At 70.5% G+C, this 57260-nt stretch carries 48 protein-coding genes, 2 pseudogenes and 1 CRISPR repeat array (2 of these 51 cut by a window edge); of the genes and pseudogenes, 24 read left to right on the top strand and 26 right to left on the bottom strand.

All coding sequences use genetic code 11. The features are described from left to right. The 5 genes in view from QM699_RS11715 to QM699_RS11735 are tightly spaced (at most 9 nt apart) and all read left to right on the top strand, a layout consistent with a single transcriptional unit that may run on beyond the window. A protein-coding gene (locus QM699_RS11715) for an ABC transporter substrate-binding protein (RefSeq protein WP_415011286.1) crosses the window boundary here: on the top strand, positions 1-63 show its final stretch. It extends 1575 nt beyond the left edge of the window; only the last 63 of its 1638 coding nucleotides appear in the window; its start codon lies off the left edge, out of view; its stop codon occupies positions 61-63. Between the two features lie 9 nt (positions 64-72). Beyond that, positions 73-1140 carry an ABC transporter permease gene (locus QM699_RS11720; protein ID WP_415011287.1) on the top strand — a complete coding sequence of 356 codons (1068 nt, stop codon included), beginning with the start codon at positions 73-75 and terminating at the stop codon, positions 1138-1140. Next, positions 1137-2063 carry an ABC transporter permease gene (locus tag QM699_RS11725; RefSeq protein WP_415011288.1) on the top strand — a complete coding sequence of 309 codons (927 nt, stop codon included), beginning with the start codon at positions 1137-1139 and terminating at the stop codon, positions 2061-2063. Before QM699_RS11720 ends, QM699_RS11725 begins: the two co-directional genes overlap by 4 nt. Next, the gene (locus tag QM699_RS11730) at positions 2060-2896 is read left to right on the top strand and encodes an ABC transporter ATP-binding protein (protein ID WP_415011289.1); all 837 of its coding nucleotides are present in this window, start codon (positions 2060-2062) and stop codon (positions 2894-2896) included. The genes QM699_RS11725 and QM699_RS11730 overlap by 4 nt, the downstream gene beginning before the upstream one ends. Continuing rightward, positions 2893-3645, top strand: coding sequence for an ABC transporter ATP-binding protein (locus QM699_RS11735; RefSeq protein ID WP_415011290.1), 753 nt, complete (start codon positions 2893-2895; stop codon positions 3643-3645). Before QM699_RS11730 ends, QM699_RS11735 begins: the two co-directional genes overlap by 4 nt. Here QM699_RS11735 and QM699_RS11740 read toward each other — a convergent pair. Beyond that, entirely contained in the window at positions 3607-4011 is a 405-nt protein-coding gene (locus QM699_RS11740) for a helix-turn-helix domain-containing protein (RefSeq protein WP_415011291.1), read from the bottom strand. The two genes, QM699_RS11735 and QM699_RS11740, sit on opposite strands and share 39 nt — an antisense overlap. A gap of 136 nt (positions 4012-4147) precedes the next feature. After that, positions 4148-4570: pseudogene (locus tag QM699_RS11745) on the bottom strand (AraC family transcriptional regulator); the annotation flags it as partial. On the opposite strand from QM699_RS11745, the gene QM699_RS11750 reads away from it, so the two are divergent. Then, positions 4551-4796: a hypothetical protein gene (locus QM699_RS11750; RefSeq protein WP_415011292.1), complete on the top strand. Its 246-nt coding sequence runs from the start codon at positions 4551-4553 to the stop codon at positions 4794-4796. The pseudogene QM699_RS11745 and the gene QM699_RS11750 overlap by 20 nt on opposite strands. A 256-nt stretch (positions 4797-5052) precedes the next feature. Next, positions 5053-6243 carry a hypothetical protein gene (locus QM699_RS11755; RefSeq protein WP_415011293.1) on the top strand — a complete coding sequence of 397 codons (1191 nt, stop codon included), beginning with the start codon at positions 5053-5055 and terminating at the stop codon, positions 6241-6243. 8 nt (positions 6244-6251) lie between these two features. Here QM699_RS11755 and QM699_RS11760 read toward each other — a convergent pair whose 3' ends face one another. From QM699_RS11760 to QM699_RS11795, 8 genes are read right to left on the bottom strand one after another with little or no spacing between them, the layout of a single operon-like run. Continuing rightward, positions 6252-7265 (bottom strand): succinylglutamate desuccinylase/aspartoacylase family protein, encoded by a 1014-nt coding sequence (locus QM699_RS11760; protein WP_415011294.1) that lies wholly within the window; start codon positions 7263-7265, stop codon positions 6252-6254. Positions 7266-7287: 22 nt separating this feature from the next. Next, entirely contained in the window at positions 7288-7635 is a 348-nt protein-coding gene (locus QM699_RS11765) for a RidA family protein (RefSeq protein ID WP_415011295.1), read from the bottom strand. A gap of 24 nt (positions 7636-7659) precedes the next feature. Further along, positions 7660-8970, bottom strand: a complete 1311-nt coding sequence (locus QM699_RS11770) for an alanine racemase (protein ID WP_415011296.1) — start codon at positions 8968-8970, stop codon at positions 7660-7662. Next, positions 8963-9904, bottom strand: coding sequence for an amidohydrolase family protein (locus tag QM699_RS11775; protein WP_415011297.1), 942 nt, complete (start codon positions 9902-9904; stop codon positions 8963-8965). Before QM699_RS11775 ends, QM699_RS11770 begins: the two co-directional genes overlap by 8 nt. After that, a complete protein-coding gene (locus QM699_RS11780; RefSeq protein WP_415011298.1) occupies positions 9901-10842 on the bottom strand; it encodes an ABC transporter permease in 942 nt (313 codons plus the stop codon). Before QM699_RS11780 ends, QM699_RS11775 begins: the two co-directional genes overlap by 4 nt. Next, positions 10839-11801, bottom strand: a complete 963-nt coding sequence (locus QM699_RS11785; RefSeq protein ID WP_415011299.1) for an ABC transporter permease — start codon at positions 11799-11801, stop codon at positions 10839-10841. Before QM699_RS11785 ends, QM699_RS11780 begins: the two co-directional genes overlap by 4 nt. Beyond that, positions 11798-13300, bottom strand: a complete 1503-nt coding sequence (locus tag QM699_RS11790) for a sugar ABC transporter ATP-binding protein (protein WP_415011300.1) — start codon at positions 13298-13300, stop codon at positions 11798-11800. The genes QM699_RS11785 and QM699_RS11790 overlap by 4 nt, the downstream gene beginning before the upstream one ends. 20 nt (positions 13301-13320) lie before the next feature. After that, complete coding sequence (locus tag QM699_RS11795; RefSeq protein ID WP_415011301.1) at positions 13321-14385, bottom strand: ABC transporter substrate-binding protein; 1065 nt, start codon at positions 14383-14385, stop codon at positions 13321-13323. Between the two features lie 178 nt (positions 14386-14563). On the opposite strand from QM699_RS11795, the gene QM699_RS11800 reads away from it, so the two are divergent. Then, positions 14564-15667, top strand: coding sequence for a LacI family DNA-binding transcriptional regulator (locus QM699_RS11800; RefSeq protein ID WP_415011302.1), 1104 nt, complete (start codon positions 14564-14566; stop codon positions 15665-15667). Positions 15668-15890: 223 nt separating this feature from the next. On the opposite strand, the gene QM699_RS11805 is transcribed toward QM699_RS11800, so the two are convergent. The 11 genes from QM699_RS11805 to QM699_RS11855 all read right to left on the bottom strand — a co-directional run bounded on the left by QM699_RS11805 (position 15891) and on the right by QM699_RS11855 (position 28253). Beyond that, positions 15891-16871, bottom strand: coding sequence for an NAD(P)/FAD-dependent oxidoreductase (locus tag QM699_RS11805; RefSeq protein ID WP_415011303.1), 981 nt, complete (start codon positions 16869-16871; stop codon positions 15891-15893). Continuing rightward, positions 16799-17131 (bottom strand): NAD(P)/FAD-dependent oxidoreductase, encoded by a 333-nt coding sequence (locus QM699_RS11810; RefSeq protein WP_415011304.1) that lies wholly within the window; start codon positions 17129-17131, stop codon positions 16799-16801. The genes QM699_RS11805 and QM699_RS11810 overlap by 73 nt, the downstream gene beginning before the upstream one ends. After that, a complete protein-coding gene (locus QM699_RS11815) occupies positions 17128-18753 on the bottom strand; it encodes a GMC family oxidoreductase (protein ID WP_415011305.1) in 1626 nt (541 codons plus the stop codon). The genes QM699_RS11810 and QM699_RS11815 overlap by 4 nt, the downstream gene beginning before the upstream one ends. Next, complete coding sequence (locus tag QM699_RS11820) at positions 18750-19283, bottom strand: hypothetical protein (RefSeq protein ID WP_415011306.1); 534 nt, start codon at positions 19281-19283, stop codon at positions 18750-18752. Before QM699_RS11820 ends, QM699_RS11815 begins: the two co-directional genes overlap by 4 nt. Before the next feature lie 19 nt (positions 19284-19302). After that, positions 19303-20751 (bottom strand): aldehyde dehydrogenase family protein, encoded by a 1449-nt coding sequence (locus QM699_RS11825; protein WP_415011307.1) that lies wholly within the window; start codon positions 20749-20751, stop codon positions 19303-19305. Continuing rightward, positions 20748-21896, bottom strand: a complete 1149-nt coding sequence (locus tag QM699_RS11830) for an amidohydrolase/deacetylase family metallohydrolase (protein ID WP_415011308.1) — start codon at positions 21894-21896, stop codon at positions 20748-20750. Before QM699_RS11830 ends, QM699_RS11825 begins: the two co-directional genes overlap by 4 nt. A gap of 17 nt (positions 21897-21913) precedes the next feature. Beyond that, positions 21914-22933, bottom strand: coding sequence for an ABC transporter ATP-binding protein (locus tag QM699_RS11835; protein WP_415011309.1), 1020 nt, complete (start codon positions 22931-22933; stop codon positions 21914-21916). Between the two features lie 3 nt (positions 22934-22936). Next, complete coding sequence (locus tag QM699_RS11840) at positions 22937-24847, bottom strand: ABC transporter permease subunit (RefSeq protein WP_415011310.1); 1911 nt, start codon at positions 24845-24847, stop codon at positions 22937-22939. A gap of 61 nt (positions 24848-24908) precedes the next feature. Continuing rightward, positions 24909-26183 carry an ABC transporter substrate-binding protein gene (locus QM699_RS11845; protein WP_415011311.1) on the bottom strand — a complete coding sequence of 425 codons (1275 nt, stop codon included), beginning with the start codon at positions 26181-26183 and terminating at the stop codon, positions 24909-24911. 189 nt (positions 26184-26372) lie between these two features. After that, on the bottom strand, positions 26373-27269 hold the full coding sequence (locus QM699_RS11850) for a MurR/RpiR family transcriptional regulator (RefSeq protein ID WP_415011312.1): 897 nt from the start codon (positions 27267-27269) through the stop codon (positions 26373-26375). 141 nt (positions 27270-27410) lie between these two features. Then, on the bottom strand, positions 27411-28253 hold the full coding sequence (locus QM699_RS11855; protein ID WP_415011313.1) for a MurR/RpiR family transcriptional regulator: 843 nt from the start codon (positions 28251-28253) through the stop codon (positions 27411-27413). A gap of 98 nt (positions 28254-28351) precedes the next feature. Here QM699_RS11855 and QM699_RS11860 point away from each other — a divergent pair, with 98 nt between their 5' ends. The 15 genes from QM699_RS11860 (at position 28352) to QM699_RS11930 (ending at position 52114) form a co-directional block, all read left to right on the top strand. Next, positions 28352-29089, top strand: a complete 738-nt coding sequence (locus tag QM699_RS11860) for a 5-formyltetrahydrofolate cyclo-ligase (protein WP_415011314.1) — start codon at positions 28352-28354, stop codon at positions 29087-29089. A gap of 31 nt (positions 29090-29120) precedes the next feature. Beyond that, complete coding sequence (locus QM699_RS11865; RefSeq protein WP_415011315.1) at positions 29121-30086, top strand: ABC transporter substrate-binding protein; 966 nt, start codon at positions 29121-29123, stop codon at positions 30084-30086. Continuing rightward, positions 30083-30868, top strand: coding sequence for an ABC transporter ATP-binding protein (locus tag QM699_RS11870; RefSeq protein WP_415011316.1), 786 nt, complete (start codon positions 30083-30085; stop codon positions 30866-30868). The genes QM699_RS11865 and QM699_RS11870 overlap by 4 nt, the downstream gene beginning before the upstream one ends. Continuing rightward, the gene (locus QM699_RS11875; protein WP_415011317.1) at positions 30858-32426 is read left to right on the top strand and encodes an ABC transporter permease; all 1569 of its coding nucleotides are present in this window, start codon (positions 30858-30860) and stop codon (positions 32424-32426) included. The genes QM699_RS11870 and QM699_RS11875 overlap by 11 nt, the downstream gene beginning before the upstream one ends. 783 nt (positions 32427-33209) lie before the next feature. Further along, positions 33210-34877: a CRISPR-associated endonuclease Cas3'' gene (locus QM699_RS11880; protein WP_415011318.1), complete on the top strand. Its 1668-nt coding sequence runs from the start codon at positions 33210-33212 to the stop codon at positions 34875-34877. A 25-nt stretch (positions 34878-34902) separates the two neighbouring features. Beyond that, complete coding sequence (locus QM699_RS11885; RefSeq protein ID WP_415011319.1) at positions 34903-35451, top strand: hypothetical protein; 549 nt, start codon at positions 34903-34905, stop codon at positions 35449-35451. 1024 nt (positions 35452-36475) lie between these two features. Then, the gene (gene cas5c, locus QM699_RS11890; RefSeq protein WP_415011320.1) at positions 36476-37171 is read left to right on the top strand and encodes a type I-C CRISPR-associated protein Cas5c; all 696 of its coding nucleotides are present in this window, start codon (positions 36476-36478) and stop codon (positions 37169-37171) included. Then, positions 37168-39042 (top strand): type I-C CRISPR-associated protein Cas8c/Csd1, encoded by a 1875-nt coding sequence (cas8c, locus tag QM699_RS11895; protein WP_415011321.1) that lies wholly within the window; start codon positions 37168-37170, stop codon positions 39040-39042. Before cas5c ends, cas8c begins: the two co-directional genes overlap by 4 nt. 4 nt (positions 39043-39046) lie before the next feature. Then, positions 39047-39925: a type I-C CRISPR-associated protein Cas7/Csd2 gene (gene cas7c / locus QM699_RS11900; RefSeq protein WP_415011322.1), complete on the top strand. Its 879-nt coding sequence runs from the start codon at positions 39047-39049 to the stop codon at positions 39923-39925. 11 nt (positions 39926-39936) lie between these two features. Continuing rightward, positions 39937-40563 (top strand): CRISPR-associated protein Cas4, encoded by a 627-nt coding sequence (gene cas4, locus QM699_RS11905; protein ID WP_415011323.1) that lies wholly within the window; start codon positions 39937-39939, stop codon positions 40561-40563. Further along, on the top strand, positions 40560-41594 hold the full coding sequence (gene cas1c / locus QM699_RS11910; RefSeq protein WP_415011324.1) for a type I-C CRISPR-associated endonuclease Cas1c: 1035 nt from the start codon (positions 40560-40562) through the stop codon (positions 41592-41594). Before cas4 ends, cas1c begins: the two co-directional genes overlap by 4 nt. Then, the gene (gene cas2, locus QM699_RS11915) at positions 41591-41881 is read left to right on the top strand and encodes a CRISPR-associated endonuclease Cas2 (RefSeq protein ID WP_415012753.1); all 291 of its coding nucleotides are present in this window, start codon (positions 41591-41593) and stop codon (positions 41879-41881) included. The genes cas1c and cas2 overlap by 4 nt, the downstream gene beginning before the upstream one ends. A 183-nt stretch (positions 41882-42064) precedes the next feature. Further along, positions 42065-50107: a CRISPR direct-repeat array (repeat unit 32 nt; unit sequence GGTCGCCCCCGCGCGGGGGCGTGGATCGAAAC). 873 nt (positions 50108-50980) lie between these two features. Continuing rightward, positions 50981-51307 carry a hypothetical protein gene (locus QM699_RS11920; protein ID WP_415011325.1) on the top strand — a complete coding sequence of 109 codons (327 nt, stop codon included), beginning with the start codon at positions 50981-50983 and terminating at the stop codon, positions 51305-51307. Between the two features lie 5 nt (positions 51308-51312). Then, the gene (locus QM699_RS11925; RefSeq protein WP_415011326.1) at positions 51313-51729 is read left to right on the top strand and encodes a hypothetical protein; all 417 of its coding nucleotides are present in this window, start codon (positions 51313-51315) and stop codon (positions 51727-51729) included. 7 nt (positions 51730-51736) lie between these two features. Next, complete coding sequence (locus QM699_RS11930) at positions 51737-52114, top strand: STAS/SEC14 domain-containing protein (protein WP_415011327.1); 378 nt, start codon at positions 51737-51739, stop codon at positions 52112-52114. 2 nt (positions 52115-52116) lie between these two features. Here the strand turns inward: QM699_RS11930 and smpB are convergent, their stop codons facing one another. Continuing rightward, positions 52117-52590: an SsrA-binding protein SmpB gene (gene smpB / locus QM699_RS11935; protein WP_415011328.1), complete on the bottom strand. Its 474-nt coding sequence runs from the start codon at positions 52588-52590 to the stop codon at positions 52117-52119. Positions 52591-52788: 198 nt separating this feature from the next. On the opposite strand from smpB, the pseudogene QM699_RS11940 reads away from it, so the two are divergent. Further along, positions 52789-53728 (top strand): annotated as a pseudogene (locus QM699_RS11940) (NAD(P)H-dependent flavin oxidoreductase). A 19-nt stretch (positions 53729-53747) separates the two neighbouring features. Here QM699_RS11940 and QM699_RS11945 read toward each other — a convergent pair. The 4 genes in view from QM699_RS11945 to QM699_RS11960 are tightly spaced (at most 1 nt apart) and all read right to left on the bottom strand, a layout consistent with a single transcriptional unit that may run on beyond the window. Beyond that, positions 53748-54932, bottom strand: coding sequence for a Gfo/Idh/MocA family protein (locus QM699_RS11945; protein WP_415011329.1), 1185 nt, complete (start codon positions 54930-54932; stop codon positions 53748-53750). Continuing rightward, a complete protein-coding gene (locus QM699_RS11950; protein ID WP_415011330.1) occupies positions 54922-56031 on the bottom strand; it encodes an ABC transporter ATP-binding protein in 1110 nt (369 codons plus the stop codon). The genes QM699_RS11945 and QM699_RS11950 overlap by 11 nt, the downstream gene beginning before the upstream one ends. Before the next feature lies 1 nt (position 56032). Continuing rightward, complete coding sequence (locus QM699_RS11955) at positions 56033-56851, bottom strand: sugar phosphate isomerase/epimerase family protein (RefSeq protein ID WP_415011331.1); 819 nt, start codon at positions 56849-56851, stop codon at positions 56033-56035. Further along, positions 56848-57260: the final stretch of a carbohydrate ABC transporter permease gene (locus QM699_RS11960; RefSeq protein ID WP_415011332.1), read on the bottom strand. Its footprint extends 424 nt past the window's final position; only the last 413 of its 837 coding nucleotides appear in the window; its start codon lies off the right edge, out of view; the stop codon is at positions 56848-56850. Before QM699_RS11960 ends, QM699_RS11955 begins: the two co-directional genes overlap by 4 nt.

The raw sequence follows: 57260 nt of genomic DNA on the forward strand, positions 1-57260 counted from the left end.
GAGGGCTTCAAGCTCGGCCCGACCTTCGACACGAACTTCCTCGCCCCCGTCTCCAAGTCCTGAGGCGGGACGATGGCGGTCAGCGCAACCATGGACGGACCCGGCCGCCTCGGCCGCCGGATCCGGGGCGGCTTGTACGGCATCCTCGGCTTTCTCCTGGTCGTCGTCACCACCTGCCTCGGGCTTCTGGCCGTCACCTTCTTCATCGGCCGGATCGTCCCCATCGACCCGGTCCTCGCCGTCCTCGGCGACCGGGCGCCGGCCTCGGCCGTCGCTCGGGTCCGGGCCGAGATGGGCCTCGACCTGCCGCTCTGGCAGCAGTTCGCGATCTATGTCCGGCAGGTCCTGTCGGGCGACCTCGGGACCTCCGTCCTCACCACCAACCCCGTCCTCGACGACATCCGGCACGTCTTTCCGGCGACGCTCGAGCTCGCGACCTTCGGCACGATCATCGGAACCAGCCTCGGCATCCCGCTCGGGGTGCTCGCGGCGGTGAAGCGCAACTCGGCGACCGATCAGGTGGTGCGGCTCATCGGCCTCGCCGGCTATTCGATCCCGATCTTCTGGCTGGCGCTGCTCGGGCTCCTGCTCTTCTACGCCCGGCTCGGCTGGATCGCCTATCCCGGCCGCATCGACGTGGTCTATGAATATACCTTCACGCCGATCACCGGGCTCTTGCTCGTCGACGCGATCATTCAGCGGCAGTGGGACGTGGCGCTCGACGTCTTCCGCCACATCGTCCTGCCCGGTACGCTGCTCGGCTACTTCTCGCTCGCCTACATCAGCCGGATGACCCGGTCCTTCATGCTGAACGAACTCGGGCAGGAGTATATCGTCGCAGCGCGCGCCAAGGGTCTCAGCGAGCGGCGGATCATCTGGGGCCATGCGCTCCGGAACGCCGCGGTGCCGCTCGTCACCGTCGTGGTGCTGTCCTATGCCGCGCTGCTCGAAGGCTCGGTGCTGACCGAGACCGTCTTCGCCTGGCCGGGCCTCGGCTCCTACATCACCAACTCGCTGCAGAACGCCGACATGAACGCGGTGCTCGGCGGCACGCTGGTGATCGGCGCCGTCTTCATCGCGCTGAACCTCGTCTCCGACCTGCTCTATCGCACCCTTGACCCGAGGACCCGCACCCGATGACCGCGATCGACGCTCCCGCCGGGCGCCGTGCCTGGCTCCTGACCGACCGGCCCGCCTCGCGCCGGCAGGCGCGGCTCGGCAACGCCTACGCCACGTGGCTGCGCTTTCAGGACAACCGGCTCGCCGTTCTCGGCCTCGCGATCATCCTGGCCCTGATCGTGGTCGCGCTCTTCGCCCCCGTCCTCGCGCCGCATTCGCCGGTCGAGGGCGACCTCGCCAACGCCCGGCTGCTGCCGCCGGGCACCCCCGGCCACCTCCTCGGCACCGACGATCTCGGCCGCGACATCCTCTCCCGCCTGATCTTCGGCTCGCGGATCACCCTCGCCGTGGTGCTCCTCGTCGCGGTCATCGCGGCACCCGTCGGGCTCCTCGTCGGGACGGTCGCGGGCTATGCCGGCGGCTGGGTCGACGCGGTGCTGATGCGGGTCACCGACATCTTCCTCGCCCTGCCGAAGCTCGTGCTGGCACTCGCCTTCGTCGCGGCGCTCGGCCCCGGCATCGAGAATGCGATCATCGCCATCGCCGTCACCTCCTGGCCGCCCTATGCCCGCATCGCCCGTGCCGAGACGCTCGGCGTGCGCAACTCGGACTATATCGCCGCGGTGCGGCTGATGGGGGCCTCGCCGGGGCGGATCGTGCTGCGCCACGTTGTGCCGATGTGCCTGTCGTCGCTGATCGTGCGGGTGACGCTCGACATGGCCGGCATCATCCTGACCGCGGCCGGCCTCGGCTTCCTCGGGCTCGGCGCGCAGCCGCCGCTGCCGGAATGGGGGGCGATGATCGCCTCGGGGCGACGCTTCATCCTCGACCAGTGGTGGGTCGCGACCATGCCCGGCATCGCGATCTTCGTCGTCAGCCTCGGCTTCAACCTGCTCGGCGACGGCCTGCGCGACGCGCTCGACCCGCGGGAGGCCGGGCGATGACCGCGCCCCTCCTCGCGGTGCAAAACCTCCGTGTCACCTATCCTGGCCGCGAGCGTCCGGTGCAGGCGGTGCGGGGCGTGAGCTTCACCCTCGGGCGCGAGCGGCTCGGGATCGTCGGCGAGAGCGGTTCGGGCAAGTCGCAGACCGGCCGCGCGATCATGGGCCTGACCCCGCCCCAGGCCGAGGTGACCGCCGACGCGCTCGACTTCGCCGGGATCGACCTCCTGACCGCACCACCCCGCACCCGGCGCGCGCTGCGCGGCGGGCGGATCGCGATGGTTCTGCAGGATCCGAAATACTCGCTCAACCCGGTGATGAGCATCGGCCGGCAGATCGTCGAGACCCTGACGACCCACCGCCCGATGCCGCGCAAGGCCGCGCGGCAGGCGGCGCTCGACATGCTGGCGGCCGTGCAGATCCGCGATCCCGAGCGGGTGTTCGCCCTCTATCCTCACGAGGTCTCGGGCGGCATGGGCCAGCGGGCGATGATCGCGATGATGCTTGTCGCCGGGCCGGAACTGCTGATCGCCGACGAGCCGACCTCGGCGCTCGACGTGACCATGCAGCTCGACGTGCTCGGCATTCTCGATCGCCTGGTGCGCGAGCGCGGGATGGGGCTGATCTTCGTCAGCCACGACCTGCGCCTCGTCTCGTCCTTCTGCGACCGGGTGCTCGTCATGTATGCGGGCCGGGTGGTGGAGGAACTCGCCTCCGGCGACCTCGCCCACGCGCGGCATCCCTACACCCGCGGGCTGCTGAACTGCATGCCGAAGATCGGCGAGGACCGGCACCCGCTGCCGGTGCTCGACCGCAAGCCGGAGTGGGCGCAATGACCGATCTCGTGAACGTCGCGAACCTCGAGGTCCGCTTCGATCTCCACCGCGCCCTCGACGACGTCTCGATCACCGTGGGCCGCGGCCGGTCCTTCGGCCTCGTCGGCGAGAGCGGCTCGGGCAAGTCGACGCTGCTCCGGGCGATAATGGGCCTCGCCCCCGTCTCGGCGGGGACGATCGTGATCGACGGCGAGCCCGTCACAGGCGCGCGGCGCCGGCCCGACTTCTTCCGCAAGGTGCAGATGGTCTTCCAGGACCCGTATGGCTCGCTGCACCCGCGCCAGACGGTCGACCGCCAGCTCCTGGAGCCGCTGGCGATCCATGGGGTCGAGGACAGCGAGCGGCGCATCCGCCATGCGCTCGAAGAGGTGGGGCTCGGGGCCGCCTTCCGCTTCCGCTATCCGCACCAGATGTCGGGCGGCCAGCGCCAGCGCATCGCCATCGCCCGCGCGCTGATCCTCGAGCCCGCGGCGCTGCTCCTCGACGAGCCGACCTCGGCGCTCGACGCGAGCGTGCAGGCGGAGGTTCTGAACCTGCTCGAACAGGTCCGGCGCGACCGCGGCCTCACCTACCTGATGGTCAGCCACGACCTCGGCGTCGTCACCCACATGTGCGACCGGCTCGCGGTGATGCGGGGCGGCAAGGTGGTCGAGGAACTGACCGCCGACCAGCTGGCGCGGCGCGAGGTGACGCAGGATTATACCCGGACGCTACTCGCCGCGAGCGAGGGCTTCGTCCGCGCCGCCTGAGACCCCGGCCCCGCCGGAGCGCCGGAGGCTCGACGGCGGGGCACCGTAGCGCGCCTTGAACGAGGTCGCGAAATGGGCGCAGTCGGCGAAGCCGGTCTGGTAGGCGATCTCGGTCATCGACAGGCTGCTGTGCAAGACCAGCCAGTGGGCGCAGCGCAGCCGCGTCTCGATGATGAACCGCTTCGGCGTCACGCCGAGGTTGTCGCGGAACAGCCGCGTCAGTTGCCGCCCTCCGAGGCCGACGTGGCGCGCCACCGTGTCGAGGGTGACGTCCTGGCCCATCCGGCTCTCGATCAGCACCACCGCCCGCTGGATCCGCGCGTCCTCGATGCGGCGGAAGCCGGAGGCGCGGGCCTTCTCGAACACCCCGACCTCCGGCCGCTGCACGACGCTGAGCTGGTGGACCGCCTTCGCCGCCCGGTCGGCCCCGCAGTGCCGGCCGATCGAGCTCGGTCATCAGGCTGAGGATCGAGACGCCGCCCGGTACGGTGATCCGGGACCCGTCGATCAGGAAATCCTCGCGCACCACCGCGCGCAGCCCCGGAAACGCCTTGCGAAAGTCGTCGCGGTGAAAGGGGTGGACCGCGACGCGGGCGTCGGAGAGCAGCCCCTCCTCCGCCAGCACGAACGCTCCGGTGCAGGCGCCGATCAGCGGCACGCCCGCCGCCGCCGCCGCGCGCAGGTAGTCGCGGTGGCGCGACGGCGCCCGGTGAAGCTGCGGCAGCAGCCCGCCGATGACGGCGACATAGTCGAAGTCCGTGGGGTTGAGATAAGGCCGGTCCGCCGGCACCGCGAGCCCGCAGCTCGCGACAGCGACATGGCCGGCATCGCCCATCACCGGCCAGCGGCAGTGGATCGGACGCGAGTGGTCGGCGAAATCCGCGGCATGGCGCAGCGGCTCGACGATGCCGGCCAGCGACATCATCGGAAAGCCGGGCCAGAGCAGGATGCCGACCGAGAAGCTCCGGCCGCGCCTCGTGACCGCCCGTCAGGCGGCGGGACCGGATCTCGTCGAGCCAGCCGATATGGCCCTCGCCTTCGCCGAACTCACCGCCGACCGCCCCCGCGGCGCGACCACCGATCGTCTCCACCCCGATCCCGCCGTCACGTTCCAGCATCGCCTCATGGTCGCACGGCCCCCGGAGAGATGACAAGGGAGCCCCCTGACGAGGACCAGGCCCTGCGCCGCCTCGGCGTGGAAAAGCCCTCCTTCCGCAGCGTGGCGCTTCGAGTTGAGACTTCCTTGCACAGCCGCAGAATCCCGCCGCCACAGGACTGAAGGCGATGGTCGCTCTCGACCGGCCGCACACCCTCGATCGGGCTCGGCCCGAGCCGCGTTCTCGCAATTGCGGGGTCGCACAGGTCTTCCGTATGGTCGCACGGAGGGCGAAGCGTCGAGAGGACGTCATGCACTTTTCCATGTGGAGCTATCCCTGGGACGTTCAGGATCAAGGAGTCTCGGCCTTTGCCGACGAGCTGAGAGATCGGGCCGGCATGAACGCCGTCAGCCTGGCCACGTCCTATCATGCGGGGCGCTTCCTGCAGCCGCGGAGCCCTGGGCAGAAGGCGTACTTTCCTGAGGACGGCACGGTCTATTTCCGCCCGGACGCGGCGCTTTGGGCGGGGAAGGCGATCCGGCCGCTGATGGCGCGGAATGTCGCGGAGCGTGGCGACTTGCTGGAGAGCCTGACCCGGCTGCGCGGCGAGACCGGGCTCGGGGTGTCGTGCTGGACGGTGTGCCTGCACAACAGCCGGCTCGGCGGGCTGCATCCCGGGCACGTGACGCGGAACGCCTTCGGGAACGCGAACTATTACAACCTCTGCCCGTCGAGCCCGGCGGCCCGGGACTACGTCGTGACGCTGGTCAGGGACATCACCACGAACTATCGGCCGGACATGCTCGAGCTCGAGAGCCCGAACTTCATGGGCTTCGCGCATGAGTACCACCACGAGAAGGATGGTGTCGGGCTGAACGCGGAGGACGATTTCCTGCTGTCGCTGTGCTTCTGCGAGCACTGTGCGGCGCGCGCGCGCGAGGCCGGGGTTCCGGTCGAGGCGGCTCGCCGGACCGTGGCGCGGCTCATCGCCGCGCTTTGCGAGCGGGCCGTTCCGGAAGTGCAGTTTCCCGAGTTCCCGGCGGCCGGGATCGACGCCTTCCGCGGGCATCCGGAGCTTCACGCGTTTCTGGCGTGGCGGACGGAGCCGGTGACGACCCTGATCGGGGAGATCAAGGCGGCGGCCGACCCCGCGACGCGGATCGTGCTCATCGACCTGAAGGATGGCTGGCTCGGCGGGGTCGATCTGGCGGCGGTGGGGCGGCTCTGCGACGGCGCGATCCTGTGCTGCTACGACGCGACGCCGGAAGCGGTGGCGGAGGTCATCGCGTCGGGGCGGGCGGCGCTCGGGCCGGGCAAGTTCCTCGGCGTGGGGCTGCGGGTCTTCTATCCCGAGGTCGACGGGCCGGACATCCTCGTCGCCCGGGTGCGGGCCGCGATCGCGGCCGGTGCGGAGGGCGTCAACTTCTACAACTATGGACTGATCCCGGCGCCGCGGCTCGACTGGGTGAGGGCGGCCGCGGATGCCGCGACGGAGACGTAGGCGCCCGTTCAGGCGCTGATCGGATCCGCCACCTGGATCAGGCAGTCGCCGGCCTGGCTGTCGCAGTGCAGCCGGTGCGAGATGACGATGCCGCCTTCGGCGAAGCGCAGCGGCTCCTCGGGCCGGTCGAGGCTTTCGAGATCGTGGTACCAGCCGGCGAGGTCCCCGGCCGCGACCGTCGCGCCGAGCGGCACGACGGGCTCGAACCATCCGCGCCGCTCGCCGTAGATACCCTGGCTGTGGCGCGACAGGGACAGGAGTTGCAGCGGGCCCGGGGCGGGGAGCGGACCGCGGGAGAGGACGGGGGCGTCGATGAGGCCGAGGGCGAGGAGGAGGCGGTCGATGGTGGCCGCCGTGAAGGCCATGGTCTGCGGCGTGACCGTGCCGCCGCCGCCGAACTCGCCGGATAGGCCAATCGCGCCGGCGCGGCCGGCGGCGCCCATCGACGTCGGCGCCGCCGGGCCGTTGTCGGCCACGAAGGCGTGCGATGCCCCCATGGCGCGCATCAGGTCGAGGGCGCGCTGGAAGCGGGCGGCGCCGGCCTGACGCTCGATGAGCGTGCAGGGCAGGTGCGCCATCGAGCTCCCGCCCGAGTGGAGGTCGAGGACGACGTCGTGGGCCCGGAAAAGCTCCGCTTCGAGGAAGTGGGCGAGGCGTGCCGTCGGCGTGCCGGCCGGGTCGCCGGGGAAGGCGCGGTTGAGGTTACCGCCGTCGAAGGGGGAGCAGCGCCTGGCCGCCATCACCGCCGGCAGGTTCGCCAGCGGCAGGATGGTGACGGCGCCACGAAGCTTCGACGCGTCGAGGGCGCGCATGAGCCGGCCGAGGAGGAGTTCACCCTCGTACTCGTCGCCGTGGTTCCCCGCCATCAGCAGGAGCCCCGGCCCATCCCCGTTCTTCAGGCGGAGGACGGGGATGCGGATCTGATAGTAGGGCGATCGGTCGACCGAATAGGGGATCGTGATGTGGCCGCCCTGCCGGCCCTCCCGCGTGAAGTCGATCGGATTGGTGATGCCGCTGTGCATGGTGCCTCCGGGCCGGCCGCCCTCAGAGGGCCGCGATAGCCGTCATCTCGACGCGAAGGTCCGGATCGGCGAGGCGCGCCTCGACGCAGGCGCGCGCCGGCGGATTGTCGCGGTCGACCCACGTATCATAGACGCTGTTCATTGCGTCGAAATCGACGATCGCCGGCAGGAAGACGTTGACGGCGAGGAGCCTCGAGCGGTCGGTGCCGGCCTCCTTCAGCAGCGTGTCGATCCTGGCGAGGACGTCGGCGGTCTGGGCCTCGATGCCGGCCTTGCGGTCGTCCGCAACCTGGCCGGCGATGTAGACGAGGCCGCCGCAGGCGACGGCCTGGCTCATGCGCGAGCCCTTCTGGAAGCGCTGGATCAACATGGTCCCGGGTCCTTTCAGGCGGGGTCAGCCGAAGCTGGTGAGGTAGGCCGTCGTCACCCGGTGGTTCGGGGCGAGACCGTAGAGGATGGCGTGCCGGTCGAGGCAGGTGCAGGGATGCGAGATGCCGAACTCGATCACGTCGCCGACGCGGACGTCGCTTCCGGCCGGGAGCTGGACGAAGGCGTGCTGGTCGTTCAGCCGCAGTGTCTCGGCGGCGGCAAGGCCGGCGGTCGGCACCCCGTCGCGGTAGAGCGCCAGCGGGATCGGCAGTCCCTGGTCGTTGGCGACGTCGCGCAACCCCATGCCGCAGATCGCGAGGCCGGTCTCCGGGCGGGACAGGACCTCGGACCAGAGCCTGAGGGCGGGGACGAACGCCCTTGACGCGGAGCGCGCCGTGCCGCCGACCACGAAGCCGCCGCGGGCGTCGAGGCCGGCGAGGCCGCGCTCGTAGATGCCGTGATCGTGGAAGAAGATCGCGCCGCTGCGCAGGACGAGGCGGCAGTCGGGGTCGGCGGCGACCGCCCTGCCCAGCCCGTCCAGCACCATGTCGAAGAAGACCGACCCGCCGGCGGTGACGATCAGCGGGCGCTCGGCACCGACGCGCGCGCGGACCTGCGGGAGGAAATCGGCTGCGAGGGCCATCAGTCCCGTGATGCAGCTCGCGGTCTCGGCGGAGTCGGCCGTTGCCGCGGCACCCTCGTAGGCGGCGATCCCCGTCAGGCGGAACGTCGGTGTCTCGCTGGCAAGGATGGCGTCGAGAATGGCGGTCGCCGTGGCCGTGTCGCGCGCGCCGGCGCGGCCGGCGCCGAACTCCACCAGGAGGCCGAGCGGGGGCAGGTCGCCGCGCTCACCCCAGGCCGTGCGGAGCGCGGCTGCGACGTCGAGCGAGTCGACGAAGACGTGCAGCTCCGCGTCCGGGAAGCCGGCGGCCACGGCGGCGAGGCGGCGGGCGGCGGCCCGTCCGCCGATCTCGTTGGCGAGGATGAGCCGACGCAGGCCGGACCGGAGCAGCACGCCGGTCTGGCGGATGTCCGCGGCGGTCGCGCCCCACGCGCCCGCCGCGACGAGCCGCCGGGCGATCGCCGGGGCCATCGGAGTCTTGGCGTGCGGGGCGATCGCGAGGCCGTGGTCGCGCACGTAGTCCATCATCGCCGTCACGTTGCCGGCGAAGGCCGCCTCGTCGAGCGAGATCAGCGGCAGGGCCATCCTGCCGTCGTAGGGCTTCCAGCCCTGCGCGCCGATGGCATCGAGCGGGAGCGGCGGGTGCCCAGGCGGGAAGCCGCGGACGCGGTCGTCGATCAGCGGGTCGGGTGCGCTCTGAATCACGTCAGACATTCGTTTCTCCCCTGCTGGTGAGCCCGAGCCGGTAGGTGTCGTTCGCCGTGGTGAAGAACAGGGCGCGCTGCTCGTCTTCGGACAGCGGCTCGGCCACCCTGCGGAAGACCCCGTAGACCTCGTCGAACGTCGCGTGAAGACCGGCGACGGGGAAATCGCTGGCGAACATGCAGCGCGACGGGCCGAAGCTCGCGAGGCAGTGCTCGACCACCGGGTGGAGGCTGTCGAAGGTCCAGTCGTTGTCATAGGCGACAAGGTCGGAGATCTTCAGTCGGACGTTCGGCTCGGCCCCGAGGAGCGCGAGGCCGCGGCGCCAGAGGGCCATGCCCTCCGCCGTGCGGTCGGCCGGGCTGCCGCCGTGGTTCAGGACGAAGAGCGTGTCCGGGAAGGCCCGCATCAGGTCGCCGGCCTCGTCCATCTGCCAGGGATAGAGCATCAGGTCGAAGGTGAGGCCGAGCGGCGCGAGGCGGGCGAACCCCGCCCGCCATGCAGGGTCTGTCATGCGGGCCGGGTTGGGCGCAAAGCTCTTGCCGGGCTCGGGATGCCAGCTGACGATGTCGCGGATGCCGACGACGCGCGGGTTTGCGGCCTCCCGCTCCAGAAGCGCCGGGGCCTCGGTCGCGTGGAGCGGGACGCGGGCGACGTAGCGGCACGCGATGCCGTCCGCGTGGTCGAGGTCGTCGAGCCAGCGGGTTTCCTCGAGGGGGTGGTCGTCGGACCAGCCGGCCTCGACGTGGACGGTCGCGACCACGTTCTGGCGGGCGGCGTCGGCGCGGTAGTCCGCGACGCCGTAGGTGCACAGGATCGGGGCGAGGCTGCCGAAGACCATCTCCTCGCCCTCGTCGCGGGCCTGTTCCAGCCACGGGTGGCGCTTCAGGGAGAGATCCCAGAGGTGATGGTGCGGGTCGATCACCGGACCGGAATAGCGCGTCATCGACGCGCCTCGCGCCCGGAAATCAGCAGCAGCGCGAGGATGAGCGTGCCGAACATGATCGACCGCCAGCCCGGCGAGGCGTTGACCACGGTGATGAGCGCCGTTGCCGTCACCAGCAGGATCGCGCCCGGGATGGTGCCGGCGTAGGTGCCGCGCCCGCCGAGGATCGAGGTCCCGCCGAGGACGACGGCGGCGATCGAGGTGAGAAGGTACGGGTCGCCGATGCCGACGTAGCCCTGGCGGTTCATCCCGAGCAGCAGCACGCCGGCGAGCCCGGCGAAGAAGCCGGAGAGTGCATAGAGGACGAGGGTGTTGCGGATGAGGCTGACGCCGGACAGCCGCGAGGCGAGCGGGTTTGCTCCGATCGCGAGGAAGCGCGCGCCGATCGGCATGCGGTGGATGAGGAGCAGCACGACGGACGAGACCACGACCCAGAGCAGGACGCCGGCCGGAACGCCGAACGGCCGCGCCTGACCGAGCAGGATGACGGCCGGGTTCTGCACGGTCACGGCGCTGCCGCCGGCGACGATGACGAGGAGCCCTTGCAGGAAGGTCGCCATGGCGAGCGTCATGATGATCGGCGGCACGCGGAGGTAGGTCGCGCCGGCGCTGTTCAGAAGGCCGATGCCGACCGCGATGGCGAGCGCCGCACCGACGCCGACGAGCCCGGTCGGATCCCAGGCGGGCGAGATCAGCGGCACGAGGATCGCCGTGACGGTGATCACCGCGCCGACCGACAGGTCGATGCCGCCCATGAGGATGACGAGGGTCTGCCCGGCGGCGGCGATGCCGATCACCGCGGCGAGTTCGAGCAGGTAGCGGAGATGCCCGTAGGCGCCGAAGCCGCGCAGGGTGAGGCTCGCGACGATCCAGACCAGCGCCACGAGGATGAAGGTGAGGAGCGGCGGGTTGCGAAGCGCGGCCTTGACGATGCTCACCGGCCCGCCCTCCCCTGTGCGACCAGTTCCGGTATGGCGACGGCGCCGACGATGATGAGGCCCTGCGCGACGTACTGCGCGACGGGCGGGAAGCCGAGGAAGAACATGACGTTGATCATGACCGAGAGGAGCAGGCTGCCGCAGATCGCGCCGCGCATCGTGCCCTTCCCGCCGAGGAAGCCCACCCCGCCGAGCACCGCGGCCGCGATCGAGTTCAGCGTGAACGGCGTCCCGATGACCGGATCGCCCGAGCCGGTCTGCGCGGCGACGAAGAGGCCGGCAAGCGCGGCGAGCAGGCCCGAGAGCGCGAAGGACACGATCTTCACCCGCTCGATCGGCGCGCCGGAGCGGAACGCCCCGAGGGGGTTGTCGCCGGCCGCGTAGATGCCGAGTCCAAGGGGGGTCGCGAGGAAGACCTTCCAGAGCACGACGATGGCGACGAGGAGCAGGAAGGCGACCGGCGTGTGCCCGGCGAGCGCATTCGACAGCCACTCGGGTACGGAGCCGCCCGGGCGCGGCAGGAGGATGAGCGCGATGCCCGCGATGATGAACGAGCCGGCCAGCGTGACGATGATCGCCGGAAGCCGGAGGTGGGCGACGATGACGCCCGTGACTGCACCGATCGCGAGCCCGGCGGCAGCGACGGCAACGAGCCCGCCGGGAACGCCGGACGCGCCACCCATCGTGGTCGCGGCGATCACGGCGCCGAGGCTGACCAGCGGGCCGATGGCCAGCGTGATGCCGCCGTTCAGCATCAGGATCGCCTGTGCCATGGTGACGAGCGCCAGCGGGAACCAGTTCTGGGTGAACTTGGAGAAGCCGCCGATGGTCAGGATGCCCGGGAAGAGCACCGCGTAGAGCACGAGGAACGCGGCGACGACCAGGTAGAGCCCGCCGAGACCGCGGTTGCGCCGGCGCTGGATCGCGCCGTAGAGCCAGCCCGGAGCGGCGGCGCTCACAGCGCGCCCTCCCGGACGCCCATGGCCGCGCCGACGATCGCTTCCTCGGTGATCTCGCCGCCGGTCAGCTCCGCGGCGATCCGGCCCTCGCGCAGCACCACGACGCGATCGCAGAGGTTGACGAGTTCCGGTGTGTCGGAGCTCGCGAGGACGACGAGCCGTCCCTCGGCCGCGAAGCTTCGCAGCATCAGGTAGATCTCGCGCTTTGTCTCGATGTCGACGCCGCGGGTGGGGTCGTTGAGCAGGAACACGCCCGGGTCAAGCGGCAGCCATTTGGCGAGCGCGACCTTCTGCTGGTTTCCGCCGGACAACGCCTGGACCGGACGCGCGACGTCGCCCTTGATCGACAGTCGCCGCGCCAGCTCGGCGACGAGCCCGCCCTCGGCCCGCCGCTCGCGAAAGCCGCCGCGCGCCAGCCGCCCGAGCGACGGCAGGACGATGTTCGAGGCAATGGAGTGGGGCAGCACCAGCCCCTCGCGCTTGCGGTCGGCGGGGACGTAGACGATGCCCGCCGCATTCGCGGCGGCGACCGTGCCCGGCAGGCCGGGTCTCCCGTCGAACTCCGCGCGGCCCGCCCGCGCCGCAGCGGCACCGTAGAGCCCGAGGAGCAGGTCCTCCTGCCCCTGGCCGACCAGCCCGCCGATCCCGACGATCTCTCCGGCGCGCGCGCTGAAGGTCGCCTCCCGCACGAGGCCGACCGAAAGATCCTCGACGCTGATCCGCACCGGGCCGGGCGCAGCGGGCAACCGCGGGGGAAACAGCTCGCCGGTCTCGCGACCGACCATCAGCTTCACGAGGCCTCGGCCGTCGATGCCGGCGAGCGACTGGTCCGCGGTCACCACGCCGTCCTTCAGCACGGTGACGTGGGAGCAGAGAGCCCGCACCTCGTTCAGGCGGTGGGAGATGTAGAGGAGCGCGACCCCGCGATCGCGGAGCGTCGCGATCACGCGGGCGAGAATCCCCGCCTCGTGCGCCGAGAGCGACGAGGTCGGCTCGTCGAGGATGAGGACGCGCGGGTTGCGATAGAGCGCCTTGGCGATCTCGACCATCTGGCGCCGGCCGAGGGCGAGGTCGGCGACCGGCGTGTCAGGCGCCTCGGTGAGCCCGACCATCGCGCAGACCCGGGCCACGCCCGCGTGCAGCGCCGCATAGTCGATGAGGCCGAAGCGCCGCGGATAGGCGCCGAGGCCGATGTTCTCCGCGATCGACAGGTCGCCGGCGAGGCTCAGTTCCTGCTGGACGACGGCAATCCCCGCCGCCCGCGCGGCGGCTGGCGTGAGGTGCGCGACCGGCGCCCCGTCGATGGCGATCGTGCCCGCGTCCGGTTCCAGCGCGCCGGAGAGGAGATTGATCAGCGTGGACTTTCCGGCCCCGTTCTCCCCGAGCAGGGCGTGTACCCTGCCGGGGAAAAGGGCGATGTCGACGCCCTCGAGAACCGGATTGCCGAAGAAGCTCCTGAATACCTGCCGGGCTTCCAGCAGGGGCGTGGCGCCCTCCATGGCAGTGTCCTTCGACGGGCTTACTGGGCGAGCAGCTTGTCGAACAGCGCCCGATCATACTCGGAGTAGATGTAGCCGTCGGCCGGGAACTGGTCGGCACGGGCGAGGTAGCTGTCGATGGTGCTGTCGTCGATGATGGGCAGCGGCACCTTGACGAAGGCCGGCACGTCCTTGCCCTCGAGCGCCTGGACCGCGGTGTAGACGGAGAGCGCGCCGAGCCAGTTCGGCTGCATCGTCGCCCAGCCCTTCAGGCCCTTCTCCTTCCACAGCTCGAGGAACTGGCGCGCGTTCTCGCCGGTGATCGGCACCTGCTCGCGGCCCTGGCGGTCGAAGGCGAGAACCGAGCCGGCCGAGAGGGCGCCGCCGAGCGACAGGATGCCGTCGATCTCCGGGTTGGCGAAGAGCAGGCTTGTCATCGCCTCCTGCGCGGGGGCGACGTTGTACTCGGTGTTGGTCTCGGTGATGACCTCGATATCCTTGTTGGCGTCGAGCACCGGCTGGGCGCCCTTGCGGCGATCGTCGCTGACCGAGATGCCAGCCGGGCCGTTCATGACGATGATCTTGCCCTTGCCGCCGAGCTGGTCGACCAGCCACTGCGCGGCCGTTCCACCCCATTCATTGGAGTTGGTGTTGATCTTCGCCGTGACCTTGTCGGTATCGACGAGGCTGTCGAAGTTCACCACCGCGATGCCCTTGTCGCAGGCATCGGAGATGACGCGATCGAGCGCGGTGGACGAGCCGGCGATGACGACGATGGCGTCGACGTCCGCGTCGATCATCGACTGGATCTGCTGGATCTGCGTCTGAGCGTTGCCCTGGGCGTCGGTGATGACGAGGTCGTCGACGAGGCCGGCCTTCTTCAGCTCATCGACCTCGGCGGCGATCGTGCCTTCGGTCTGCTTCATCCAGGTGGGCACCGAGTAGATGTTGGCCCACCCGACCGTGTAGGGCGCCTTGCGGTCGCCCTTGATGCAATTCGCGGCGGCGGACGCGACCCCGGCCGACAGGACGAGCGCGACGCCCGCCGTCGCTACGACCCCGAAGGCATTATTAAGCGATTCAAGCGGCTTAAGTTTGCTTTTCATCATGCCGGCACCCCCTTGTTGTCCACCAACATCTGCACCGAAGCGGCATCCGCGACCTCGGGCAGACCTGCATGATAACGTTATCTTCGCGCATTCATTTCTGTCAATGACAGCGTTATCATAATGACTTATAGTGCGTTCGCGGCGGCGCATGTCTGCGCCGTATCGAGGGAGAGCGATGGGGAGCGATACCGAACCGGGCGATGCGGGCTTCGTCTATGACGACGTCGTGCGCATACCCGACGCGCGAGCGCCCGGGGGGCTCGACGCCGCGGAAGGCGCCGACGGCCCGGCGCGGCGGGCGAGCCTTGCCGACGTCGCGCGGCTGGCCGACGTGTCGCCCATTACCGTCTCGCGGGCGCTTCGCCAGCCCGGGAGGGTGAGCGCGGACAAGCGCCAGCGCGTGCAGCGCGCCGTCGAGCAGACGGGATACCGCATCAATCCCTACGCCAGCATCCTGAAGAGTGGCCGGTCGAACATCGTGCTCGCCTTCGCCTCCAACCTGATGAGCGAGCAGTTCTCGCTCGCCCTGCAGGCCTGCGCCGAGGTCTTCGAGACGGCCGGATATCTCTTTCTCATGGGACAGACCTCCTACTCCTACGAGCGCGAGACCGCCGCCATCCAGGCGCTGCACGCGATGAAGCCCGCCGCGGTCATGTTCACCGGCGTCATCGAGCTCGAAGCCAACCGCGAGGTTCTGCGCGCGCTCGACATCCCGATCATGGAGACCTGGGCGCTCCCGAGGGACCCGATCGACATGCTCGTCGGCTTCTCCAACACCGAGGCCGGACAACTCGCCGCCGAGGTCCTGTTCGCAAAGGGCCACCGCAGGGTCGCCTACATCGGCCGCCGGGGCGGGCGGGGGGCGTTGCGGCTGCAGGGGTTTCGCCGGAGATGCGGCGAACTCGGCATGGAGATCGTCCGCGAGCTTCTCGTCGACGAAGTGACCGGGCTGTCGCAGGGCCGGGCCTGCCTGTCCGCCACGGTCGCCGCGGGCGCCGAGATCGACGCGGTTTTCTGCAGCAACGACGTGCTCGCTCTCGGATGCCTCATGGAGGCGCGCCGCCTCGGCATCTCGATCCCCGGCAGCCTCGGGATACTCGGTTTCGGCGAGAGCGACATCGCGGCGGAGATCCCGCCCGGGCTCACGACGATCGGGATCGACAGCGCCGGCCTCGGACGGGAAGCCGGAGAGATGCTCCTCGCGCGCCTATCGGGCGAGGCCGTCGAGGTGAAGGTGAGGCGCATGGACCTTCTCGTCCGCGACCGGGGGAGCGTGTGAGATCCGTTCCGGCTGCGCGCGCAGTGGACCAACGCATTGTGTTAATTTAGGAACTCTGGTTCTTCCAGCCATCTGGCAAGGTGGATCCACGGCGGCTCGGAAGGGCCACAATGTGCACGGATCGAGATGGACGGTCGGTGGCGAGGCTCGGTCGTCCGCTGACATCGGCGCCCGGACGATGCCCGCGCGCGTGCGGCCGCGCTTCCCGGAGGGCGTGGACCGCTCACACGAAGCGTGTCGCGAAGAAGGGCCTCGGGTTCACCACCGGAGCCTCTCCCGTGATCATCTCGGCGAGGAGGCGCCCGGTCACCGGCCCGAGCGTCAGGCCCTGGTGGCCGTGGCCGAAGGCGAACCACAGGCCCCGGTGCCGCGGCGCCGGTCCGATGACCGGCAGCATGTCGGCGGTGCAGGGACGCGAGCCCATCCACGGGGCCGGGTCGAGCCGGGCGCCGAGCGGGAACATCCGCCGCGCCACCGCCTCGTCGAGCGCCAGTTGCCGCGGCGTCGCCGGGGCGTCCTGCAGCGCCAGCTCCGCGCCCGTAGTCAGCCGGATCCCCTTGCGCATCGGGGCGAGGAGGTAGCCGGTCTCGAGATCGGCGAGCCAGTTCCCGAGCGGCCTGCCCGGCTCGCCGGCGTAGTGCATGTGGTAGCCGCGCTTCACGAAGAGCGGCAGGCGGTAGCCGAGTGCCCGGGTCATGCCCGCCGCCCACGGTCCGGTCGCGATCACCACCTCCGCCGCCTCGATCGGGCGGGCGCCGGCCATGACGCGCCAGCCCGCGCCGGCCGCCCGCGGCACCGCGGCCTCGCCCTGCACGAGCGTGCCGCCCGCCGCGACGAAGGCGTCGGCGTAGGCCGCGACCAGTGCGGCCGGCTCGCGCACCGTCCACGTGTCGGACCAGTGGACGGCGCCGGCCATCCGCTCCGTCAGGTGCGGTTCCAGCCGGGCCACCCCGTCGCCGTCGAGCACATCGAACCGGACGCCGAAGTCTCGCCCGCGCGCTTCGGCATCCGCCACCGCCGCGGCGAGCGCCGGCCCGGTGCGGAAGGCGTCGTACCAGCCATCCTTGCGGATCAGCGCCTCGGCGCCGGCGAGCGCCACCAGCGCTGCGTGCTCGTCGAGGCTGCGCTCGATCAGCGTCGCGTAGGAGCGCGCGATCGGGGCATGCGCGACGGCGCCGAGTTCCACCAGTACCGCGCGAGACACCCGGCGGTCGCGGGCAGTGCCCGCCAGTGGTAACTGATGTCCGCGCCCCGCCGCGCCAGCACCGCCGCGAGCTTGCTCGCGCGCCGCGGGAAGCCGTAGGGCACGACCGCCTCGTGCTGGATGACGCCGGCATTGCCGAAGGAGGTGCCGTGCCCCGGCAACCCCTTGTCGACCAGCACGACCGAGCGGCCGCGCCGTTGCAGGTGCAGCGCGACCGAGACGCCGACGAAGCCGGCGCCGATGACGACGACATCGCTCACGCCGCGACGGATCGCCGGCCGGCGGCGATCTCGGCGAGGTTGTCGCGCAGGTGCTCGGCGGCGCGGAGCGCGAGGGCCGAGATCGTCGGCGTCGGGTTCACGACGCCGCCGGTGGCGAGCACGCTGCCGTCGAAGATCAGCAGGTTCGGCACGTCCCAGCACTGGTGGTGCTTGTCGACGACCGAGGTTTCGGGATCGTCGCCCATGCGACAGCTGCCGATCATGTGCCAGGCGGGCGTGCGGTAGACGCCGTTCTCGTCGCGGTAGTCCTGGAAGGCGACGTCGAAGGCGCCGGCGGCGCTCGCCACGTCGGCCAGACGGTCGAGCATGTAGTTCATCATCCGGCGGTCGTTCTCGCCCGGCGCGTAGTGCATCCGGGTGACGGGCACGCCGTCCGCGTCGCGGCGGGTGTCGTCGAGGTAGACGCGGTTCTCGGGGTTCGGCAGGTCGTCGCCGATGGCGAAGAGGCCGATCGAGTGGCCGAAGCGGCGGTCCATCCAGTCGTGGTGGCCTGCCCCCCACGGCGCGCGGGTGCCCGAAAGCCAGCCGGTCGCCATCTCGCCGGCCGAGGGGCTGGAGGTCAGGCAGTTGAAGTTGAAGCCGTTGACGAAGCCGCGGGAGATGTCGGTCTCGGCGAACTCGCGGCTGAAGAGCGAGGCGACATAGCCCGTCTGGCCGTCCACCTGCTCGTCCACCCAGAACTGCGCCGCGACGAGGGTGTGGTGGAGGAGGTTGCGCCCGACCATGCCGGACTGGTTCGCGAGGTCGTCCGAGGCGAGGAGGAGCCGCGGGGTGCCGACGCCGTTCGCGGCGAGGACGATGGCGCCCGCCGGCTGGAACCAGGTGTCGCCGGTCAGGCGGTCCTTGACGAGGACGCCGGTGGCGCGGCCGTCACGGCCGGTCTCGATGCGGAGCACGCGGGCGTGGGTGCGGAGCTTCGCGCCTGCGGCGAGCGCGCGGGGCCAGACGGACTGCGAGTAGAGGCTCATCGAGCCGCGCGGGCAACCGTTGCAGAGGCCGCAGTTGTTGCAGGCCGGGCGGCCGGCGTAGTCCTCGGAGATGACGCCGGCCTCCGCCGGCCACCAGTGCCAGCCGAGCGCGTCGAACGCGTCGGCGAGGCGGCGCGCGGGCTTGGTGAACGGCAAGGGGCCGGTCGGGCAGGCACCGCGCGGCGGCATCGCCGGGTCGCCGCTGAGGCCGCTGACGCCGAGGAGGGCGTCCACGCGCTCGTAGTACGGCGCGATGTCCTCGTAGGTGATCGGCCAGTTCGGCTGCAGGCCGTGCTCGTCCCCCTTGCGGAAGTCCGAGGGGCGGTAGCGCGGCCAGATCGCGCCGTAGGCGTTGGTCGAGCCGCCGACGCCGTTCCACATCAGCGGATGGCTCGAATCGCTGTCCACCGGATAGTCGTCCGGGTGGGTGCGGGCCATCACGTCGGGGTTCCAGCGGCTGGCGCGCTGCCACGCCCAATCGACGTGGGCATGGGCGAAGTCGCCGGGCTCGACCCAGCCGCCCTGCTCGAGGCAGAGCACGTCGTGGCCGCCCTCGGCGAGGGTGAGGCAGGCGAGCGCCCCGGTGGCGCCGGAGCCGATGACGAGGACATCGACGGGGTCTGTGCGGGTCATCGGTTCACGCCCCAGGCGGTGGTGATGCGGGTGTCGAGCTCGAGCGGGGCCGGGTCGACCGGGCGGATGGCGTCGGTCGGGACGTAGTGGCCGCGGTTGTGGCGCGGGTAGTCGCGCGCGCGGTCGAACGCCGGCAGGTCGTAGCCCGAGAGATGCGGGCGCAGGCGGTAGGGCCGGCCACTGGCGTCGATCAGCGCCACGACGAGCGGGTGCTCGTAATAGGCGAGGTAGAGGATGTCGCGGATCTGGCCGAAGAAGGCCGGCTCCGCCGCCTCGAAGGTCGCGACGACGAGGGCGCGGGCGTCGGGAGCGAGCCCGTCGAAGGGCGCGCCGGCAGCGACGAGCGCCTCGACGAGGCGCGGGAGCGCCCCGTCGCCGTAGCGCTCGGCGAGGCGCCCGGCCAGCGGGTGCTGGACGCCGAGCGTGCCGCCGGAGGGCCAGTCGCCGTCTCCGGGGAGCATGACGTCGGCGAAGTCGCGCAGCAGCGCGGGCGTCCGCGCGAGGGGGAGGGGTCGGGAGTCCTTGCTCATGGCTGGGGTCGTCCGCTTCTCACGCTGGCAGGGGGATGGAGATCAGGCGCAGGTCGGTCATCGCTTCGAGCGTGTGGCGCCCGCCGATGCGGCCGAGGCCGCTGACGGTGCCGGCGCCGCCACCGAAGGGGAGGTGGATCTCCCAGTAGGTGCTCGACCCGTTGACGTTGACGATGCCGGCGGAGAGCGCGCCGGCCATGGCGATCGCCTTCGGCACGTCGGCGGAGAAGATGCCCGTGCTGAGGCCGTAGCTGGTATCGGTCGCGACCCGCATGAGCGCCTCGTCGTCGGCACAGGCGACGATCGGCACGACGGGCCCGAAGGTTTCCTCGCGGGCGAGGGCCATGTCGGGGGTGACGTCGCGGATCACCGTCGGCTCGTAGAAGAGCGGCCCGAGGTCGGGGCGGGTGCGGCCGCCGGTCAGCACCTTCGCGCCCGCGGCGACGGCGGCGTCGACGTGGGCGACGATCTTGTCCAGCACCTTCGGGTTGTTGAGCGGGCCCATGGTAGTGCCCTGGTGGAAGGGGTCGCCGAGCACCTGCGCCTCGGCGACGGCGACCATGCGCGCGGCGAGGTCGTCGACGACGCTCGCGTGGGCGAGGACGCGCCCCGTCGCGGCGCAGACCTGGCCGGAGTTGAAGAAGGCACCGCCGGCCGCTTCGGCCGCGGCCTTGGTGAGGTCCGCGTCGGCGCGCACGATCACCGGGCCGTTGCCCCCGAGTTCGAGCAGCATCGGCTTGCCGGCGCCGCGCTCGGCGATGCGGCGGCCGGTGGCGGTGGAGCCGGTGAAGCCGATGCCGTGGGTGCCGGGATGGGCGACGATCTCGTCGCCGACCGTCGCCCCCTCCCCCACCACGAGGTTGAGGAGCCCGGCCGGCAGGCCAGCGGCTGCGAGGACGCGGGTGAACTCGACGGCGACGAGCGCGGTCGTGGGCGCCGGCGCCCAGACCACGGCATTGCCGGTGGCGAGCGCCGGGGCGATGTACTCGACGGGGATGTTGACCGGAAAGTTCCACGGCGTGATGACGGCGTAGACGCCGCGCGGGGCGCGGCGGGTCATCACCAGCATCCCCGGCGTCTCGACCGGCAGGGTCTCGCCGCCGAGGTATTTCACCTGCTCGGCGGCCATGCGGAAGCCGTCTGCGGCCTTGCGCACCTCGCCGAGCCCCTGCGCGAGCGGCTTGCCCTGTTCCAGCGAGAGGATGCGGCCGAGGCGTTCCGCCGCGCCGTCGATGGCGCCGGCGAGGGCGACGCAGAGCGCGGCGCGCTCCCACGCCGTCTTCGCTCCCCACGCGGGTTGCGCGGCGTTGGCGGCGGCGACGGCGCGGCCGGCGGTGGCGCGGCTGCTCCGCGGCAAAATCGCGATGGTCTCGCCGGTGGCGGGGTTCAGGGCCGGCATCGTCTCCGGCTCGGTTTCCCAAGCGCCACCGATGTAGTTGGCGGGCGTCTCGGTGATGAGGTCGCTCATGCGGGGATAGCCTCTGCCTTCTGGAACCAGGAGCCGCCGATGACGCAGCCTTCGGCGAAGATGCGCTCGGGCACGGTGACGATCTCGCCGCAGACGTCGGCGAGATCGAAGCTGCCGCGCCGCAGCGACAGGATGCTGGCGTCGCCCGGGCTGCCCGGCTTCAGCGTGCCGAGCTCGGTCCGGCGCAGCGCCTTGGCCGGCGCCTCGGTCGAGGCGCGGACGATCTCGGAGAGCGACATGCCGAGCGGCAGGAACTTCGAGAGCGTCGTCACCTGATCGAAGGCCGGCCCGTCGATGCAGAGCGCGTGAACGTCCGACGAGATCACGTCGGGCGGAAAGCCCGCGGCCATCATCGCCCGCGCCGTCCCCCAGCCGAACGAGCCCATGCCGTGGCCGATGTCAAAGATCACGCCGCGCTCGCGCGCCGCGAGCACCGCGTCCTTGACCCGGCCGTCGCCGTGGACGGGAGCGTTCGGGAAGGGGCGGAAGCAGTGGGTGAGCACGTCGCCGGGGCGGAGCATGTCGACGACCGCCTCGTAGGAGGGCGGCGGCTCGTCGATGTGGCACATGAGCGGCAGGCCGGTCTCGTCGGCGACCTGAAGCGCGCTGACGAGGGGGGCGATCCGGGTCGGGCCGCTGGCGTGGCGGCCGATGCGGATCTTGATGCCGATGATCGTCTCGGGATCGGACAGCGCCACCGCCACCGCGTCGCGCTCGGCCATCAGCCGGGGGTCGTGACCCTCCCCGACCATGATATTGCGCGAAAAGCCGTAGATGCCGGCGAAGGAGACATGCAGGTAGACGAGGATGCGTGCCCTCGCCGGCCCGATGACATGGGCGCGGAAGCCCGGGTAGTTGCCCGGCCCGGCGCTGCCGGTATCGACGCAGGTGGTGACGGCGCTGGCGCGGGCGTAGGCGTCGGGGTCGATTCCGAGGGAGGTGCCGCCCCAGTAGACGTGGGTGTGCAGGTCGATGAGGCCGGGCGTGACGACAAGCCCGGTCAGGTCGCTGGTCTCGGTCCCGTCGGGGAGGCCCTTGCCGATCGCGGCGACCTTGCCCGCCGCGAACGCGACATCCATCACGCCGTCGAGGTCCTGCGACGGGTCGATCACGCGGGCGTTCTTCAGGACGAGGTCGAAACTCATGGGACCGGCACTCTCTGTCAGAGGTTGGGAAGTGCTGCGCCGCTGGCGGCGTCGAAGCGATAGACACGCTGCGCCGGCGCGCGCAGCGTCAGGGTCTCGCCGAGGGCGAGGCCATCGGGCTCGGCGACCGTGGCCTTGACGATCTGGCCGCCCACCTCGACGTCGAGAAAATGGACCGGCCCCGCCGGCTCGATCAGCACGAGCCGCCCGTCGAGGCGGAAGCGGCCGTCGTCGGCGGTGTCGCCGGGGCCGAGGTCGTGGGGCCGGACGCCGACCGTCACCGCCGCCGACCCGCCGAGGCCGTCACCGGGAAGAAAGTTCATCCGCGGCGAGCCGATGAAGCCGGCGACGAAGCGGTTCGCGGGCGCGCGGTAGACCGTCATCGGGTCGGCGAACTGCTGGAGACGGCCGCCGTCCATGACCGCGATGCGGTCGGACATCACCATCGCCTCCTCCTGATCGTGGGTGACGAAGATCACCGTGACGCCGAGCTCGCGCTGGAGGCGACGGATCTCGGTGCGCATGTGGACGCGGAGGCTGGCGTCGAGGTTCGAGAGCGGCTCGTCCATGAGGAGCGCAGCCGGGTTGCGGACCACGGCCCGCCCCACCGCAACCCGCTGGCGCTGGCCGCCCGAGAGGTCGGCCGGGGCGCGGTCGAGAAGCGCGGTGACGCCGAGCATGTCGCCGGCCCACTTCACCTGCGCCGCGATCGTCGCCTCGTCGACGCCCTGCTGGCGCAGCGGGAAGGCGATGTTGTCGCGCACGCTCATGTGTGGATAGAGCGCATAGTCCTGGAAGACGAGCGCGACGTTGCGGTCGCGCGGAGCCCGGGCGCTGAAGTCCTGGCGGTCGAAGCAGATCCGCCCGCCCGAGATCGCCTCGAGCCCGGCGATGCAGTAGAGCAGCGTCGACTTTCCGCAGCCCGAGGGGCCGAGAAAGGAGACGAACTCGCCGTCGCCGATCTCGAGGTCGAGCCCATGCAGCACCGGCGTGTCGTTGTAGGTCTTGACGACGCTTTCGATCTGGATCGAGGCCATGGGCTATCCCTTGACGGCGCCGGACAGCGCCCCTTGGACGAGGTATCGCTGGAAGACGAAAGCGATGACGACGGGTGGCAGCACCGAGAGCACCGAGGCCGCGAACATCGGGCCGTATTCGTAGAAGCGCGCCTGTTGCAGGAACCCCGAGAGCACGACCGGGATCGTCTGCGCGTCTGGCGTCGAGGTCAGGATCATCGCGAAGAGGAACTCGTTCCACGACACGAGGAAGCCGAAGATCCCGGCGGCGACAAGCCCGGGCCGGATGACCGGCAGCAGCACCTTGCGCATCATCGCGAAGCGCGAGCAGCCGTCGATCATCGCGGCACGATCGAGGCTGACCGGCACCGCCTCGAAGGTGCTCTTCATCATCCAGGCGGTCAGCGGCAGCAGAATCGAGAGCTGGGCGATGACGAGGCCGGTGCGGGTGTCGATGAGGCCCGCGGCCTTGAACAGCACGAAGAACGGCAGGACGAGGGTCAGCGCCGGCACCATCCGCGTGAGGAGCAGGCCCCAGAGACCGATGCGGAACGCCGTGGCGCGCGGGTAGCGGGCGAAGGCGTAGCCCGCGAAGGGCGCGACGAGGAGCGTGACGGCGACAGCCGCCACGCCGACGATCAGCGAGTTGAGGAGCGAGAGCGGAACGCGGCGGGCCTGTACCGAGGTCGTCTCGCCGCCGCCGGTGTCGGGCAGGAGCACGGCGCGGAAGTTGTCGAGGGTGATCGCCGAGGGGATGACCGAGGGCGGCGTGCGGATCAGGTCGCCCGGCGGCGTCAGGCTCATGGTGAGGAGGAGGAGCACCGGCAGCGCCGACCAGAGCAGGATGGTGACGGCCCCTGCCCCGAGCCCGACGCGCCCGAGGACCGCCCGCGTCCCCGGCGACAGGCGCTCGCGGAAGACCGGGCGCGGAACCGCGACCATGATGGCGCGGGCGCGGCGGGTGGCGGTGGCGAAGTCGTCGTCCGGCGGGACGGCGACCGACTTCGCCTTGCGCGCCCGCGGCCCGAGGACCAGCACGTAGACGATGGCGAGCCCGAAGCTCAGCGCCGTCAGCAGGTAGAGGATCGCCGCCCCCTCGCCGAAGCGCAGGAACTGGAACGAGGTGACGTAGCCGATCCAGGCGAGGACGGTGGTCGCCGCACCCGGGCCGCCGCGGGTCATGATCCAGATGATGTCGAAGGCCATCAGCGCGTTGATCGTGGCGATGATCGTAGCGAAGAGGAGCGAGGGCTTCAGCCAGGGCAGCGTGATGCTGCGGAAGCGGGCCCAGGCGGTGGCCCCGTCGAGCATCGCCGCCTTGTGCAGGCTCGCGGGCATCGACTGGAGGCCGGCGAGGAGAATGAGCGCGGTCAGCGGCGCCTGGTTCCAGACATGGGTGAGCGCGACGAGGTTCAGCGCGCGCGTCCCATCGCCGAGCCAGGCCGTGGCGAAGGCGCCGAGGCCGAGGTCGTGGAGGAGGCCGTTCAGCGAGCCGATGTCGCCGGCGTAGACGAAGGACCAGAGCACGCCGATCGACACCGGCGCCATCGCCCAGGGCACCAGCATGATCGAGCGCAGGAGGCCGCGGCCAGGAAAGGCGCGGTCAAGGACCAGCGCCATGCCGAGGCCGACGAGCGTGGTGCCGACCACCGCGAAGGCGGCGAAGTAACAGGTCCGCCCAAGGGCGCCCCAGACCGCCGGGTCGGAGAGCACCTTGGTGAAGTTGTCGAAGCCGACGAAAGTGGTCTTGCGGGTGATCGGGTTGGAGCGATGCACCGCGAGCCAGACGGAGTGCCCGAGCGGCAGGCCGACGACGACGAGCACGAGAAGCAGCGTCGGCGCCGCGGCGGCCCAGGCGAAGGCCGGCGGCCTCGGCCCGCAGTCGCGGGCGGGACGCGGTGCCGCGGGGGCGGAGTCGATGGACATGGCGGTCATGGCGCGCTCCATCGGATGGAAGGGACGCGCCGGCGCGGGGGAACGCCGGCGCGGCGGGGGCTCACTGATACTGGGCCTTGAGTTCGGCGGCCTTGGCGGAGAGGAGGCCGACGAGCGCATCGGTTTCGCCGGTGCCGCGGATGTAGTCCTGAGTCTGCTGCATCATGTAGAGATCCCATTCCGGGAACCAGATCGTCTTGGCGATCTTGCGGGCCGTCGCCTTCTCGAGCTGGGCGCTGGAGACGTCGAGGTTGCGCCACTGCTCGAAGCTCGCCACCACCTCCGGGTCGGTCATGATCTCGCGGTAGGCCGAGCCGAGGCCGAACTCGAGCGCCCAGCGCTTGATGACGTGGTACTGGCCGTCGCTCGACTTGCCGCCGAAGAAGCGGAGCATGTTCCACACCCGGCCCGCGTCGACATTGGCGCCCATGAGATAGACCGCCGTCCACGCGAAGGTCGACTGGGTGGCGCCGGGCATGAGGGCGTTCGACACCTTGCCGGCGATCTTCGACAGCGCCGGGTCGTTCGCGACCTTCTGGTTGTAGTCGTGCATGAACTGGAAGGTATGGCGGCCGCTGCAGAAGGCGGGGACACCCTCGTTCGGCTGGGTCATGATGTCGGGGGCGACGAGCCCCTCGGCATAGAGCGTGCGGAAGGTCTCGAGCACGGTGCGCAGCGCCGGCTCGTCGACGAAGGTGCCCTCGGCGTCGAAGACCCTGGCGCCCTCGGAGTACCAGGCGCCGAACAAAGTCCACGACAGCTCCGGCCACTTCTGGCCCCAGGCGCCGTTGAACGGCGCGTCGGAGACGCCGTCCTTCTTGAGCTTGCGGCAGGCGTCGAGCAGCGCGGCGAAGCTCGTCGGCACGTCGATCTTCTGGGTCGCGAGCGTCTCCTCGTTGAAGACGAAGGCGAGGTGGCCGGCGTAGTAGGGCATTGCGGCGAAGCGGCCGTCAGGCAGCGACAGGGAGTCGAGGCAGACGGGGAAGATGCCTTCCTTGATCGTCGCGACGTCGGGCAGGCCCTCGAGGTCGCGCGTCCAGCCGGCGGCGTGCCAGCGGGCGACGCGATCCTCCTCGGCGTACATCATGTCGATCTTCTGGCCGCCGATGAGCTTGGTCTCGACGATCGGGTGATAGTCGCCGCTCACGAGCTCGTAGGAGACGTTCTCGTCGTAGAGCTTCGAGAAGATGGCGACGTTCTCCTCGACGATCTGCGGCTGGAACTGCCAGCCGATGAAGGAGATGGGCGTCGCCGGCTTGGCGACGGCGCGCCCGCCGGCGGCGGCGAGTGCCGACAGCGCGAGTCCGCCCCGCAGCACCGCGCGGCGCGATGCCATGAACTGTTCGACCGATCAATTCATGCTTGACCCCCGTTGATCCAAGGCGCCGACGGCGCACGCGCTGGCGAAATGCTACGGACGTCCCGGATGACCTGCCAAGAAAAATTTATATTTCTGGATCACTTTTGATGTCGATCGCCGCACTGCCTGGGCGAAAGGCGCTTTCATGATCGAAAATTGAACTTTTCAGTCCGCCAGCGGGCGATCGAGCTCGCCGTCGATCTCGGAGACGAACTGCTGCTTGAGTCGGCGAAGCGTCTCCATCGCCCGCGGCCGGATGCGGATCGCCGCGGCGAAGGCCAGCACGTCGATGACGAAGAGGAAGCCGTAGCGGCTGGAGGTGGGGCCAAGCACGTCGCCGTTGTCCGGCACGCGGCAGGGGAGCAGGATGTCGACCCCCTCGGCCAGCGACGAGCCGGGCGCGGTGATCGCGATCGTCGTCGCACCGTATTCCCGTCCGACGCGGGCGGCGGTCAGGAGCGGGCCGTTCTCGCCGCCGAGGGAGACGCAAAGCACCACGTCGCCGCGGCCGAGCGTGGCGGCGAACATCGTCGCCATCGTCCCGTCTCGGCAGGGCACGACCCGAAGACCGATGCGAAACAACCTGTTCTGGATCTCGTCGACGAGCCAGCTCGACACGCCGCCGCTGCCGAAGGCATAGATCACGCCGCCGGAAAGCAGCGCGTCGAGCGCGCGCTCGACGGCCTCCGGCGGCAGCTGGTGGTCGGCGGCGATCAGTGCGGATTGCGCCCGGGCGAGCAACTCCGCGCGCACGCCCTCCGCCGTCCGCGGCGGATCGGTCGGCGCGAGATAGCGCGACCCGACGCGCATGCTGCCCATGATCCTGAGCTTGAGTTCGCGGAGGCCGTTGCAGTGCACGAGGCGGCAGAAGCGGGTGATCGTCGGAGCGGAAACCCCGATCCACGGCGCGAGATCCTCGATCGGCTTTTCCGCGAACGTGTGGGGCGCGCGCAGGATGGCCTGGGCGATCTTGCGTTGTGACCGCGACATCTCGGGCTCGGCGTCGCGGATACGCGCGAGAATGTCCCCCGACGCGCCGTCCGAATGAGTGCCCGAGTTCACCATGCTGTCCCGTCCGTGCGCGCAAAGGTTCGATATTCTGATCAAGAATGAAGCGGCAGCACAAGTTACGCGAAGGCTCCGTCAATCTCGACGCGAGCGACGGGGCGCGAGCGCAGAGACACCCGGGGTTCCAGCGTCTCGTCAGTCCTCGAGGCCGAGTTCCTCGCCGATCTGGTCGACGAGGGCGTCGCGCTGCAGGGCCGCGTCGCCGAGGCGGGCGAGGAGGGCGACGGCGAGGAGGCGGATCACGCTGAGTGCCGCGGTATGGCTCGGGACGCGGGCATAGGTTGCGGCGTGGGTGCCGATCGCGAGCGTCGACCAGCGGCGAGCGCCGGCAAGGTGCTGCGCGTCGGTGATGGTGACGACGGCCGTCCGCGCGGTGCGGGCATGGCCGGCAAGCGCGCGCACCGCACGGCGCCCCGGGTCGGTCGCGAGGAGGAGGAGAACGTCGCGCGGGCCGGTCATCGCCGAATCCTCGGCCCAGCCGCCCGGGCCGCCGATCAGGTGGACGTCGGGCCGGAGCCGCGCGAAGGCGGCGCGCGCGACCCGGGCGAGGCCCTCCTCGGCACCGATCCCGAGACACCAGAGCCGCGGCGCCTGCGCGATCAGGCGCGCGGCCTCGCTCAGCGTGTCCGAGCGCATCTCCTCGAAGGTCCGGGTGAGGTTGGCGAGCTCGAGTTGCAGGTGGTCGGCGAGCGCACGCCCGGGTGTCACCGTCTCCGGCCCCGGCGAATAGGCGTAGGGCTCGGTGCGGTTGCGCTCCTCCCGCGCCTGGGTCTTGGCCTCGTCGAAGTCGGTATAGCCGAGATTGCGGAAGAAGCGGGCGGCGGTGGCCTTGGAAACGCCCGAGAGACTCGCAATCTCCGTGGCGCTGTGGGTTTCGATCAATGTCTGATTCTCGAGCAGCACGGCGGCGATTTTCTGCTCAGTCGGCGTCAGGCGCGGCCTTTTCTCCTGAATTCTGAGGGTTAGCCGGGTCGCCATCGCGTCGATCTGCCTCCGGGGTCGCGCACCGCGCCGCTTGCGGGACTGAAACAATCGTTTCATAATTGTTGAAACGACCTGAAACACCAAGGGCGATCATGTCGAAGCCAAGCCTCATCCGCCAGCAGATTTGGGGGCGCCTGCACGACGTGGCGCGGCCCGACACCCGCTTCCACCTGAACTTCGCCGAGGTGATCCCCGACTTCGAGGGGTCGGAGGCGGCGACTGACCGCGTCGCCGCGCTGCCCGCGTACCGCGACAGCCGCTTCGCCTTCGTCACCCCCGACAACTGCCTCGTCGACCTGCGCCGGCGGATGATCGCCGCGGGCAAGCCGTTCGTGATGTCGACCTACGGCATCTACCGCGGCTTCCTTCTCGTCGAGCCCGGCATGGTGCCGGAGGGGGCGGAACTCTACGCCGCCTGGCTCGACGGGATGGAGCATTTCGCCCGGCCGGTGAGCCTCGCCGAGATCGCGGCGCGCGGGCGCTTCGACTTCATGGTGACGGGCGCCTCCGCGGTCTCGATCGACGGCGTCCGCTTCGGCAAGGGGCACGGCTTCTTCGACCTCGAGTGGGGGATGTTCACCGACCTCGGCCTCGCCGACGAGACGACGCCGGTGGTCGCGGTCGTCCACGACTGCCAGGTGGTCGGGGAGCCGCTGACCCCGTCCGCCACCGACATCCTCGTCGACCTGATCGCGACGCCGACCCGGCTCATCGAGGTCGGCCGCCGCGCCCATCGGCCCCGCGGGATCCGCTGGGACCTGCTCGACCCCGAGCAGCTCGCCGCCACCCCGCCGCTCCGCGAGCTGCAGCGCATGCAGGGCCTCGCCTGAAACCTCCGACCTCCGAACAGGGACCGCGCCGATGATGAACCGCCGAGCCTTCCTCGCCGCCAGCGCCGCCGCTGCGGCGCTTCCCGCCCTGCCCCGCACCGCCCGCGCGGCAACGCCGCTCGTCTTCCAGGCGTCCTGGGTCAACGACGCCGAATTCTCCGGCTACTTCCTCGGCATCGACGAGGGGTATTTCGCCGCCGAGGGGCTGGATCTCACCTACCTCTCGGGCGGCCCGGACGTGATCCCGGAATCGACGCTCGTCGCCGGCCGCGCCGACCTGACGCTGACCACGCCCGACACCACGATCAAGGCGATCTCCGAGCAGGGCGCGCCGTTCAGGATCATCGGCGCCCAGTACCAGAAGAACCCGCTCGGCATCGTGTCGCTGGCGAAGGCGCCGATCACCACCGCGCAGGACCTCGTCGGCAAGACGATCGCAGTGCCGCCGGTCAACACCATCTCGGTGCAGGCGATGCTGGCGATCAACGGCATCGACCCGGCGTCGGTCAACATCGTGCCCTACGCTTACGATCCGACGCCGCTCATCAAGGGCGAGATCGACGCGTCGCTCGACTTCACCACGAACGTGCCCTTCACAATCGAGAGCATGGGCGAGAAGGCTGTGAGCGTGCTGCTCTACGACCTCGGCTTCACCATCTACAACGACACCGTCGTCGTCACCGAGGAGACGCTGAAGACCCGGCGGCCGGAACTCGTCGCGTGGCTGAAGGCCGCGCGCAAGGGCTGGGAAGCGAACCTCGCCGACCCCGCCGTCTGGCCGCCGAAGTGGATGGATACCTGGTTCAAGGGCACCGGGCGCTCGATCGAGAACGAGATCTACTTCAACACCGCGCAGAAGCCGCTGATCGGGGCGCCGGGCGGGATCTTCTCGATGACGGAGGAGGACATCGCGAAGAACATCGCCGCCCTCGACCGGGTCGGGATCAAGGGCAGGCGCGAGATGTTCGACACCACGCTGCTCGAAGAGATCGGATGACCGCGCCGGCCGGCCTGACGCTGACCGGCCTGTCGCGGACCTTCCGGGGGCGCGGCAAGGTGGTCGAGGCGCTGCGCGACGTGTCGCTCGACTGCCCGGCCGGCTCCTTCACCGCGCTGATCGGGCCATCGGGCTGCGGCAAGTCGACGATGCTGCGGGTCGCGCTCGGGCTCGAGACGCCCGACGCCGGCCGGGTGACCATCGGCGGCCAGCCGCCCGGGTCCGCGCGGGCCGCCGGCGTCACCGGCGTCGCCTTCCAGGACGCGGCCCTGCTGCCGTGGCGGACGGTCGAGCAGAACGTCGCCCTGCCGCTCGAGGTGCTCGGCCGCGACCTCGGGCCCGCCGCAGCGCGGATCCGTGACCTCCTCGCCCTCGTCGGCCTTGCCGGCCACGAGCGGGCGCTGCCGGGCGAGCTTTCGGGCGGCATGCGCCAGCGCGTTGCCATCGCCCGCGCGCTCGTCACCGAGCCACGGATGCTCTTCCTCGACGAGCCCTTCGGCGCCCTCGATCAGATCCTGCGGCGGCAGATGAACATCGAGCTGCAGCGGATCTGGGGCGAGACTGGCGCGACCGCGCTCCTCGTCACCCACGGCATCGACGAGGCGATCTTCCTCGCCGACCGGGTCGCGGTGATGCAGGGCGGCCCCGGCCGCATCGTCGAGCTGGTCGAGGTCCCCTTCCCGCGACCGCGCACGCCCGGGCTCTTCGCCGAGGACGCCTTCCACCGCCTCGAGGACCGGCTCGCCGGCCTGCTGCACGACGACTCCGCCCATGCCGCCTGAGCGCCGGGTCCCGGGCTGGCTGATCGCCGTCATCCTTCTCGCCGCCTGGGAGACGGTCGGCCGCCTCGGCCTCGTCGCCTCCGGCGCGCTGCCGGCGCCGAGTGCGATCCTCGCCCGGCTGTGGGCCGACCGCGCCGACTATCCCGGCCACGTCTGGGCGACGCTGCAGGCCTCGACCTTCGGCTTTCTCGTCGGCAACACCATTGCAATCGCCGCGGGCACGGCCTTCGTTCTCTGGCCCCGGCTCTCCCGCCTCGCCCGCGGCCTCAACATCGCGATCTTCGCCCTGCCGCCGATCGCCATCGCCCCGATCCTCGCGCTCACCCTCGAGGGCATCGCCCCGCGTGTCGTCCTCGCCGCCCTCAGCGTCTACTTCGTGACGATGAGCGCCACCGTCGTCGGACTGACCCAGTACGACGCCCGCGCCGCCGACCTCGTGCGCGCCTACGGCGGCGGTCGCGGCGCCGTCCTGCGCTTCGTGCAGGCGCGCGGCGCGGTCCCCGCGGTCCTCGCCGGCTTCCGGGTCGCCGCGCCGAACGCCGTGCTCGGCGCCATCCTCGCCGAGTTCGGCGGCGGCGGCCGCTGGGGCCTCGGCGCCTACCTGCTCGGCTCGCTCGGCCGCGCCGATCCGGCCCGGCTCTGGGGCATCGGCCTCGTCGCGACGCTGATCGCCGGGCTCTCCTACGCGCTCTTCGCCGCGATCTCCGCCCGCACCCTCGGCGCCAGCCGCGCCGTCACGCTGAACCCCTCGGCACCGCCGGACACCGAGACCAGGGCCGATCCCCTGCCCCTTCGCCTCGCGCTCGCCGCCGGTAGCGTCGCGCTGCCCTTCCTCGTCTGGTGGGGCTTCCTGCGTCTCCTCGCCGTGCCGCCGATGCTCGGCAAGTCGCCGCTCGACGTTGCGGCCTATGTCCTGACCGGCGCGCAGGCCGCGACGGTCCAGGCGAAGCTCCTCGCCGCTCTCGGCCAGACGCTGCCGATCACCGTCGCCGGCCTCGCCCTCGGCATGGCCTTCGCCTTCGCCCTCGCCGTCACCTCGCGGCTCACCCCCGGCCTCACCCGCGCCTTCATGCCGGTGGCGCTCGTCACCCAGACCATGCCGCTGGTGGCACTTACGCCACTCCTCGTCCTCGTCCTCGGGCGCGGCACGGCGGTGACGCTCTGGATCACCGTCTCGGTCACTTTCTTCCCGGCCTACGTGCTGATGGCCCAGGGCCTCGCCCTCGTGCCGCGCACCGCCCTCGACCTCCCCCGCGCCTACGGCGCCGGCGCCTGGACCGAGCTCCGCCTCGTCGCGATCCCCGCCTCGACCCCCTGGATCTTCGCCGCCCTGCGCCTGACCGCGCCGCGCGCGCTCCTCGGGGTGATGATCGCCGAATGGCTCGCCACCGGCCGCGGCCTCGGCAACCTCCTCAACCAGTCGCGCGGCTACCTCGACTTCGGCATGATCTGGACCGTCGCCACCGTCTCGGTGCTGGTCTCGGTCGACTTCTACCAGCTCGTCGTCGCCGTGGAGCGCCGCCTGCTCGCCCGCATGGCGATGGCCCCGGCAGGCTGACGTGCCTTTCGTTCAAGGCCGTGCCGGTCCGTTGCGGAACACGGCCACCTTGACGGCGAGAGACGGCACAGCAGACACCCGGCTTGCTCACCGAGGCAGGCCCGGATCTACCTGTGCGCGTGACATCCCACCGTCTTACTTCTGCCGTGACCTTGTGAGGGTCGGCACCAGCGACAGAGGCAGAGGCATCTTGCACGCGCACGAACGACATTTTCAGGCGCACACCGCCTTTCCTTCACGTCTCAGGGGCTCTTCGCCCAGCTGCGTATCTGCCGCGAGCAGGCGACCTCGCAGCGAGACCCGCCGCGGCCGGTCGAAGACGGTAAATCCGGCGGCGCTACGGCTACAAGGTGGTGAAGCAGAGCGACGCCCGCGGCGAACCGATGATTGGCGACCGCAAGATTGAGCCGGCCGAAGCTGATTTCGTCCGCCGGGGTGTTCCGCGACTTCGCGGCCGGCGTCGGTCCGCGGACCGACGCGCGCACGCTGCGGACGTTCCCCGCCCTGACGGCAAGCCCCTGGGGTGGAGGCTAATTCAGATCCGCCCTAGCCGAACGATTGCGCGGGAGATAGAGTGTGGTGGAGGCGCCAGACCCCGAGATTGGAGTGCGCTTCGGGTTCGACGAGACGCTCGGGCCACTGAGAGAGCAGGACGCTGTGCGAGGGGCGTATCCCGCCGACCAGCAAACGCCCGGGACGAGCCTCGAACCCATCGACGTCAGGCCGTGAGGGCACACCGCTGTCGCAGGATATAGTCATCCAGGACGAGCCGGAGGGGGCGGGATGGCGGGCGGCAGCGACAAGGGCATGTTCTTCGCACATTCGGTTTCCTCGAAAGACGAGGACGACTGGCAGGCGCTTCGCGTCCACCTGATCGAAGTCTCGCGCCTCGCCGCCGAACGTGGCGGATGCCTCGGTCTTTCCGTCGCGGCCGGGGTGGCGGGTCTCGCCCATGATCTCGGGAAGTATGACCATCGCTTTCAGGCGTATATCCGAGGGCGAGGGAACTCGATCGATCACTCCACCGCCGGGGGGGCGACCCTGCTCGCCATGGCAGGCACCGCGCCGGAACGGATCGCGGCCGAGGCGCTGGCCTATTGCATTCTCGGCCATCATGCCGGGCTTCCGGACCGGCGCAAAGGCGGCGGCGGCCTCGACGCGCGCTGCGCGCAGTTCACCGACAAACTCGATCCGGTCTGGCGCGACGAGATCTCGCTCGACCTGACGGGCGTCGCCGAGGAATTGCGCGGCCGTGTCTCGCCCGACCCGGGGAGGCAGGCCTTCGACCTCTCGGTCGCGGTGCGGATGCTGTTCTCCTGTCTGGTGGAAGCGGACTTCCTCGATACCGAGGCCTTCTATGCCCCCTTCGAAGGACGGCGCCCCGACCGGGACTGGCCCGCGATGAAGGACGTTTCGCCGGTGTTCCGGGAGCGGTTCGACGCGCATATGGCGCGACTCGACGGCGAGGGTCCGCTGAACATCCTGCGCCGGGACATCCTCGGCCACGTCCGGGCGGGTGCCGCGCTGCCCCCCGGCCTCTTCACGCTGACCGTGCCGACCGGCGGCGGCAAGACCCTGGCCTCGCTCGGCTTCGCGCTCGACCACGCCGCCGCGCACGGGCATCGGCGGATCATCTATGCGATCCCCTTCACCTCGATCATCGACCAGACGGCGACGATCTTTCGCGACGTGCTCGGCGAAGGGGCGGTGCTGGAGCATCATTCGGCGATCGACGAGGAGGCCGACACGCGCCCCGAAGGCCGGAACAAGCTGCGGCTGGCGATGGAGAACTGGGCGGCGCCGGTGGTCGTCACCACCAATGTGCAGCTCTTCGAGAGCCTCTTTGCCGCCCGCCCGTCGCGGGCGCGCAAGCTCCACAACATCGCAGGCAGCGTGATCGTGCTCGACGAGGCGCAGACCCTGCCGCGGGCGCTGCTGCGCCCCTGCCTCCGGATGCTCGACTGCCTCGCGCGGCACTGGGGGTGCTCGATCGTCTTCTGCACGGCGACGCAGCCGTCGGTCGGTGAGGCCGTGAAGGGAGAACTGACGCTCGACCTGCGCGAACTGGCGCCGGACCCGGTTGGCCTCGCGGAGCGGCTGAGGCGGGCGCGGATCGTCGATGGCGGCGAGATCGACAACGCGGGCCTGATCGCGGCGCTGGCGGGAGTGGCGCAGGGCTTCGTGATCGTCAACAGCCGCCGGCACGCGCTCGAGCTGTACCGCGAGGCGAAGGCGGCCGGGCTCGAAGGGCTCGTGCATCTCACCACGCGGCAGATGGCGGCGGACCGGGCGCGGGTGCTGGCCGATGTACGGGAGCGCCTGAAGGACGGCACGCCCTGCCGGCTGATCGCGACGAGCCTGATCGAGGCCGGGGTCGATCTCGATTTCCCGGCCGGGTGGCGGGCGAAGGCGGGGTTGGACCGAGATCCTTCAAGCCGCGGGAAGGGTTAACAGGGAAGGGCGGCGGCCGGAGGGCGTGCTGACCTTCTTCACCGGCGCGGACTATCCGGTGCCGCCGGAGGTGAAGGCGTTGATCGGAGACATGGAGCGGTCGATCCGGGAGGAGGACTTCCAGTCGCTGGCGGCGATCGAGCGGTATTTCGGCGAGATCTACTGGCGGATGCGCCGGGGCGACCAGCTCGATGCGAAGCGGATCGTCGACGCCTTCCTCGTCAGCGGGCAGGGCACGGATTTCCCCTTCCGCACGGTGGCGGAGACGTTCCGCATGATCGAGACGACGATGTTGCCGGTGGTGATCCCGCGCGGGGTGGAGGAGGTGGTCGCGCGGCTGGCGATAGAGGCGATCCCCTCGGGCGCGCTGGCGCGCGATCTGCAACGGCATGTGGTGCTGGTGCCGGAGAAGGCACGGACGCGGCTGATCGCCTGCGGCAAGGCGGCATTCGCGGCGCCGGAGGCGCGGGGGGATCAGTTCTGCGTGCTGTCCGCCGGGGAGCTGTACCATGAGGACAGCGGGTTATGGTGGGAGGACGCGGAGTATCTGGGGGTGGAGCAGACGGTGATTTAAGATCGGGGCCGGGAGAGTTCCCGGCCCGTCTCTTTTGGAAACATCACACTGTTTCGATCCACGCCCCAAGAAAGGCGACTAACTTATTGATTAAGCAGAAAATCAGTTTTAATTAGGGCTTCTGTCTCATGACGATGGAGACACGACAGTGAGGTTTTATCCACAGTCGTTTGGAAGGACACAACCATCCAAGGACTGTCATGCACCGCGAATAGTCGGCCATCAGGTCCCTTCGGAAAATCGGTTCGTGATGCCATATACGATTGCGGAAATCGGCGATCTCCCGTAAATCATGGTGCAGTCGATTGAGGCTGATCGTCGTAGGAAGGTGGGGAAACGCGGTCCGGAGATTGCCGCTCCATATGCTTGGATTGAATCTGCGATGCAGCATGGCGACCCAAAACCCAAACGAGAGGCCCGCGATAATCTGGCCCGTCGCTACCTGTTTTCCCTTGCGGACAAGACGCGCCTTCACCACGTCAATGTCGGCCACACGCTTAGGACCAGCCAAGGTGAGGAAGGCGGGTGAGCTCCACCAGTCAGGTCCGAAGGCGGAAGCTAACCCATCCGAGACCCGGTTCCGCAGCCCGACTTCAACAGCTTGGATTGGTATATGAAAGGCCTCGCCGACCTTCGCGTTCCACAGATAAATTTCTAGCGCGCGATGAGCGTCGTGGCCAGCTGCGTTAAGGTATGTGCCTAGTCTTAAAGGGGAAATTATCTCAGACAGAGCTTCGGCCGACGCCCGCACGTTAATCGGTTGTTGACCTGAGCCGGGCATGCCTCTATCTACTCACTGGTGCGCCGAGGGAACGTCACTGCTTGCAAACGACCCCGGACAGTTAGAGCCCCGCGACAGCCTTCGGGTCCTCGCGGGGCTTCGCTTTTTGAAGCATGGTTATTGTAGCGGCCCTGCTTACGCATTCCCCTCTCCCCGAGGTCCAAGCGCGCACCTGTTGACGATCCTAGTATGACACGCTACGCTGTGTGTCAACATAACACTGAAGTTTGTGCGGGAGGTGCGATGCGTGGTGTTCGGCTTCGCGTAGGTGGCCCGTATGCCCTGTTCGCCAGGCAGGATCTCAAAGTTGAGCGTGAGACTTATCCTGTCATGACGCCCTCGGCGGCGCGCGGCGTAATGGAATCCATCCATTGGAAGCCGGCCATCGTTTGGGTCGTCGACCGGATCCGCGTCCTGACCCCTATCAGGACGACCACCATCCGCCGCAACGAGGTCGGGCGCAAGGCACCGGCCGGGACGGTGCGGGCGGCGATGAACCGCGGCGACATCGGCGACCTGCACCTCCTCGTCGAGGACGAGCGGCAGCAGCGGGCGGCAACGGTGCTGGTGAACCCGGACTATCTCATCGAGGCGCATTTCGTGCTGACCGACCGCGCCGGTCCCGACGATACCGAGGGCAAGCATCTCGACATCTTCAATCGCCGGGCGACCCGCGGGCAGTGCTGGCAGCAGCCCTGCCTCGGGACGCGGGAGTTCCCGGCGGAGTTCGCGCCGGTCCCCCACGGCGAGCCGCTGCCGATGGCGGCGCCGAAGCACCGGACGGCGGATCTCGGGTTCGGAACGCCGCGCGACCTGGGGCTGATGCTGTGGGACATCGACCACGGGGCGCCGGGGCGGCCGTCTCTCCTGTTCCGGGCGCGGCTGGTGGACGGGGTCATGGCGGTGCCGCAGCCCGGATCGCCGGAGATCCTCCGGTGAGCGTGCTGGCGGCGCTGGCGCGGGCCTATGAGCGATTGCCGGACGCGCCGCCCTTCGGCTTCGCCGTGGAAAAGATCGGCTTTGTGGTGTCGCTGAACGAGGATGGGACGGTGGCGCATGTCATCGACCTGCGCAGTCCCGGAAAGAAGCCGCAGCCCGCGCCGATCCTCGCCCCGCAGGCGGCGAAACGGACGGTGGGTATCGCGCCGAACTTCCTGTGGGACAAGACCGCCTACGCGCTCGGCGTCACCGCCGGTGAGGGCAAACGGACGGCGCAGGAGCATGAGGCGTTCAAGGCAAAGCATCGGGAGTGGCTGGCCGGGACCGGGGATGCGGGGCTCGTCGCCTTCCTGCGCTTCCTCGACGGCTGGACCCCGGAGCAATTCCAGCCGCCGCTCTGGCCGGAGGAGATGCGGGACCAGAATGTCGTCTTCGCGCTGGAGAGCGAGCGGCTGGCGGACGTGTTCCTGCACGACCGGCCGGCGGCGCGGGCGGCCTGGGCGCGGGTGAAGGGGGCGGCGGCGGCCGATGCGCGGGTGTGCCTCGTGTCCGGTGAGGCCGGCCCGGTGGCGCGGCTGCATCCGGCGATCAAGGGCGTCTGGGGGGCGCAGACGGCGGGGGCGAGCCTCGTCTCCTACAATCTCGACGCCTTCACCTCCTATGGCCACGAGCAGGGTGACAATGCGCAGGTGTCGGAGGCGGCGGCCTTCGCCTACACCACGGCGCTCAACCATTTCCTTGGACGGGACAGCGGGCACCGGCTTCAGATCGGCGATGCCTCGACGGTGTTCTGGGCGGACTGCTCCGATCCCGAGGTTGCGGCGGAGGTCGACATCTGGGGCGCCACGATCCTCGGCACGCGGAGCGTGTCCGGCAAGGAGGAGGAGGGGGCGGAGCGGGTCATCGAGGGCAAGCTCCTGGAACTCCGGGCCGGGCGGCCGCTGGCGCAGATCGAGCCGCGGTTTCGGGGCAACGTACGCTTCTGCGTGCTCGGCCTCGCGCCGAACGCCGCGCGGCTGGCGGTCCGGCTGTTCTGGGAGGGCGATTTCGGCGCCCTCGCCGAGCGCTACGCCGCCTACCTGCGCGACATCGCGCTGGAGCCGGCGCCGGAGCGACCGCTGTTCTCGATCTATGCGGCGAGCCTGCGCACGGCCCCGGCGCGCCGGGACGCGAACGGACGGATCACCTTCGACAGGGAGGCCGTCTCGTCGCTCGTCTCCGGCGAACTGCTGCGCGCCGTGCTGACCGGCGGGCGGTTCCCGCGGGGGCTGCTGCCGCTCCTCGTGATGCGGGTCCGAAGCGACCATGTGCTCGACCGCATCCGCATGGCGCTCATCAAGGGGCTGATCGTGCGGGACATGCGCCTGGAAGGCCGCCTGCCGATGGGGCCGAACGGCAAGCCGATGGAGGACTACCTGATGCGCTCCGACCCTGACGATCCGAACCCGGCGCGGCGGCTCGGGCGACTCTTCGCGCTGATCGAGCGGGCGCAGCTCGCCGCGCTCGGCGACGAGATCAACGCGACGGTGAAGGACAAGTTTCTCGGTGCGGCCGCGGCGACTCCGGGACGGGTCTTCCCCATGCTGATCGGCAACGCCGAGACCCACCACCTGAAGCGGTTGCGCAACGGCCATTCCGATGCCCGATGGATCAAGGACGCAGCCCACGCGCGGGCTGTCGGCGCCGGCATCGCGCGCGACATCGGCCTGCTCTGGGGTGAGACCGGCATCGGCGCCCCCGCCCAGCACGACAGCGAGGAACAGGGTCTGTTCTTCGTCGGCTACTATCAGGAACGCTACGGCAAGCGCCGCTCCGCAGACGCAGACGGCCCCGACGATGATGCCGCCCCCGAGACAGGTGACGAGGAGTAGGACGATGGCCCCGATCCAGAACCGCTATGATTTCGTCTATCTCTTCGACATCAGGAACGGCAACCCGAACGGTGATCCCGACAACGGCAACATGCCGCGGATCGACAACGACACCCAGAAGGGTCTCGTCACCGACGTCGCGCTGAAGCGCAAGATCAGGAACTATGTCGACCTGACCCGTGGCGGCGAGCCGCCCCACGCCATCTACATGCGCGAGAAGGCGGTGCTGAACCAGACCCACGGCGAGGCCTACAAGGCGCTGGGGCTGAAGCCCGAGGCGAAGAAGCTGCCGAAGGGCGCGGACAAGGCCCGCGAGCTCACCCGCTGGATGTGCGCGAACTTCTACGACGTGCGCACCTTCGGTGCCGTGATGACGACCGAGGTGAACGCGGGCCAGGTGCGCGGCCCGGTGCAGCTCTCCTTCGCGGAGTCGATCGACCCGATCCTGCCGCAGGAGATCACCATCACCCGCTCCTCCGTCACCAACGAGCGGGACGCGGACAAGGAGCGCACGATGGGGCGCAAGTATATCGTGCCCTACGGCCTCTACCGCTGCCACGGCTTCGTCTCGCCGAGCCTCGCCGGCGACGAAACCAAGGGCACCGGCTTCGACCAGGGCGACCTCGACCTGCTGTTCGAGGCGCTCGGGCGCATGTTCGAGCACGACCGCTCGGCGGCGCGGATGGAGATGAACCCGCAGGATCTCATCGTCTTCCGCCACGAGAACCCGCTCGGCAACGCGCTGGCGCAGAAGCTCTTCCGGCGGGTGGAGGTGAAGCGGAAGGAGGACGTGAAGGTCCCCCGCAGCTTCGACGACTACGCCGTCACGGTTGACGAGGCCGACCTGCCCGCCGGCGTCTCGATCCTGCGCCCCTGCGCCTGACGGGCGCGGCCGTGGAGCCGATCCCGCTCTCGGCGCTCCAGCACGCGGTCTACTGCCTGCGGCAGGCGGCGCTGATCCATCTCGAGCGGCTCTGGGCGGAGAATGTCTTCACCGCCGAGGGCACCGTTCTCCATGCCGTCGCCGACAAGGGCGGCGGGCGCCATGCCCGTGGCGTGCGGCGGGTCATGAGCCTGCCGCTCGCCTGCCGCCGGCTGAATCTCGCGGGCGTGGCCGACGTGGTGGAGTTCCCGATGGCGGAGGGTCAGGAGGTGCCCTTCCCGATCGAGTACAAGCGCGGCAAGCCGAAGCTGCACCGCGCCGACGAGGTGCAGCTCTGCGCGCAGGGCCTCTGCCTCGAGGAGATGACCGGCGCGGCCGTGCCGCAGGGGGCGCTCTTCTACGCCGGGACGAAGCGGCGCGTCGTCGTGCCCTTCGACGCCGAGCTGCGCGCCGTGACCGAGACCGCCGCCGCCGATCTCGCCCGCGTTCTCGCCTCCGGCGAGACGCCGCCGCCCACGTCGCTGAAGGCCCGCTGCCGCGCCTGCTCGCTGCACGACCTCTGCCGGCCGGAGGCCTGCGCCCGGCCGGCGCGCGCCTGGCGCGACCGGATGGTGGTGGCGGAGGTCGGACCGCGGTGAAGAAGCTCCTCAACACCGTCTACGTCACCACCGAGGGTGCGGCGCTGCGCAAGGACGGGGAGAACCTCGTCGCCGAGGTCGAGGGCGAGACGAAGGCGCGCGTGCCGCTCCACATGCTCGCCTCTGTCGTGGCCTTCGGCCCGATCCTCGTCTCGCCCGCGCTGATCGGCGCCTGCGCGAGCGCCGGGATCACCCTCGTCCTCCTCGACCGCGTCGGCCGCTTCCAGGCGCGGATCGAGGGCCCGGTCACCGGGAACGTCCTTCTCCGCCGCGCCCAGTATCGCGCCAGCGATGCGCCGGAGGAGATCGTCCGCTCGCTTCTCGTCGGAAAGATCGCCAACCAGCGCGCCGTGCTGATGCGGGCCTCGCGCGACTACGGGCCGGAGATGGCGCCCGAGGCCCGCGATGCGCTCGAGGCCGCCACCGAGCGGATGGCACACGTCCTGCGCCGCGTCACCTTCACCGACGCCACCCTCGACGCCCTGCGCGGCTCGGAGGGCGAGGCGGCCAACCTCTACTTCTCGGTCTTCGACCATCTCGTCCGCTCGCCCGACCCCGAGATCCGCTGGCGCGGCCGCTCGCGCCGCCCGCCGCTCGACCCGCTGAACGCGCTGCTCTCCTTCCTCTACACGCTGCTGACCCACGACTGCCGCAGCGCCTGCGAGAGCGTCGGCCTCGACCCGGCGGTCGGCTTCCTCCACCGCGACCGCCCCGGCCGCCCGAGCCTCGCCCTCGACCTGATGGAGGAGCTGCGCGCGCCGCTCGCCGACCGGCTGGCGCTGTCGCTCGTCAACCGCCGCCAGCTTCGCGCCGGCGACTTCCGCGCCATGGACGGGGGCGCGGTGCTGCTCTCCGACGAAGCCCGCAAGCTGGTGCTGACCGCCTGGCAGGAGCGCAAGAAGGAGGAGCGCCAGCACGCCTTCCTCGGCGAGAAGGCGCCCTTCGGCCTCGTGCCCTGGCTGCAGGCGCAGATGCTGGCCCGCCATCTGCGCGGCGATCTCGACGCCTATCCGCCGTGGTTCTGGAAATGATGGTGCTCGTCACCTACGATGTGAACACGACGACGCCCGAAGGCCGGCGCCGGCTGCGCCGCGTGGCCCGCGCCTGTCAGGATTTCGGCCAGAGGGTGCAGTTCTCGGTCTTCGAGATCGAGGTCGACCCCGCGCAATGGGTGGCGCTGAAGGCCCGGCTGGAGGGGGTGATCGACCCTTCGACGGACAGCCTGCGCTACTATCATCTCGGGGCGAACTGGACGCGACGCGTCGAGCATGTGGGGGCGAAGCCCGCGGCGGATCTGGGTGGCCCGCTGATCGTGTGACCCGCCGCGCGAACCCCAAGCGTGCCCACGGCCCCCGGCAGGTTCGCGCGCGGCCCATCTCTTTGAAATCGTTATCATATCTCCCTTTGCGACTATGGATTCGCCGCTGCTCCGAGTGCACGCCTGTAGGATTGCGCCATGGATCGGATTTTGACTTGCGGACCAAGGTGATAATACTTGGCAGGTCGCCCCCGCGCGGGGGCGTGGATCGAAACGTTTGCACCAGTCCCGGCTCGTATCAGGAGCACGTGGTCGCCCCCGCGCGGGGGCGTGGATCGAAACCGTCTGGTGTGGGATCAGTGGGTTGATTTCATCGCGGTCGCCCCCGCGCGGGGGCGTGGATCGAAACATCGGTCAAATCTCCCCTAAGGGTGAGAGTGCACAGGGTCGCCCCCGCGCGGGGGCGTGGATCGAAACATCTTCAGTACCTCCGGCCGCCAAAGCGAACGCGGTCGCCCCCGCGCGGGGGCGTGGATCGAAACAAGCTCAATCCTGAGGGACTTAAGCCACGCGCGGAGAGGTCGCCCCCGCGCGGGGGCGTGGATCGAAACAACATCGACGGCTGCCGTGTGCCGGCCGCGGGGCGCGGTCGCCCCCGCGCGGGGGCGTGGATCGAAACTTCCACGTGTGAGACGCAGGAGCATCCGCAACTGGTCGCCCCCGCGCGGGGGCGTGGATCGAAACGTCGCGACGATGGTCGTGGCGGAGCGGGCAAAGCGGGGTCGCCCCCGCGCGGGGGCGTGGATCGAAACGAGGGCACCCCCAAGCCCAAGCCCAAGCCCAAGCCGGTCGCCCCCGCGCGGGGGCGTGGATCGAAACATCACCAAAATACTGATTGTAGATCAACTTGTACGCGGTCGCCCCCGCGCGGGGGCGTGGATCGAAACCTTTGAGCACGGCCTTGCCGAGCTTGGAGCCGGCGGTCGCCCCCGCGCGGGGGCGTGGATCGAAACAACGCCACTGTCCAGACCATCCGCGCTCGCCGGGAGGGTCGCCCCCGCGCGGGGGCGTGGATCGAAACAGCGCGTAGCTAACCAGCAAGATGCGCAAACTGCTGGTCGCCCCCGCGCGGGGGCGTGGATCGAAACACTGAGGTATCCCGCAATCCTCATCGCCAAGCTCGGTCGCCCCCGCGCGGGGGCGTGGATCGAAACAGAAAGAGCGAGGGATGCAGGATCAGCTAGCCTCGGTCGCCCCCGCGCGGGGGCGTGGATCGAAACAGGCGCTCATCTGGGCGAAAGAGTGCGGGGCTGCGGGTCGCCCCCGCGCGGGGGCGTGGATCGAAACATCCTCCGGGGTTACATTCTCTGCATACACTCGGTCGCCCCCGCGCGGGGGCGTGGATCGAAACCAGCACCACATCGGGAGCTGGGTGCGAAACCAGCAGGTCGCCCCCGCGCGGGGGCGTGGATCGAAACTCGACGGCCGCGCGCTGCACCATGACCGCTTCGGGGTCGCCCCCGCGCGGGGGCGTGGATCGAAACGGTCGGAGGTGTGCTCGCCGAGCGCGGCGCGGCGGTCGCCCCCGCGCGGGGGCGTGGATCGAAACATCAGTCGAATCCCCCCTAAGGGTGAGAGTGCACAGGTCGCCCCCGCGCGGGGGCGTGGATCGAAACTTTGAGTATCTCCCACACATCAACGATTTCCGTAGGTCGCCCCCGCGCGGGGGCGTGGATCGAAACTGTCGCCCGTGACCACTCCCAGTGATGGTCTGCGGTCGCCCCCGCGCGGGGGCGTGGATCGAAACGGCTTAGGCTTAGGCTTGGGCGTGGGCTCAAAAGGGTCGCCCCCGCGCGGGGGCGTGGATCGAAACGCTCTACCTGCGCGGCCGCAACATGGTCGGCAACAGGTCGCCCCCGCGCGGGGGCGTGGATCGAAACCTCTCTTGGGTCGGCGGGGGCCTCGGCCCGCCGCGGTCGCCCCCGCGCGGGGGCGTGGATCGAAACGACGGAACCTCCGGCTCCGGCAACGCCGGAACCGTGGTCGCCCCCGCGCGGGGGCGTGGATCGAAACACGCCCCTCCTGTGGGCGAAGTGTCGCGCGGCAAGGTCGCCCCCGCGCGGGGGCGTGGATCGAAACCGTGCTATTGCTGTCGATTATGCGCCAGACCGACTAGGTCGCCCCCGCGCGGGGGCGTGGATCGAAACCCGGAATGCTGAAAAAACTCCGAACGGTATGCCTGATGGTCGCCCCCGCGCGGGGGCGTGGATCGAAACCAGACAGTATTCCCACGAACCGTGACGAAGTCGGAGGTCGCCCCCGCGCGGGGGCGTGGATCGAAACTCGTCGGCCGGGCTGACCGCGATCATGTAGGGGCTCGGTCGCCCCCGCGCGGGGGCGTGGATCGAAACCCACATATATATCTAGTAGGCAACTGCGTTGCCGGTCGCCCCCGCGCGGGGGCGTGGATCGAAACAAACGACGGCCAAGTCGGAAGCTGCGGAACCTCAAGGTCGCCCCCGCGCGGGGGCGTGGATCGAAACGTTGTGCGGTCGCGCGCGAGCGCGCTCTCGTCGAGCGGTCGCCCCCGCGCGGGGGCGTGGATCGAAACTACCAGGCGCGGAACATCACGGGCGACACTACCAGGTCGCCCCCGCGCGGGGGCGTGGATCGAAACACCTGCGCTGGAACTGTGTGGATCAATAATCTCACGGTCGCCCCCGCGCGGGGGCGTGGATCGAAACGCCTTCAATCGGCTGCACGGCAGCGGCCGGAGTCGGTCGCCCCCGCGCGGGGGCGTGGATCGAAACGCGGCATCCGGCACCCTCGACTTCACCGTACTCGAGTCGCCCCCGCGCGGGGGCGTGGATCGAAACCAAGAGCAGCCGGCGTGCCGGTGCGGGAGGCGGGGTCGCCCCCGCGCGGGGGCGTGGATCGAAACGCTGTCGTTGCGAATGCCGGCGCAAGGTACGTCAAGGTCGCCCCCGCGCGGGGGCGTGGATCGAAACCGCTCGTCGCTGTCCCCGGTACTGTTCAGGCCGCGGTCGCCCCCGCGCGGGGGCGTGGATCGAAACTTGAACATTGCCAAGGGCATCAGCAGGATTGGCGCGGTCGCCCCCGCGCGGGGGCGTGGATCGAAACCTGAATTGCTGGATCGCGGCCGCAAATGCCTCCGGGTCGCCCCCGCGCGGGGGCGTGGATCGAAACTTCAACTACACCGGGGGCACGGCGGGCGGGATCGGTCGCCCCCGCGCGGGGGCGTGGATCGAAACTTCTTCAGAAATCCGAACATTCGGGGTCCTTTCGGTCGCCCCCGCGCGGGGGCGTGGATCGAAACCGTCGCTTCCGCAAGTCGGGCAGCGCGCAACGTCGGTCGCCCCCGCGCGGGGGCGTGGATCGAAACCCGACTCTCCACTGCCTCGAAAAGGTAGGTGAGGTCGCCCCCGCGCGGGGGCGTGGATCGAAACTCCCTGATGGTGAGATTGCCGATTGTCGCACTGCGGTCGCCCCCGCGCGGGGGCGTGGATCGAAACTCGCGAAGCGCGGCGCCTACGATCTCGTAGACACCGGTCGCCCCCGCGCGGGGGCGTGGATCGAAACATCGGCATCGGCTGCACACACTCCGAACTCAAGATGGTCGCCCCCGCGCGGGGGCGTGGATCGAAACTAATGGAAGTCGGAGAGGACACTTCGGCGGAATTGGTCGCCCCCGCGCGGGGGCGTGGATCGAAACTCTCCTGACGGAAGGTAAGTGTGCAAAGCCAAACGCGGTCGCCCCCGCGCGGGGGCGTGGATCGAAACCCGAAGCGCACGAGAGAGATCATCAAGATTGATGGGGTCGCCCCCGCGCGGGGGCGTGGATCGAAACACCGAGAGGCGATCCTTGCCTATCGAGCCCTCTAGGTCGCCCCCGCGCGGGGGCGTGGATCGAAACCACCGTCTGTACGAAGAGGTCCAGAAGGAAGCCCTGGTCGCCCCCGCGCGGGGGCGTGGATCGAAACACTTCCGGCAATGCCGAGGCTTCGGGCGTGGTGGTCGGTCGCCCCCGCGCGGGGGCGTGGATCGAAACGGGTTCTTGGCGTAGAGGCTCGCGACGGTCTGGCGGGTCGCCCCCGCGCGGGGGCGTGGATCGAAACAGTCGGATTGAGGCGGAACGTCCTAACGGCTGGCCTGGTCGCCCCCGCGCGGGGGCGTGGATCGAAACCCGATCCGTTGCCATTGCGTTTCCGCAGCCGCGTCACGGTCGCCCCCGCGCGGGGGCGTGGATCGAAACGACCAGCGGCCGGCGGTATTGAGACATCGCCTTGGGGGTCGCCCCCGCGCGGGGGCGTGGATCGAAACTCGCTCCACGCCGATGTGCCGCCTGTCACCGTCGGTCGCCCCCGCGCGGGGGCGTGGATCGAAACCCGAGGGGAGTGTCGGCCACCTGATCGAGATGTAGGTCGCCCCCGCGCGGGGGCGTGGATCGAAACCTGGCGGAATGAGAGCAGACCGTCGGGGGCGCCGTGGTCGCCCCCGCGCGGGGGCGTGGATCGAAACGACGCACCCGTCGGGGAGATTGCCGCCATCGTCCGAGGTCGCCCCCGCGCGGGGGCGTGGATCGAAACCTTGGTGCTGTGCTCGCTCATGCCCGTGCCCTCCGGGTCGCCCCCGCGCGGGGGCGTGGATCGAAACCGCTCGTCGCTGTCCCCGGTACTGTTCAGGCCGCGGTCGCCCCCGCGCGGGGGCGTGGATCGAAACCGGGTCGCTCACCCGGCCTCTGAAGCGCTTGATGCGGTCGCCCCCGCGCGGGGGCGTGGATCGAAACAGCATCAGCTCCGTCAGCGCCCAGACCAGCGCGTCGGTCGCCCCCGCGCGGGGGCGTGGATCGAAACAAGCAGTGGGGTGCTTGGGAACCGCGCGGGCTGCAGGTCGCCCCCGCGCGGGGGCGTGGATCGAAACTCGCCCGAGCCGGTCGATCGCCGATACGGCGGCGGTCGCCCCCGCGCGGGGGCGTGGATCGAAACCTCCTGGTGCCAGTCGGCAGCCTCGTCGGCGGCGGGTCGCCCCCGCGCGGGGGCGTGGATCGAAACGTCGAGGCCCGCCACATCCACCGCATCCCCCGCGGTCGCCCCCGCGCGGGGGCGTGGATCGAAACCAGGGCGTCCCGGGCGCGGTCGCGGAGTTTGCCATGGTCGCCCCCGCGCGGGGGCGTGGATCGAAACTGCCGCCGACATCCGTGATGCCGCCAGGGCCCAGGGTCGCCCCCGCGCGGGGGCGTGGATCGAAACGAGCACATCGCTGGCGATGACTATCGCGCGATCCTGGTCGCCCCCGCGCGGGGGCGTGGATCGAAACCGGCATTGCGCGCTGATCGGCATGGCCGCCGCCCTGGTCGCCCCCGCGCGGGGGCGTGGATCGAAACATCAGTACCTCCGGCCGCCGAAGCGAACACGACGGTCGCCCCCGCGCGGGGGCGTGGATCGAAACCACCAAGGCCCGGCGCTGCTGTTCCGAGGCGCCGAGGTCGCCCCCGCGCGGGGGCGTGGATCGAAACCTGAGGCCTCCCACGGCCTCTGAGCGGCATCCCACGTCGGTCGCCCCCGCGCGGGGGCGTGGATCGAAACAGCCACGCGCGGAGAGTGCGGCAACCATCGCACTGGTCGCCCCCGCGCGGGGGCGTGGATCGAAACGTGCCAATCGTGACCGTGGAGCCGCGAACCGACGGTCGCCCCCGCGCGGGGGCGTGGATCGAAACCGGACGAAGACGCTGGTCAGGCACACGCCGACCAGGTCGCCCCCGCGCGGGGGCGTGGATCGAAACACCGGGCGGAAGGTCTTGATACCGCCATGCTTATTGGTCGCCCCCGCGCGGGGGCGTGGATCGAAACTGCAAGGGGAACATCCACAAGTACCTCGCCCGGGCGGGTCGCCCCCGCGCGGGGGCGTGGATCGAAACCCGATCCGTTGCCATTGCGTTTCCGCAGCCGCGTCAGGTCGCCCCCGCGCGGGGGCGTGGATCGAAACCTTGTCGACGCCCCTCACGGGGCTCATCCTTTCGGTCGCCCCCGCGCGGGGGCGTGGATCGAAACAGCAGCGGCGAGGAGGAGCCGCATATCGCCTACGGTCGCCCCCGCGCGGGGGCGTGGATCGAAACGCCGGCATCCCGGTGCTGGGCGGCTGGGGCGACATGGTCGCCCCCGCGCGGGGGCGTGGATCGAAACGCGCTTGACGCGCACGATGTCACCCGGGGCACGCGGTCGCCCCCGCGCGGGGGCGTGGATCGAAACCCGATCTCTCCAACGCCCTCGGAGGTGCCGAATGAGGTCGCCCCCGCGCGGGGGCGTGGATCGAAACGATTTCCGCTGCGGGTGGCGTCGGCTGCGGCGAGAGGGTCGCCCCCGCGCGGGGGCGTGGATCGAAACACCCCGGCGCTCGACACCGGCGACGGTGGTGCAGTGGGTCGCCCCCGCGCGGGGGCGTGGATCGAAACCCGAGCCGACGGCATGGCTATAGCCGTCATATGCCGGTCGCCCCCGCGCGGGGGCGTGGATCGAAACTTGGTGGCGGTGATCTCGCTGTCCTCGATCTCGCGGTCGCCCCCGCGCGGGGGCGTGGATCGAAACATCTCGGTCCTCTCCGGGTTCGGTTCGCCCCGGGGTCGCCCCCGCGCGGGGGCGTGGATCGAAACATCAGGAAGAGGAGGAGCGCGCCCGCCAGATTCGGGGGGTCGCCCCCGCGCGGGGGCGTGGATCGAAACGGCTTTGGTTTTGTGCGCCCGACCGCGCGCGTCGGTCGCCCCCGCGCGGGGGCGTGGATCGAAACGCCATTGGGACAAAGCCCGCGACCACTTCCGGTCGCGGTCGCCCCCGCGCGGGGGCGTGGATCGAAACTATGGCCTTGGGTCATAATCGCGGGGCGGCGCGCCGGTCGCCCCCGCGCGGGGGCGTGGATCGAAACAGCGACGAGGGCTATGACCTGCCGCCGCTCGACAGGTCGCCCCCGCGCGGGGGCGTGGATCGAAACCCAGCCTGCGGATGACCGCGAGAATGAAGGTCGGTCGCCCCCGCACGGGGGCGTGGATCGAAACACTGATGCCGTTGGGAGGGTCATCGCACGGATGCCGGTCGCCCCCGCGCGGGGGCGTGGATCGAAACGGGAGGGGCCGGTGATGCGCGTCCACGACGCCGCCATCGTCGGTCGCCCCCGCGCGGGGGCGTGGATCGAAACGGCCGCGCGTACAACTCGGCTAAGGCGATCTTTGCTGGTCGCCCCCGCGCGGGGGCGTGGATCGAAACTGGGAAATGGAGGGGAGCCCGAAGGCTCCCCGTCAGCTGGTCGCCCCCGCGCGGGGGCGTGGATCGAAACATCACGCAACCACGCCAGAGCAGGCGGTAACTCCCGGTCGCCCCCGCGCGGGGGCGTGGATCGAAACCTTTTCCGCTTCGCGCTGGCCGCTCCTGTCGTCCAGGTCGCCCCCGCGCGGGGGCGTGGATCGAAACATCGGGCCGCGCGTGCCGACCGAGCAGGCGAAGGGTCGCCCCCGCGCGGGGGCGTGGATCGAAACAGGCAGCAACGGCACCGCGTTGATCGAGACCACGTGGTCGCCCCCGCGCGGGGGCGTGGATCGAAACTTCTTTCAGGAGGCAAGCGAAATCACGTCTAGGCTGGTCGCCCCCGCGCGGGGGCGTGGATCGAAACAACGCCGCCGGGGGCCTCTACGCGTCGTCGGACGGGGTCGCCCCCGCGCGGGGGCGTGGATCGAAACATTTGCACCCATCAAGGTCAAATCCTTAAATCTAGGTCGCCCCCGCGCGGGGGCGTGGATCGAAACGCTGAAGCCGGGCTGGTGACAGAAGGTGACGGCGGGTCGCCCCCGCGCGGGGGCGTGGATCGAAACTACCTTGTCGAAGCTGTCGTCCGCGCCTGCGGCAGGTCGCCCCCGCGCGGGGGCGTGGATCGAAACGCGAAGGTCGGCGCGCCGGACACGAACGGCTGTATGGTCGCCCCCGCGCGGGGGCGTGGATCGAAACCGGTTCGGGGCTGGGGGGATCACGGTCTTCACGGGTCGCCCCCGCGCGGGGGCGTGGATCGAAACCGACGCTCGGCACGGTTCTCGGCGGCCCGCTCGGGTCGCCCCCGCGCGGGGGCGTGGATCGAAACGCCGCCCCGATGACATCGCCGGTGCCGCCGGTGAGGGTCGCCCCCGCGCGGGGGCGTGGATCGAAACGCGACGACAGCGAAGCCCCGATAGACCGAGCTGGTCGCTGTCGTGGGTCGCCCCCGCGCGGGGGCGTGGATCACCGACCAAGGCCGTGCCGAAGTAAAGCGTGCCGCCCTGCCACTTGATGTCGCCGTTGCGGCGCACGCTGCGGGCGATGCGGCCGGCGGCCGGCTCGGGCGAGCGCAACACCCCGTCCCGTCGCCGCGGCGCGGGCGTAGCGCTCGGCCGGCGTGGCGTTGTCGAGGGCGGCGTCTGGCCGCTCGTCGTTCGCTCCCTGCAGACCGCCGCGAAGCGCCGCTGCTGGGCACGGAGGCTCGCTGCGGGCGACGCGGCGGCGTCGACGAGCCTCCGTGCGGCGCATTGCTCGTGGCGGTTGTTCTCCTGCGGCTTGCCAGGGCGGATGCGCTCCGGCAGCACCCCGGCGCGGATCACGTTCGCCACCCCCCGCAAGAGCCCGCCGGCGCCGGTGGCTAATGTCATGGGCTGGCAGATCGAGGAGCCGGATCGTCTCGACGGCCGGCTCGCAGTAGTCGGCGCTGGCAGCATTGGGGCCATGGTGGCGACGGGTCGGGAGCGACTTGCATATGGAGATTCCGGCTGCCGGCGCTGCGGCCGAACCGGCGAGTCATGAAATGCAAGCGGCCGCCCTCGCTGTGGTTACGACCGTCGCTCATGTCGAGGTCGGCGGCGATCGAGCCGAACTCGAGCCTTCAACGTCGCCGCCGTCGGGCGCCCCATCGGAAGAACTATCGGGAGCCGCCCCCCAACCGGGCGGCTCCCGTCCTGCTCCCGCGGCACCCCGCAACGCGCCGCTTCGGCGAAACAGATTTGTGAATGCGGGAATGCTCTCGCAGGCGCGGCGGGAACCGGGTATGGAACCGGGCGTTGGTCGGGGGCTGGCACGCCCCTCCGGACCGTGCCGAACCGGGTCGAACAATCGTGGAAGGGCTTCTGACATGAGCACGCGCAAGGACCTCGAGGATGCAGCCGCCCAGATGGCGGAGCCACTCGCGGCGCAGGTGGCGGCGCTGCGCGCCGACCTCGCCGAGCTGGGTGGCCATGTGGCCAAGATCGGCAAGGATCGCGCGCGCGGGCTGAAGGCAGCGGCCGGCAACACCGCGAGCGAAGGCTATGCCAAGGGTGAGGCGGCGATCGACGTGCTGCTCGCCGAGTTGCAGAATCTCGAGGACGAGGTGGCCGAGGCGACGCGCCGCCGGCCGTTCGCGTCGCTTGGCATGGCGGCGCTGTTCGGCCTTCTCCTCGGCGCCCTGTTCCGGCGCTGATCGCGATGCCGCGCCTGCTCTCTACCGCCTCGCAGGTCGTGCAGACGCGGCTGAAACAGATGTCTCGTCGCGCGGCGCTGCGCGGCGAGCTGATGTTCGGCGCGGCCGTCGCCGGCATCGTCGCCCTGGTCTATGCCCTGATCGCCGCCACCGTGGCGCTGTCGCGGGAATATGGCTCGCTCACCGCGATGGGCATCATCGGCGGCGTCGCCTTCGTCGTCATGCTCGGCTTCCTGCTGGCGCTCTGGATCGAGGCGCGCCGGCACCGGCGTCTGTCGGCCCGGCGCGCGGCGCTCGACGCGCAGATCTACCGCGCCGCGGCGCTCTCGCTGGTGCCCGATCGGGCACCGTCCCGGCCGGTCGTCGGCTTCGGGCTCGTCGCGATCGGGGCCGCGCTGGTGCTGCTGCGCCGGAAGGACTGAACGCCCCATGCTCCGGATCGTCGATGACCGCGCGCGGCATTGCCTGATCCTCGAGCCGACCGGCGCGCTCACCCGGGCCGATCTCGACCGGCTCGGCGAGGCCTTCGACCGTGCGGTTGCGGAGACGGGCCGGGCGCCGAACCTGCTGATCCATGCGGCGGGCTTTCCGAGCTGGGCCGACCTCGGCGCGCTCGGGCGGCACCTGCGCTTCATCCGGGCGCACCACCGTCTGGTCTCGCGGCTCGCCTTCGTCTCCGACGCGCGGGCGCTCGGGCGCTTGGCGGCGATCGCGCGGCGGCTGGTGCCGGTCGAGATTCGCAGCTTCGCCGACAAGGATTTGGAGTTGGCGAAGGCGTGGCTCGCCGCCGAGCCGCCGGCGATGTAGCCCTAGCCCCGCTCGCGCATCAGCCGGGCCTTCTGCCGCTGCCAGTCGCGCTTGGCCTCGGTCGCCCGCTTGTCGGCGAGCTTCTTGCCCTTGGCGATGCCGAGCTGCAGCTTCGCGCGGCCCTTCTCGTTGAAGTAGAGCTTCAGCGGCACCAGCGTCATGCCCTCGCGCGCCGTGCCCTGCCAGAGCTTGGCCAGCTCGCGCTTGGAGACGAGCAGCTTGCGCCGCCGCCGCTCCTCGTGGCCAAAGCTCTTCGCCTGGGAGTAGGCGGGGATGTAGCCGTTGATGAGCCAGAGCTCGCCCTGCTCCACCGCGGCATAGCTCTCGGCGATGTTGGCCTTGCCGTTGCGCAGGCTCTTCACCTCCGAGCCCTCGAGCATGATGCCGGCCTCGAGGTCGTCCTCGATGAAATAGTCATGCCGGGCCCGGCGGTTCTCCGCCACGAGCTTCTGGGGCTTCTCGTCCTTGCTGGCCATGATCGCGCCCGCCTAGCGGAGTCGCGGCCGACTGTCCAGTCCGGGCGACGGCGGGCGCGCCGATGGGACAAGCGGCGTGGGCGCCTTTACGTCCGGGAGGTGGTTTTCGCGGCCGGGATGGTCTCTTGTGGGTGTGAACGGCTGCGGCCCGGCGGAGGATGCCCGGCGGGCGCGACGGCCGGCCTGGGGAGACATGCGATGGCGATACCGAGCCAGTTGACCGGACTGAAGCTGCCCGCGATCGCCGCGCCGATGTTCCTGGCCTCCGGGCCGGATTCTGGTGGCCGGCGCCTGCAACGCCGGGATCGTCGGCACCTTTCCCGCGCTGAACCAGCGTGAGGCGGCGGGGTTCGAGGCGTGGATCGAGGAGGTCGAGGCCCGCCGCGCCCCGGGTGCCGCGCCCTACGGCGTGAACCTGATCGTCCACCGCTCCAACGCCCGGCTCGACGCCGATCTGGACCTGGTGGTGAAGCACCGGGTGCCGCTCGTCATCACCTCGCTCGGCGCGATGGCGGATGTGGTGGGCGTGGTGCATTCCTACGGCGGCCTCGTGTTCCACGACGTCGTCAACCGCCGCCACGCCGAGAAGGCCGCGGAGGTCGGGGTGGACGGGATCATCGCCGTCGCCGCGGGCGCGGGCGGCCATGCGGGCACGCTCAGCCCCTTCGCGCTGCTGGCGGAGATCGCGCAGGTGTTCGACGGGACGCTGGTCCTGTCCGGGGCGATGAACACCGGCGCACAGATCGCGGCGGCGCGGCTGATGGGCGCCGACATGGCCTATCTCGGCACGCGCTTTCTCGCGACGCGGGAGGCGATGGTGCCGGAGGACTACAAGCGGATGGTCCTTGCGGCCCACGCGGGGGATATCGTCTACACGCCGAACATCTCCGGCGTGCCTGCGAGCTTCCTGCGCGCCTCGATCGTCGCCGCCGGGCTCGACCCGGAGAACCTGCCGCCGCACGCGGAGCTGAAGGCACGGCCCGGGTTCCGGGCCTGGAGCGGCGTCTGGTCGGCGGGTCAGGGCGTCGGCGGGGTCGCCGACCTGCCGCCGGTCGCCGAGCTGTGCGACCGGCTGGTCGCCGAATATGGCGCCGCAATGCGCCGGGCGGCGACGGACCGCTTCGCCACCCCGGCGTGAGCCGTTGCGGGCGCGATCGTCACACGATGGCGCGGGTGGCCTCGCGTGCCGCCGGCGCCAGCAGGGACTGCGCCTCGTCCTCGCCGAGAAGCGGCGGGCGGGCGGTGCCGCCCGGAACCGGAACGGCGGCGCGGGTGTCGGCTGCGGTCATGATCGCCTCCATCACCTCGAGGACGTGGAGCGCGAGGTCGCCGGAGGCCCGGGGCGCCCTGCCCTCCTGCAGCGCGCGGACCAGATCGGAAACGCCGAGCATGCGGTAGTTCGCACGGTCGGGCGCGTCGAACGGCCAGTTCTGCGCGCCGTAGAGCTGGCCCTCGCTGGCGTGGTCGACCCACGGCTCGCCGCGTGCCGAGAGCGAAACCGTGCCGCCGAAGGTATCCGGGTCGGGCAGGCGCAGCGAGCCTTCGGTGCCGTGCAGCTCGATCGGCGGCGGCGTGTGGCGGAAGACGTCCCACGACGTGCCGAAGCTGACCATGGCACCGCTGGCAAACTCGAGCAGCGACAGGATCGTGGTCGGCGTGCCGACGGAGAAGGTGGTGTCCTTGAACGGGCCGTCCGCGGTGATGAGGCGTTCGTCCTGGCCCTTGCCGGCCAGCGCCTGCACGCGGGCGACCGGGCCGAGCAGGTTCACCAGCATGGTGAGGTAGTACGGCCCCATGTCGAAGAGCGGGCCACCGCCCGGCTGGTAGTAGAACTGCGGGTTCGGGTGCCAGTGCTCCATGCCGCGGCCGAACATGAAGGCGGTGCCGGCCACCGGCTTGCCGATGGCGCCCTCGTCGATCAGCCGGCGGGCGCGGCGGCCGGCCGCGCCGAGGAACGTGTCGGGCGCCGAGCCGAGCAGCCGGCCGCGCGCCCTGGCCTCGGCCACGAGGCGGCGGCCGTCGGCGGCGGTGGTGGCGAGCGGCTTTTCGGTGAAGACGTGCTTGCCGGCCGAGAGCGCGGCGAGCGTCACATCGACGTGCGCGGCGGGCACGGTGAGGTTGAGGACGAGATCGACCTCCGGGTCGGCGAGCAGCGCGTCGACGGTGAGGGCGCGGACGCCGTATTCCGCGGCACGGCGGGTCGCCGTGTCCGCCGACATGTCGGCACACGCGACAAGCCGCACGTTTCCGAACAGCGCGGCGTTGCGCATATAGGTCATCGAGATGTTGCCGGCGCCGATGACGCCGACGCCGACGCCGACGCCGAGGGTCTCAGTGGGCACGGGAGGGCTCCGTCTGGCACGCGGCGGGGCGAAGCGCCTTGCCATCGGCATTGAAGAGGTGACAGGCGGCCGGATCGAAGGCGAGGCCGACGGCAGCATGGATCGCGACCGGGCTGCCGCCCTCGGCCTGCACCACGAGGACGACGCCGGGGGCGATCTCGACGTGCAGGATGGTGAGGCTGCCGAGCTGCTCGACGATCCGGACCTCGCCGCGCAGCGGCCCGTCGGCGAGGCGCAGCGCCTCGGGGCGGATGCCGAGCGTAACGCGCTCGCCCGGCGCGAGCGCGTTGCCGACGGCGGGCACGCGCACCGACTGCCCGCCGGCGAAGCGGACGTCGACGCCCGTGGCATCGCACGCCTCGACGGTGGCATCGAGGAAGTTCATCCGCGGCGAGCCGATGAAGCCGGCGACGAAGAGGTTTGCCGGGCGGTTGTAGAGCGCGAGCGGCGAGCCGATCTGTTCCACCCGGCCGGCGTTCAGCACGACGATCTTGTCGGCCATGGTCATCGCCTCGGTCTGGTCGTGGGTGACGTAGATCATCGTCGCCCTGAGGCTCTCGTGCAGCCGCATCAGTTCCAGCCGCATGTTGACGCGGAGTGCGGCGTCGAGGTTGGAGAGCGGCTCGTCGAACAGGAACGCCTTGGGGCTGCGCACAATGGCGCGGCCGATGGCGACGCGCTGCCGCTGGCCGCCGGACAGCTCCTTCGGGCGGCGCTCGAGCAGGGGCCCGAGTTGCAGGATGCGGGCGGCCTCCTGCACCTTGGCGGCGCGGTCGGCGGCGGAGGCGCCGTTGATCTTGAGCGAGAACGCCATGTTCTCGGCGACGGTCATGTGCGGATAGAGCGCATAGGACTGGAACACCATCGCGAGGCCGCGGCGCGAGGCGTCGACATCGTTGGCGCGCTGTCCGTCGATCAGCAGGTCGCCGGAGGTGATACGCTCCAGCCCGGCGACCATGCGCAGCAGCGTGGACTTGCCGCAGCCGGAAGGACCGACGAAGACCACGAACTCGCGGTCGTCGACGTCGAGGTCGATGCCCTTGATGACCTCGACCGCGCCATAGGCCTTGCAGATGTTGCGGAGCGTGAGGGTCGCCATGTCAGTAACCGAGCCGTCGCATGGTCTCGCGGTTGACCTTGACCGCCGCGGCCGGATCGCGGCCGGCGGTGTCGGACTCTTCCTCGACGACGAGCCAGCCGTTGAAGCGCGGCGCGGCAGCAACCACGTCGATGACGGCGGGGATGTCGCACGCCCCCTCGCCGAGCATCGCCCAGGTGCCGGCGGCGTCGACGTCCTTCAGGTGGAGATAGCGGATGCGGCCCTGCTGCGCCTTCAGCGTGTCGAGGATGTCCGGGTGGCCGCGCAGGATGTGCCCGGTGTCGGGCACCCAGCCGACCAGATCCGGGTCGAGGCGGGCGAAGATCGCGTCATAGTCGGGGCGATCGAACAGCAGCGTGTTGTGGTGCGAGCTGGGATGGAGCGCGACATCGACGCCCGCCGCCCGGCCGATCGCGCCGGCGCGGTTGTAGATGTCGGCGGCGATGTCGAACTTTTCGGCCCGCGGCCCCTCGTCGACGACGGTGGCGGACCCCATGGAGACGAGCGCGCCGGGGAAGTGGGCGGCGAAGTCGCTCCAGCGCCGGACGGCCTCGAGGTCGGCCGCGGCGCCGGCCTCCGGCACGGTGAAGCCGGTGTCCGAGCCCATGGCGAAGGCGACGAGGGTGAGGCCGTGCGCGGCAAGCGCGCTGGCGAAGGCGGCGGGCGTGTCGGCGTAACCCCCGATCATCACGTTGGTGATCTCGAGGCCGGTGTAGCCGCCGGCGGCGATCGCGGCGAGCAGGTCGTCCGGGCCGCCGGTGAAGCGGGGCCCGAGCATTTCCCAGGTGAAGGTCTGGCAGCCGATCTTGAGCATGGTCATTCCTTGACAGCCCCTTGCGTCAGCCCGTCGATGATCCGCCGCTGGAAGACGAGGACCATGATGACGAGCGGGATCGTCACGACGATGGAGGCCGCGGCGATGTCACCCCAGGGGATGTAATAGAGGTTGGTGAAGTTGGCGATGCCGACCGGCACGGTCTGGTGGTCGATCGTCGAGGTGAAGGCGAGGGCGAACATGAACTCGTTCCACGCCGCGATGAAGGCGAGCAGCCCGGTCGTCACCAGCGACGGCACGGAGATCGGCAGGATGATGCGCCAGAGCACGCCGAACGGGGTGCAGCCGTCCATTCGCGCCGCCTCGTCGAGCTCCATCGGCAGGGTGTCGAAGTAGCCGAACATCACCCACGTCACCAGCGGCACGCCGAGCGCGACATAGGTGATGACGAGGC

Origin of the sequence: Amaricoccus sp., assembly GCF_047602525.1 — a bacterium.
Lineage (GTDB): Bacteria > Pseudomonadota > Alphaproteobacteria > Rhodobacterales > Rhodobacteraceae > Amaricoccus.

Excerpts from the sequence above, each read along its gene's own strand:
- QM699_RS11875 (WP_415011317.1), top strand. The coding sequence starts at position 30,858 with ATGCCGCCTGAGCGCCGGGTCCCGGGCTGGCTGATCGCCGTCATCCTT.
- cas7c (WP_415011322.1), top strand. The coding sequence starts at position 39,047 with ATGGCCCCGATCCAGAACCGCTATGATTTCGTCTATCTCTTCGACATC.
- QM699_RS11840 (WP_415011310.1), bottom strand. The coding sequence starts at position 24,847 with ATGACCGCCATGTCCATCGACTCCGCCCCCGCGGCACCGCGTCCCGCC.
- QM699_RS11870 (WP_415011316.1), top strand. The coding sequence starts at position 30,083 with ATGACCGCGCCGGCCGGCCTGACGCTGACCGGCCTGTCGCGGACCTTC.
- QM699_RS11770 (WP_415011296.1), bottom strand. The coding sequence starts at position 8,970 with ATGTCTGACGTGATTCAGAGCGCACCCGACCCGCTGATCGACGACCGC.
- QM699_RS11880 (WP_415011318.1), top strand. The coding sequence starts at position 33,210 with ATGGCGGGCGGCAGCGACAAGGGCATGTTCTTCGCACATTCGGTTTCC.
- QM699_RS11765 (WP_415011295.1), bottom strand. The coding sequence starts at position 7,635 with ATGTTGATCCAGCGCTTCCAGAAGGGCTCGCGCATGAGCCAGGCCGTC.
- QM699_RS11760 (WP_415011294.1), bottom strand. The coding sequence starts at position 7,265 with ATGCACAGCGGCATCACCAATCCGATCGACTTCACGCGGGAGGGCCGG.
- QM699_RS11820 (WP_415011306.1), bottom strand. The coding sequence starts at position 19,283 with ATGAGCAAGGACTCCCGACCCCTCCCCCTCGCGCGGACGCCCGCGCTG.
- QM699_RS11720 (WP_415011287.1), top strand. The coding sequence starts at position 73 with ATGGCGGTCAGCGCAACCATGGACGGACCCGGCCGCCTCGGCCGCCGG.
- cas2 (WP_415012753.1), top strand. The coding sequence starts at position 41,591 with ATGATGGTGCTCGTCACCTACGATGTGAACACGACGACGCCCGAAGGC.
- QM699_RS11860 (WP_415011314.1), top strand. The coding sequence starts at position 28,352 with ATGTCGAAGCCAAGCCTCATCCGCCAGCAGATTTGGGGGCGCCTGCAC.
- QM699_RS11795 (WP_415011301.1), bottom strand. The coding sequence starts at position 14,385 with ATGAAAAGCAAACTTAAGCCGCTTGAATCGCTTAATAATGCCTTCGGG.
- smpB (WP_415011328.1), bottom strand. The coding sequence starts at position 52,590 with ATGGCCAGCAAGGACGAGAAGCCCCAGAAGCTCGTGGCGGAGAACCGC.
- QM699_RS11755 (WP_415011293.1), top strand. The coding sequence starts at position 5,053 with ATGCACTTTTCCATGTGGAGCTATCCCTGGGACGTTCAGGATCAAGGA.
- QM699_RS11750 (WP_415011292.1), top strand. The coding sequence starts at position 4,551 with ATGCCGGCCAGCGACATCATCGGAAAGCCGGGCCAGAGCAGGATGCCG.
- QM699_RS11845 (WP_415011311.1), bottom strand. The coding sequence starts at position 26,183 with ATGGCATCGCGCCGCGCGGTGCTGCGGGGCGGACTCGCGCTGTCGGCA.
- QM699_RS11955 (WP_415011331.1), bottom strand. The coding sequence starts at position 56,851 with ATGACCATGCTCAAGATCGGCTGCCAGACCTTCACCTGGGAAATGCTC.
- QM699_RS11920 (WP_415011325.1), top strand. The coding sequence starts at position 50,981 with ATGAGCACGCGCAAGGACCTCGAGGATGCAGCCGCCCAGATGGCGGAG.
- QM699_RS11835 (WP_415011309.1), bottom strand. The coding sequence starts at position 22,933 with ATGGCCTCGATCCAGATCGAAAGCGTCGTCAAGACCTACAACGACACG.
- QM699_RS11950 (WP_415011330.1), bottom strand. The coding sequence starts at position 56,031 with ATGGCGACCCTCACGCTCCGCAACATCTGCAAGGCCTATGGCGCGGTC.
- cas5c (WP_415011320.1), top strand. The coding sequence starts at position 36,476 with ATGCGTGGTGTTCGGCTTCGCGTAGGTGGCCCGTATGCCCTGTTCGCC.
- QM699_RS11930 (WP_415011327.1), top strand. The coding sequence starts at position 51,737 with ATGCTCCGGATCGTCGATGACCGCGCGCGGCATTGCCTGATCCTCGAG.
- QM699_RS11800 (WP_415011302.1), top strand. The coding sequence starts at position 14,564 with ATGGGGAGCGATACCGAACCGGGCGATGCGGGCTTCGTCTATGACGAC.
- QM699_RS11825 (WP_415011307.1), bottom strand. The coding sequence starts at position 20,751 with ATGAGCGACCTCATCACCGAGACGCCCGCCAACTACATCGGTGGCGCT.
- QM699_RS11775 (WP_415011297.1), bottom strand. The coding sequence starts at position 9,904 with ATGACGCGCTATTCCGGTCCGGTGATCGACCCGCACCATCACCTCTGG.
- QM699_RS11830 (WP_415011308.1), bottom strand. The coding sequence starts at position 21,896 with ATGAGTTTCGACCTCGTCCTGAAGAACGCCCGCGTGATCGACCCGTCG.
- QM699_RS11735 (WP_415011290.1), top strand. The coding sequence starts at position 2,893 with ATGACCGATCTCGTGAACGTCGCGAACCTCGAGGTCCGCTTCGATCTC.
- QM699_RS11730 (WP_415011289.1), top strand. The coding sequence starts at position 2,060 with ATGACCGCGCCCCTCCTCGCGGTGCAAAACCTCCGTGTCACCTATCCT.
- QM699_RS11725 (WP_415011288.1), top strand. The coding sequence starts at position 1,137 with ATGACCGCGATCGACGCTCCCGCCGGGCGCCGTGCCTGGCTCCTGACC.
- QM699_RS11790 (WP_415011300.1), bottom strand. The coding sequence starts at position 13,300 with ATGGAGGGCGCCACGCCCCTGCTGGAAGCCCGGCAGGTATTCAGGAGC.
- QM699_RS11865 (WP_415011315.1), top strand. The coding sequence starts at position 29,121 with ATGATGAACCGCCGAGCCTTCCTCGCCGCCAGCGCCGCCGCTGCGGCG.
- QM699_RS11815 (WP_415011305.1), bottom strand. The coding sequence starts at position 18,753 with ATGACCCGCACAGACCCCGTCGATGTCCTCGTCATCGGCTCCGGCGCC.
- QM699_RS11925 (WP_415011326.1), top strand. The coding sequence starts at position 51,313 with ATGCCGCGCCTGCTCTCTACCGCCTCGCAGGTCGTGCAGACGCGGCTG.
- QM699_RS11855 (WP_415011313.1), bottom strand. The coding sequence starts at position 28,253 with ATGGCGACCCGGCTAACCCTCAGAATTCAGGAGAAAAGGCCGCGCCTG.